We start from the raw sequence: 56692 nt of genomic DNA on the forward strand, positions 1-56692 counted from the left end.
TTCAGGTTTTTTGTGGACTGCCATGGTTATGGCCTTGTGCAGGCAATGGGGCGGTCTTATAGGCCGCCCACCGCGGTTTGCCGTATAGGCCACTGGAAAAATCCGGGGTCGCAGGGCGTAGGCAGGCCGGGGGGATTCGTGCGGAGATTCTCTGGATGGCAACGGCCCTAGCTGACGAAATTGATGTCCTCGCCAAGGCAAAGCGTATGCTTGGCGGTTCTTACGTTCCCGCTGAGAACGAGACCTACATGTGTGAGGCTCAGCAGGATTACTTCCGGCGGCTGCTGCTGGCCTGGAAAAAATCGATCCTCGACGCCTCTGCCGGCACGCTGGCACAGCTTCAGGACGGTCCTATCCGTGAGCCCGATCTGAATGATCGTGCCTCGAGCGAGACCGACTGGGGCATCGAACTGCGCACCCGCGACCGTCAGCGCAAGCTGATCGCCAAGATCGACTCCGCCCTGCGCCGGATCGAGGAAGGCGAATACGGGTACTGCGAAGTGACCGGCGAACCGATCGGCCTTGGACGGCTCGAAGCCCGACCGATCGCGACCATGACCGTAGAGGCCCAGGAAGCGCACGAGCGGCGCGAAAAAGTCTCTCGGGACGAATAGTTCTCGGCTGTTTTCAGCGCTTGAGGCCCCGATCTACCGGCCGGCAACCCTTGCAGGCAGATCGGGGCGTTAAGGCTTTCTTTGCCACTCGCCTTTAGGTATCGACCGGAAACGCGCCTTGGGCGCGGGTGCGGTGGCTATCGCGGACCGTTCTTCGTGATATCATCGCCGCCAGACGGAATGCCGGACGAGACCTCATGAACGAAACCGAAAACCGCCATATCGCGCGCGACAGCCTGTTCCTCATGGCGGATTTGCGCATCGATGGCCTTGAGGGTGAGTACCGCATCAAGGTCCGCAACCTTTCGGCGGGCGGCATGATGGGGGAAGGCGGCGTGCAGGTCATGCGCGGCACCGTGGTTTCGGTGAACATCCGCAATATCGGCTGGGTTCCGGGGTCTGTGGCCTGGGTCCAGGAAAACCGCTTCGGCGTGGCATTCAGCGATGAGATCGATCCCAAGCTGGCGCGCGCAACCGCGGCTCCGGCGGCCGATCATGCACCCAATTACGTGCGCAATTACGAAGCGCAGTACGCACCCGTGACGTCGACCGACCAGAACCTGCGCAAGGTCTGATTCGCGTCACGCTGCGGATCGTGCTTCCGATAGCCTTACGAAAACTCGCCGCCGAGCCTTGCCGGCCATTTGCGCATCTGCCGAAATGGACTAGGTCGTAAACTCATAAACGGCACCATCGAGGTTTGAGGCAAAATGGCTCAGCGCAAGAAGGGAAGGCGATGGAATATGTCGATATTTCAAGACTTCCCGACGCAGCGATGGGCCATTTTGGTCAAATCCCGAAGGGACGCCCAAATGGCTTCCATCTCGAACCGAAGCTGCCTTGGACGGGCAACCAGCCCGCCCGGCGTCAGCTTCGGCCCGAGCTGTTCGCCATTTGGGCGCCTCGATGATGCTGTTCATGAGTTTACGACCTAGGCCGGTGCCGATGTTCGCTTCGCGCAAAGCCTTCCGGGTTCTGGTCCCACTGGCCGGGCTGGCGCTCGCCGCCTGCGGATCTTCCGACAATTCGGCGTTGAGCGTCGCGGTGATCGGTGCTGCCGGCGATCCTTTCGAGGCCGGAGACAATCTGCCCCTGGCAGGCCAGCTCATTCGTGCCTCCACCGCCGAGGGGCTCGTTTCCTTCGACGAGAAGGGGCGGGTGATTCCCGCCTTGGCGGACCGCTGGATCGTTACCGACGACGGACAGAGCTACATCTTCCGGCTCCGCGACGGAGACTGGCTTTCAAGCGATCCGCTGACTGCCGAATCGGCGAAGAAGTCGCTGGAAGAGGCACTGAAATCGCTCGACGACACACCTCTGGCGCGTGACCTTGCCGGTATCGACGAAATTCGCGCAATGGCCGGAAGGGTCGTCGAAATCCGCCTGAACAGGCCGATGCCCTATTTGCTGCAACTGCTTGCGCAGCCCGAACTCGGCCTGACCTTCAAGCGGCGCGGCGCCGGGCCCATGCGGCTGGAGCGTGATCGGCAGACGGCGCGCCTGACACCGATCGACCCCGCAACCCTTGGGCTTCCCGCGATCGAGAACTGGGCACAGCGCACACGCCGGATCGACGTGCAGGCGCTGAATGGTCCCGCTGCAGTGGATGCCTTCAACGATGGCACGGTCGATCTGGTGATGGGGGGCGAGATACAGGACTTTCCGCTGACCCGTTCGGTGGGAATTCTGCGCGGCACCATCCAGGTCGATCCCGTGGTCGGGCTGTTCGGCCTCAAGATAATGAACGAGAAGGGTTTCCTTGCCGATCCTGCAAACCGGGAAGCCCTGTCCATGGCGATCGACCGCGATGGCCTGATCGCACCGTTCAGCCTTGGCGGCTGGTCCGGGACGACGCGGATCGTCACGCCAAGTCTTGACGGCGATCTCGGTACCATCGGCGAACGCTGGAGCGAGCAATCGCTTGAGGAGCGCCGCAGCCTGGCCACCGCGCGGATACGCCGCTGGGTGGCGGCTTCGGGGGGCAAAGGCGCGTCCGAACCGCCGGCTCCGGCGGTGCGGAGCGCGCGGGGTGCTTCGTCCCCGGTGCCCCTTCCCGCTCCGAACGGTCCGCGTGTTACGGTCTGGCTGCCCGTGGGCAGCGGATCGGACATCCTGCTGGACCGGCTGACCGCCAACCTCGCCGCGATCGGAGTTCATCTGGCGCGAACCGGCAGCGCCGAGGAAGCCGATCTCCTGCTGATTGACGACGTAGCCCGCTATCCGCGGGCGGCATGGTTCCTCAATCGGCTTTCCTGCAGCGCCCGGCACGGCCTCTGTTCCACGGATGCCGATGCCCGCGTTGCCGAAGCCGCCACAGCGGCGACCCCTCAGGAACGCTCGGCACTGCTGACCGAAGCCGAGGCGGAGTTGACTGCCGCCAACGTCTTCATTCCCTTCGGAACACCCATCCGCTGGTCGCTGGTCCGTGGCAGCGTGGCAGGTTTCGCGCCGAACACCTGGGGATGGCACCCCTTGATGCCGCTGGCCTGGGTGCCCAAATAAGCCGAACGGCGTTCATGCCGATTGAGGAGTGCCACGACTTTGGCGACTGGACAGACTTCCGCCCGCCGCATGGACATGGACCTGCCGCTGGGCGCTGACGCGGTTTCGATCGTGCGCCGCGTCGAGATGGTCGAATATGTGCTGGAACGCGCCATCGCCCTGCCCGGCCTCCGTCGCAAGGTGGGGCTCGATGCGGTCGTCGGGCTGGTGCCGGTGGCCGGAGACGTGGTTTCGGCGGTCCTGGGGATGTACCTCGTCTGGGAAGCCCGCAATCTCGGCATGTCGAAGTGGCAACTCGCGCGGATGACCGCGAATGTCGGCGTGGATACGCTGCTGGGCGCCATTCCCCTCGCGGGCGACCTGTTCGACTTCATGTTCCGTTCGAACAGCCGGAACCTCAAGATGATCCGCAAGCATATCGACAGGCACCACCCCCATGCCCGGGTGATCGAGGGCTGAGGTCCTTGAGACTTCCCTGCCTGCTGATCGCAGTCCTGCCGCTGGCAGCTTGCGGGCCATCCGATTCGGTACCTAGCCCGGGCGCCGTCACCATGGGTGAAGCCCGCGCGCTGGGCCAGGCGGCTGAGATGCTGGAGGTGCGGCGACCGCCTGCCGGAGTCGGCGGAGCCCATGGAGAGCCGGGAAAATCCAGCCCCAGCGAAGCGGCCACCCCCGCCCGCAACTGAACCTTAGTCGAAACTGATCCTGCCGCGCCCGGCCTTGACCGAGCCGCGCAGCTTCTTGCCTTTCAGCCGCTGCTCCTTGCCAACCCGGTTGAGACGGCTCTTGGCGCGCTTTTCCGGCAGTTTGTGAGCATCGCGCAGCATTTCCGCCAGTCGTTCGCGCGCATCGGCGCGGTTCGCTTCCTGCGTGCGGAAGCGGCGGGCGGTGAACATCAGTTCGCCGGCCGAGGTCATGCGGCTGCCAGCCAGTTCCCTCAGCCGTGCGAAGACCGGCGGAGGCAGCCGCAGCGCATAGACGTTGATCCGCAGCTGGACCGCCGTCGCCACCTTGTTGACGTTCTGCCCGCCCGGTCCGGTCGAGGCGATGAAGGCTTCGCTCGCCAGCGCCTGGGCGCGGCCGATGGTCTCCTCAACCTCGCTCATTCATCGCTGAAGCCGAACGCGGCGAAGTCTGCCGGGAGGGGCGCTACCGCCACGATCGGCTCCTTGTCACCACCGCGTGGGACCGTGATCCCGGCGGCGTGAAGCATGGTGCGCGGCGCGCCCTTGCTCGAACCATAGACCGGATCGCCAAGCAGCGGCACGCCGAGACCGGAAGCGGCATGGACGCGGATCTGGTGCGTGCGGCCGGTTTCAGGGCGGAATTCCACAAGGGTCATCCCGTTCTTCTCGTCCAGCTTGCGCCAGTGCGTGACGGCGGGCTTGCCCTTCTTGGCCGGGATCATGCGCCAGCCATCCTTGACGGTGCTGACCTTGGAAAGGTTGAGTGCGATAGTGCCTTCCTCGTCGGCGATGGTCCCGGCGACGATGCCGAGGTAGCGCTTCTCGACGACCTTTTCCTCGAAGGCGGCGGAGAACCGCTTCAGCGCCTTGGGGTTGCGGGCGAGCAGCAGGCAGCCCGAGGTGTCGCGGTCGAGCCGGTGGACCGGCGCAGGCGCGCGGTGGAAGCCGAGTTTCAGCTCGTCGAGCCGGTCTTCGAGGCTGCGGCCGCCCGCGCGGGGCGTGTCGAGCGGAAGGCCGCCCGGCTTGTCGATGACCAGCGCCTCGCCGTCCTCGAAGAGGATTTCCAGTTCCATGTTACGTCAATGCTTTCTCTATGCGCCGGAGCGCTTCTTCGAGCCGCGCGTCGTCTGCGGCGAAACTGATGCGGAAGCCGTCACGCCCGCCGAACGCCGAGGCCGGCACGAGTGCGACGCCTTGCTCCAGCAGGTGAAGGGTGAGTTTCACGTCGTCTCCGAAGCGCTCCATCAGCGGGGCGGCATCGATCATGCAATAGAACGCGCCCTCCGGAGTCGGCGTGGACAGTCCGGGAATCGCGTTGATCGCGGCCACCACCCTGTCCCTGCGGGCGCGGAAACGCTCGCGCCATTCGGCCAGGAAGTCCTGCGGGCCGGCAAAGGCGGCCACGGCGGCGGCCTGGCTGATAGAGCAGGGGTTTCCCGAGGAGTGCGACTGGAGCTTTTCCATCGCCTTTATCAACCACTGCGGGCCGGCGGCGACGCCGATGCGAAAACCCGTCATCGCGTGGCTTTTGGAAACGCCCGAGACGGTCAGGATGCGGTCCGCAAGATCGGGGCAGAGGTTCGCCAGCGTTGCATGCGGGCGGGCCTCTGTACCATCGAGCGTATAGTTGAGCGGCGCGTAGATATCGTCGGAAAGCACCATGACGCGCGGATGGCGGCGCAGCACTTCGCCGATGCCGCGAAGCATGTCTTCCGGATAGTAGGCGCCCGTCGGATTGCCGGGACTGTTGAGCAGAACCCACAGCGTGCGCGGGCCGATCTGCGCTTCGAGATCGGCGGGCGTGAAGCGGAAGTTGTCCTTCGCCAGGGTTGGCAGGGGCACGACCTTGCCGCCCGCGAAGCGCACGATCTCGGGATAGCTGACCCACCAGGGCGAAGGCACGATCACTTCGTCGCCTTCGCTCACCGTGGCCAGCATGGCGTGGAAGATCGCCTGCTTGCCGCCCGCGCTCACCGTCACTTGCGAGGCAGGAACCTCGATCCCGAGGTCGCGCGCGAAGTGCAGGGCAGCGGCCTGCTTGAGCTGCGAAGTGCCGCCGACTGCCGTGTATCTGGTCTGGCCATCGTCGAGCGCGGCCTTGGCGCCTCGATCACGTGGGGCGGGGTGGCGAAATCAGGCTCGCCCACCGAAAGCGAGATGATGTCGAGGCCGGATTCGCGCAGTTCGATGGCGCGGTCGGTCATCGCGGTCGTCCCCGAGGGGGCGATGCGGGAGAGGGCGGCGGAGCTATGCATCAGCAGGACAACATCACTTGAGGAGTTGGGCCGGGAGAAGCCCCCGCAGCGAATTGCCGATCATGAAGCCATCGGCGAGATCGTCCAGCGTGAGTGCCGCTTCCACCGCGCGTTCCTGCTCGATCAGCGAGCGGCGCAGCACGCCGGGCAGCAGCCCGAGCGCGAGGGGCGGGGTAAGCAGCATGCCGTCCCGTTCGACGAAGAGATTGGTGAACGTGCCCTCAGTCACGAGCCCGTCGTCCCGCAGGAACAGCGCTTCCCCTGCGCCTGCCGCCTTGGCTGCCGCGAGGCCGGCCTCGTAGAAGCCGCGGTCGCTGGTCTTGTGGCGCAGGCGCCAGTCGCCGCTGTCGACCGGCAGGCGCAGCACGCCCACGATCACCGGCCCGGCAAAGGCTGCGGGCAGTTCGGAAAGTTCGAGCGCGTAGGCGCGCTGCGCGAGGCGACGAGGCGCAGCTTCGAGGGGGCATCGGCATCGAAGCACAATGCCTGGATGGCATTGCGCACGGCGTGGCGGTCGAAGCTGAAGCCCAGCGTTTCGGCGCTGGCGCGAATCCGCTCGAGATGGAGTTCGAGCAGCGGAATGCCCTTTTCGGGCGTAAAGCACATCGTCTCGATCAGGTCGAAACTGGCGGGCGAGGATGCCCCTGCCGACTCTCTCACGAAACCCCCTTTGACCAGGCATTCCCGCCATTCGGGAAGCGCTTGTGAATCGGCGACCACGGCCGAGCCGACGCCCAGCACCGCGCGGCCGGTGCCGTTGTCGCCTGGCGTCAGGCGCAGAGTGCGGATTGCCACATTGAACGCGGCCTCGCCAGTAGGATCGATCCTGCCGATCGAGCCGCAATAAGGGCCGCGAGCATGGCGTTCCACTTCGGCAATCAGTTCCATGGCGCGGATCTTCGGCGCACCGGTGATCGAGCCGCAGGGGAAGAGCGCCCGCAGGATGTCCACCGCGCTCTTGCCTTGCGCCAGATCGGCCCGCACCGTCGAGACCATCTGGTGGACGGTGGGATAGCTTTCGATAGCGAAGGGATCCTCGACACGGACACTGCCTGCAGCGGCCACACGCGAGAGGTCGTTGCGCATCAGGTCGAGGATCATGAGATTCTCGGCGCGGTCCTTGGTGGAGCCTGCGAGTTCGGCGCGCAGGTCTTCGTCCTGTGCCGCATCCCTGCCGCGCGGGCGGGTGCCTTTCATGGGGCGGACCGTTACTTGCCCGCCTTCCAGCGTGAAGAACAGTTCGGGCGAGAAGCTCAGCAGCCAGTGCGAGCCGTCGTGAATCACTCCGCCGTACCCGGTCGCCGCCGAGGGGCGGATCGCGGCGTAGAGCGCCAGCGGGTCGCCGTGCCATGGCCCTGCCAGCGGGAAGGTGAGGTTGGCCTGGTAGATGTCGCCGGCTTCGATCGCGTCATGCAGGCGGGCGAAGGCCCGGGCGTAGGTCCCGCTGGATATCTGCGGTTCAAGCGGGCCGATGCCGCGCGGTCCGCCCGAGGCATGGCGGGCCAGCCAGCCGGGCATTTCGGCGGCCGCAACCGTCTCGTATCCCGCGAAGGCGCCGAACCACAGCAGCGGTCCCGCAGCGCCGATCCGTTCCGGCAGCAGCGCGGCCAGCTTCGGTTCCAGGGCGAGGCCGGCCTCGTAAGTCAGGTATCCGGCAAGATGCAGTCCGTTTGCCGCCAACTGCTCGATACGCTCCAGCGCGGGGGCGATTTCGTGCGGCTGGCGGGCCACGACGATTTCGGTCGCGGCCCGGTAAAACCGGGCATCGGCGGCGCCTTCGCGGCGCGCATCATCAAGGAGGACGAAAGCTTCGGACATGTTCGGAAATGGGCCTTTAGCGATGAACGGCGCTGCTGGCAAAATCCCTCTCGCCCTCGCACCGAGGCCGCTCTATCACGATGGCGGGTGCAAGGAGCGGTGAATGGACGAGATTTTCCTGGGACTCGGTGGGAATGGTGAACGGCAGGTCCTGCGGCTGGGCCGCGCCAACCGTCACGGGCTGATCGCGGGAGCCACCGGCACCGGCAAGACCGTCACGCTCCAGACTATTGCCGAGCAGTTTTCCGCCGCCGGCGTGCCGGTTTTCCTCGCGGACGTGAAAGGCGATCTCTCGGGCATTTCGATGCCGGGCAGCCCGCAGTTCAAGAATGCCGCCATCCTGGAAGGGCGGGCCAGGGAAATCGGCATAACCGACTATGCCTACTCCGATAATCCGGCGGTCTTCTGGGATATCTATGGCGAGCAGGGCCATCCCGTCCGCACCACGATATCGGAAATGGGGCCGTTGCTGCTCGCGCGGCTGATGGACCTCAACGATACGCAGGAGGGCGTTCTCAACATCGTCTTCCGCTATGCCGACGAGCAGGGGCTTCTGCTTCTCGATCTGCCCGATCTCCAGGCGATGCTTGCGCATGTCGCGGAAAATGCCGCTGCGCTTTCGGCCCGGTACGGCAATGTGACCAAGGCCAGTGTCGGTACTATCCAGCGGCAGGTCCTCGCGCTCGACAGTCAGGGTGCGGCGCGGTTCTTTGGCGAGCCGGCGCTGGAAATCGCCGATTTCATCCGCTGCGACGACAAGGGGCGCGGCTACATCAACGTGCTCGCGGCCGACAAGCTGATGCGCAGTCCGAAGCTTTACGCCACTTTCCTGCTCTGGCTGCTGTCCGAACTGTTCGAGGTGCTTCCCGAAGTCGGCGACCCCGACAAGCCCCGGCTGGTGTTCTTCTTCGACGAGGCTCACCTCCTGTTCGACGATGCTCCCAAGGCCTTACAGGACAAGGTGGAGCAGGTCGTCCGCCTCGTCCGTTCGAAGGGCGTGGGCGTCTACTTCGTCACCCAGAACCCGATCGACATTCCCGAGGATATCGCCGGTCAGCTCGGCAACCGCGTGCAGCACGCGCTGCGGGCCTTCACCCCGCGCGACAAGAAGGCGATCAAGGCGGCGGCGGATACGTTCCGCATCAATCCCGCGCTCGACGTGGAGGCGGCGATCACCGAATTGAAGGTCGGTGAGGCGCTGGTTTCCACGCTTGACGACGAAGGCGCGCCCACCGTTGTCCAGCGCACGCTGATCGCGCCGCCGCGTTCGCGGCTGGGTCCGATCGAGGCGAAGGAACGCGCGATCATCCAGTCCGTCAGCCCGTTCGATGGCAAGTACGATACCCCCGTGAACCGGGAAAGCGCCGAGGAAATCCTTGCCGCCAAGGCTGCCGATGCGGCCGCAACAGCGCAGGAAGTGGCGGAAAAGGGCAAGGAGGAAGTCGGCAAGCAGGAGCGCAAGAGCCCCAGCCTGTGGGACGGTCTGGGCGGAAAGGTGGCCAAGGCCGCTGCCGGCGCGGCGGCGGCGAGCGCCGGTTCGATTCTCGCGCAGTCGATGCAGGGCAGGAAAAGCCGTGCCGATCCCAAGGCTTCGGCCGCCAGCGCGGCGGCGGGAACGGTGGGGGATGCTCTTGGGAAAGTCATAGGTTTTCCGGGGCTTGGCCGGTTTGCGCGCAATCTCATCGGCGGCCTGATGCGCTGAGCTGATGCGGATATTCCGGGGCTCGATCCCGTTCGCGGCGCTGCTTGCAATGCCGGGTGCCGCCGCGGCGCAGGAGACGGGTGGCACCATGGCCGAGCCGGCTGCCGCAATCGTGGTGGAGGCGCAGAAACCCGACCTTCCGTTCGGCCGACTGGACGATTCGGCAAGGCCGCTGGCCTATCGGCTCGACCTCACCGTGGACCCGGCGAAGCCGCGATTTTCCGGTCGGACAGAGATCGACCTGAACCTGACCAGAAAGACACCTAGACTATACCTGCACGGCCGGGAGCTCGGCATGACCCGGGTCGAGGCCCATTTTGCCGGGCGGACCCTTGTCGGCCACTGGAGGCAGCTCGATGCAGAGGGTCTTGCGAGGTGCGCTTCGACGAAGACCTTCCCGCAGGTCCGTTGACCCTGGCCTTCGATTACACCGCAGCCTTCGGACAGGGACCGGCCGGTCTGTTCCGCGTGGAAGTGGAGGGCGCCTGGTATGCCTGGAGCCAGTTCCAGTCCATCGATGCCCGCGCCGCCTTTCCCGGTTTCGACCAGCCGGGATTCAAGACGCCTTTCGCGATCACGCTGCGCACGCCGCCCGGCCTCGCCGCGATCAGCAACGGGCCGGAGACCGGCACTCCCGCGCTCGAGAACGGGCTGGCGGTTCACCGCTTCGCTCCGGGGCCGCCGCTGCCGACTTACCTTGTCGCGGTGATGGTCGGGCCTTTCGCGATCCTGTCCGGCGAAGTGCCCCCCACGCCGGAACGGAGCGAGCCGCTGCCGCTGCGGATCGTCTCCACGCGCCAGAATGCCGGAAACCTTGCTTTCGCGATGGAGGGGAGCAAGCGCATCGTCACCCTGCTGGAGGACTATTTCGGAGAGCGTTTTCCCTTCCCCAAGCTCGACCAGGTGACCAGCCCGATCCTGCCCGGCGCCATGGAGAACCCCGGCGCCGACCTCTACCGCGACGATATCCTCGTCATGGACGAAAACGCGCCGGTGGAGCAGCAGCGCCAGTTCGGCATGATCGTGGCCCATGAACTGGGCCACCAGTGGTTCGGCGATCTCGTCACGCCGGACTGGTGGGACGATCTCTGGCTGAACGAGAGTTTCGCCAATTGGATCGGTTACCGGGTGGGCGATCGCTGGCGGCCGGACCTCGGGATCGCGGGCGACGCGCTGGGCACCGGCTATCAGGCGATGGATATCGACGGGCTATTGGCGGGCCGCCCGATCCGCCAGTCGATCGAGACCAGCGACCAGATCGATTCGGCATTCGATTCCATCACTTATGGCAAAGGCGGCCACGTCGTCGGCATGATTGCCGATTGGCTGGGCGAGGATCGCTTCCGGCAGGGTGTGCGCCGATACATCGCCGCGCACCGGCAAGGCACCGCCACCAGCGCGGACTTTTTCGCCGCCCTTGCCGAAGTGGCGGGCGATCCCCGGCTGGTGCCGGCGCTGCGCAGTTTCGTGGAGCAGCAGGGCGTGCCGCTCCTCGCCATGCGGCAGACCGGCGACCGGCTGGCCGTGACCCAGCTTCGCTACACGACCGCCGGGGTGGCGACGCCCGATGCCCGCTGGACCATCCCGCTGTGCTTCCGCCGCGGCCTTCAGCGCACCTGCACGATCATGGACCAGCGAAGCCAGATATTCACGGTTCCCGGCGAAGGCCCGGTGTTCCCCAACGCCGGCGGCAGCGGCTATTACCGTTTCGAACTGACGGCCCGGCACTGGAACGAACTCATCGCATCGGCAGATGGTCTTCCCGGCGGAGAGGCGCTGGCGCTGGTCGATTCGCTGGATGCCTCCATCCGCGCGGGGCGGGGCAATGTCGGCGAAATGGCGCAGCTCGCCCGCAAGCTCATCCACCACCAGGATCCGCACGCTGCCGACGCACCGGACAAGGCGCTGGCCCGCTACATGATGCAGGGCTTCGTCAGCCCGCAGGCGCGCCGCAGTTTCGGCCTGCTGCGCGAGCATCTTTACGCCCCGCTGCTCAAGGAGCTGGGCTTCGATCCCCGCTACGGCATCTATGCCCGCGAGGCTTCGGCACGCACCCAGCGGCGGGTCCAGGTGGTATCCGCCCTGCTCAACACCGGGCGCGGCGGCAGCCTGCGCGACCAGCTTTCCAATGCCATGGCCGCCTATCTCGCGGGAGACAGGACCGCGCTCGATCCGGCCTGGCTGGACCATGCGCTGGATCTCTACCTCTACAAGCGCGACAATCAGGCCGCTCGCGATCTGGTGGACCGTGCGCTGTCTTCCGAGGACCCGGTGTTTCGCCCCGCCGCGCTTGCCGCCGCCTCGCGCACCAGCGATCCCAAGCTGGCCGCCTGGCTTCTCGCGCTTGACGATCCGCGCCTGCGCGAAAGCGAGAAGCGCGACCTGCTCGACGGGGTGATGGCACGCAGCGCCACGCGCGAGATGGGCTACGACTGGGCTCTGGCCCATCTCGACGGGATGCTGGACAGCGGCGACGGCCAGTTCTTCGCCACCCGGCTGCCGCAAATGCTCGGCCGGTTCTGCTCGGTCGCCCGCGCCGAGCGCATCGCCCGCGATTTCAGGCTGCGCCTCGCCGGAACGCCCGGCGCTCTCGAGCTGGACCGTGCGATCGAGCGGGTGCGCAACTGCGGCTTGCTGGACGACATGCTGGGCGAGCAGATCGACGCCGGTTTCGCGAGGATGAAGTAACTGGCAGGCAGGGGCTTCCGCTAACCGACCGGGAGTTCCAGCCGCGCCGTCAGCCCCTCGATCGTGCCGTTTGCCGAGACCCGGTTCGACAGCTTGAGCGCGCCGCCGTGCTGGTCCGCGATCGCGCGGGCCAGGGCAAGGCCGAGGCCGGCGCCGCCGGTGGCGCTGTTGCGCGAAGGGTCGCCGCGGGTGAAGGGGTTCATCATCGCGTCGATGGAATCGCCGGGTATGCCCGGCCCATCGTCCTCGATGAGGATCACCGCCCGCGTCGTTCCATCGCGCCCGTCCTCGCGCGAGAGCGAGACGCGTGCGCGCTCGCCGTAGCGCAGGGCATTGCCGATCAGGTTGCGCAGGGCGCGCCGGATCCAGGTCGGGCGCAGTTCGAGCGCGACGCGTTCGGTATCGCCCACCTCCACCGGCTCGCCCATGTCCTCGTATTCCTCGATCACCGAGAACATCAGCGCCGAAAGTTCGGTGCGTTCCAGCGGGTCGCTGGGGCGGCCGACGCGGGCGAGGGACAGGATATCGTCCAGGGTATGGACGATGTCCTCGATGGTGGTGGCCATGCGGCCGCGTTCCACATCGTCGGTGACGGATTCGATGCGTACGCGCAGCGCGGCGAGCGGGGTCTTGAGATCGTGGCCGATGGCGCCGAGCATGACGTTCTTCTCGTCCAGCAGGGCGGCGATGCGCGATTCCATGGCGTTGTGCGCCACGATCAGGCGCTGCATGTCCTCGGGGCCGGAAGGAGCAAGCTGGCCGTCGACGTCCTGCGTGGCGGCGAAGCGTTCGAGGCGGCGGGTAAGGGCGGCCAGCGGGCGGGTGATGCGGCGCAGGATCAGCGCCACGGCGCCCATGATGACCACGTAGATGATGATCGTCTGGATCAGGATCGGCGTGATCAGCACGTTCTCGGCCCGCGGCGCACGCACGCGGGAGATGATCCAGTTGCCGCTGTCATCGGTGCGAACGCCGACCACCAGCAGGTTGGCGCGCATCAGGCCCTGCGTTTCCTCGCGCGAGAGGCCGTAGCCCGCCGCGCGTTCCAGCGCGTTCCGGCGGGCCACGCGGTCACGCCCGACATCGCGGTGGACGACGACGATCTCGCGGATCGGGAATTCCTGGTCGGCAAGGATGCGGGTTATGCCGGCCTCGGCCTCCTCGTCGCGGGTCTCGCCGGGGGCGACGGGCGAGCGCGTGCTGTATTCGAGGTGGTAGCCCTTGGGCGGCGGGCCGGAAAGCTGCACGCGCGGGCCGCCGTCATGGCGGCGCGATAGCGCACGGGGGCCGCGCGTTTCCATGACCAGCCTGAAGGCGGAGGCGTTGAGCATGCTCGCCTCGTACCCTTCGCGCTGGGCGCGGTAGACGAAGAACGCGCCGAGGCCCTGCACGAGCATCAGCGCGACCGCGATGGCAAGCAGCATCTGGCCCATCAGGCTGTGGGGACGAGGCATCTTCAGGCTCGACATGGGGGCGATCCGATCAGTCCGCTTCGAGCGGTACGCGCTGCACGTCGGTAGCGAGCATGTAGCCGCCGCCCCAGACCGTCTGGATCAGTTGCGGATTGCGCGAATCGACTTCGATCTTGCGGCGCAGGCGGCTGACCTGGTTATCCACCGCGCGTCGAACAGGTGCGCCTCGCGGCCCTGCACCATGTCCAGAAGGCGGTCGCGGTTCAGCACCTGGCGGGGGTGTTCGAGGAAGGCCATGAGCAGGCGGAACTCGACCGAGGAGATCGGCACGGTTGCGCCCTCGGCATCGGACAGGCGGCGCTTGAGCGGGTCCAGCAGCCACCCCTCGAAGGCGAAGGCCTCGTTCTCCGGTGCCTGCGCGGGTACGCGGGCGGCGCGGCGCAGGACCGAGCGGATGCGGGCCACCAGCTCGCGCGGTTCGAACGGTTTCACCACATAGTCGTCCGCGCCGATCTCAAGGCCGACGATCCGGTCGGTCGCCTCGCCGCGGGCGGTGAGGAAGATCACCGGAATGTCCTGCGCTTCCACGAGGTGGCGGCACAGCGAGAGGCCGTCCTCGCCGGGCATCATGATATCGAGCAGGACGAGGTCGGGCTTCTCGCCCTGCAGCTTGCTCCGGGCTTCGGCGGCGCTGGTGGCCGGCGTGACGGCAAACCCCTGGCGCGACAGATAGTCGGCCAGGGGCTCGCGGAGTGCAGCTTCGTCGTCGACCAGCAGGATGCGGGCGGGCGAGATGTCGTTCATTCCATTCCTTTTCCGGCCGTCGCTCGGGCGGGCTTCGATTTACTTCTTCGCGGGTGGCGGCGGCGCGTCAGGCGCGCCGCGTGCGTCCCGGCGGTCGTTCTTGCGGGCCTGCCACTCGCTGCGCATCCTGTCACGCGCGGCGCGGCGTTCCTCGGGGGTGATCTTGCCGTCCTTGTCGGTGTCCACCGCATCGAAGCGCTGGAGCGCGGCGGTGACGAATTCGGCGCGGGTGACGGCGCGGTCGCCATCGGCATCGGCCTTGCCCAGGCCCATCATCGGCCCCTTCATCCCGCCGCGCGGACCGCCGTGGCGGCCATGGCGTTCGGGGCGGCCATCCTTGCCGGGGCCATTCATGTCGGGGCCATTCATGTCGGGGCCATTCATGTCGGGGCCACCGGGAGGCGGCGGGGGCATGTCGCCCGGCCCTGCGCCATCGGGGCGATCGCCGCCGGGGCGGGGACCGCGATCGCCGTCCGGGCCGCGATCGGCCATGAACTCGGCTTTGGAGATCGAGCCGTCCCGGTTGGTGTCGAGCCGGTCGAACATGCCCTCGCGCCTCTGCTGGCGGCGGGCCTCGCGGTCGGCGCGGTCGAGCTTGCCGTCCTTGTTCACGTCGAGCCGGGCGAACATCGCCTCCGCGCGGGCCTGTGCCTCGGCGCGGGTTTCGATACGGTCACGCTCGGGGGCTGCCGGCGATGTCGCCGAAGGGGCCGCCGGCCTGGTCGTCGCATTCTGGGCGCCGGCCATTCCGCCAATCGCCAGGGCTGCGGCGGAGATGCCGATGGTGATCGTGCGGAAGCGATTCATGCTCGTGGCTCTCTTTCTCGAAAAACTGGCGAAAGCCGTGGGGCGGGGAAGGGAGGGGGAAGGAACGCCCCGCGGCTTTCTGATGCCCGGTCTAATCGCCGCTTGTCGCGCAGTTGTGCCGTCTTGCGGGTTTATTGTCGCCAATTGTCACAGGCTTGGCACCCCATTCAGCGCGAGGCAAGCCTTCCGGCAAACTCATCGCGGGCGATGCTGCGTTCCTGCACCGGCGGTAATGAACAGGGCGGTGGCCGGTCCATCGACATCGGCGGTGTGCCAGGCGCCGGGCGGGTTTATCGCATATTCGCCGGGGCCGATGGTCACGCTGCGGGCGCTGCCGTCCGCCAGTTCCTGATGCAGGGTCATGGCGCGGCGAGGCAGACCACGAGTTCGTCGCCCGCCGGGTGCATTTCCCAGCTGTCCCAGCTTTTCGGCGAAATCGTACATCGAGACGAGCCGGCCCTCGGCACCGTCCGGCGCGGTGCGTTCGGAATAGGCGGCGTACCATTCCATGCCGGTGAAGGCGGGCTGGGCACGGGCTGCCGCGCCGAGGCCGAGGTGGACCGGATGGGTCCTGAGATCGTGTACGGGTTCCGTCATGGGCAGATCCTCCCGGCAATCCTGTTGCCGGGAGGATGCTACGCCTGAGCCGCAAGGCTCACAATATCGGAAGCAGCCGCACCGCAACGGCTCCGTATCGATGCGGCGATATCAGAGCGGCAGGCACTGCTCTTCGAGCCAGACCTTCACTTCGCCGTCAAGCTGCGGGCCGATCACGTCGAGCACCCTGGCGTGATAGGCGTTCCACCAGGCCGTCTCGTCCGCCGAGAGCAGGGAGGTGTCCACCATGCGGCGGTCGATCGGCACCAGCGTCAGCGTTTCGAAGCCGAAGTATTCGCCGTCCGAACCGGCGAACCGGCGCGGTTCGACGAGGATCAGGTTCTCGATGCGGATGCCGTACTCGCCCGCCTTGTAGTAGCCCGGCTCGTCGCTGAGGATCATCCCCGCGAGCAGTTCCTGCGACGTGCCGGCCTGTCCGCCGGCCGGCTTGCCGATGCGCTGCGGGCCTTCATGGACGGAAAGGAAGCTGCCCACGCCGTGGCCGGTGCCGTGGGCGTAGTCGAGACCGACCTGCCACAGGAACTGGCGGGCAAGCGCATCGAGCTGGCCGCCGTTGGTGCCCTTGGGGAACACGGCGCGGTCGATGGCGATGGTGCCCTTGAGCACGCGCGTGAAGCGGTCCTTCACTTCGGCGAGGGGTTCGCCCGTGCCGATCCATACGGTGCGGGTGATGTCGGTGGTGCCGTAAGGGTACTGTCCGCCCGAATCGACGAGATAGACGCTTTCGGGAAGCAGGGTCAGGCTCGATTCCTCGGAGACGCGGTAGTGCGGGCTGGCCGCGTTCGGGCCGGCGCCCGAAATCGTGTCGAACGAGAGATCGCGCAAGTCGCCGCATTCGCGGCGGAAGGCGTGGAGGCGGTCGGACGCGCTCATCTCGGTCACTTCGCCCTTGGGGCCTTCGACCGACAGCCAGTGCAGGAAGCGGGTGACGGCTACGCCGTCGATCGCCTGCGCCTGCCGGTGGCCCTGCCGTTCGACCGGGTTCTTCACGGCCTTGGGCAGGATCGTGGGATCGCGTTCCTCGACGATCGTGGCGCCCGCGGCGCGCAGGGTCTCGAACACGGCGGCCACGGCATTGTCGGGATCGACCGCGACACGCTTGCCGGCCAGGGTGCCGAGGCCGGAAATGAAAGCGCCGCGCGGCTGGATGCGCACGGCATTGCCAAGGTGCTGGCGAAGCTGCGGCGTCACCTTCTCGTCGGCGATGTAGAGATCGGCGGTGCCGTCGGCATGGGCGAGGACGTAGGACAGCGCCACCGGGGTCCGCTCCACGTCGGTGCCGCGCAGGTTGAGCAGCCAGGCAATCGAATCCAGCGCCGAAATCACGGTGGCGTCGAGGCCGCGCGCGGTCAGCCATTCGGAGACGGCGGCGCGCTTGGCCTTGCTCGATTCGCCGGCGAGCCCATCGTCATGGACGAGCGCGGGGGCAGGCGAGGGTGCGGGCTGGTCTTCCCACACCGCGTCGATCGGGTTGCCGTCCACCGCGACAAGGGTGCCGCCGACAGCGGCGAGCGCGGCCTGCGCCGCTTCCACCCACTTCGATCCGTGCAGCCAGGCGTCGTAGCCGATCCTGGCGCCCTTGGGGGCATATTGCCCCAGCCAGCGCGCGGGGCTGGTCTGCGGCACGCTTTCATAGGCGTAGAACCGGCCGTCCACCTGATCGCGCACCTGAAGGGTGTAGCGACCGTCCACGAACATGGCGGCGGCGGGCGACAGCGCGGGATCGGTCAGCACCACGGCGCTGCCGGCCGAGCCGCCGAAGCCGGTGAGCCAGGCAAGGCGCTGCGCATAGGCGCCGACATATTCGCTCATGTGCTCATCCGAGATCGGAATCACGAAGCCATCGAGGCCGCGCGATTTCAGTTCTCCGCGCAGGGCATCGAGGCGCGCTTCATGGGTATTCATCAACATGGAAAAGGTATCCGGCTTGCGGGGGTCATGGTGCGATCATAGATGGAGGTCATGGCAGATTCCACCCAGACCCTTTCCGGTCCTCCACAGGCGGCGAAGAAGCCGCATTCCTTCACTCACCATGGCCTTGCCGTCGAAGACGACTACGCCTGGCTGCGCGACGCCGGTTATCCCGAAGTTACCGACAAGGCCGTTCTGGAGCACCTCGAAGCGGAAAACCGCTGGTTCGAGTCGCGCATGGCGGATCGTCACGGCAAGATCGACGCGCTGTTCAAGGAAATGCGCGCGCGCATCAAGGAAGCCGACAAGTCGGTGCCGCAGAAGGACGGCGACTGGCTCTACTGGATCGAATTCGAGGAAGGCGCCGAATACAAGAAGTGGTGGCGCCGCCCCGTCGCGCGACCGATGACGGCAGCGCCGACGAACTGATCCTCGACGAAGTGGCGCTGGCCGAGGGCAAGGAGTATTTCAACCTCGGCGCGATCTCCACCAGCAACGACGGCAAGCTGCTTGCCTATTCGGTGGACGACAACGGCTCCGAGCGCTTCACCGTCCACGTCAAGGTGCTGGCGACCGGCGAATTGCTGGCGGACGAGATTCCCGGCACGCTGTCCGGTCTCGTCTGGGTCGCGGGCGACAAGGGCCTCGTCTATTCGCTCGCCAACGAACAGTGGCGCACCGACAATGCCCGCCTGCACTGGCTGGGCCAGCCGCTGAAAAACGACGTCGAACTCTATCACGAGGACGACGAGGGCTTCCGCGTCGGGTCCTCGCTCTCGTCGAACGAGAAGTGGCTGCTGATCGGCACCAGCGACCATGAGACCAGCGAATGCCGCATGGTCCTCGCCAGCGATCCGCTGGGCGAGCAGATTCTGGTGAAGCCGCGCCAGAAGGGCGTGGAATACGATGTCGATGAGCGCGACGGCGTGCTCTACATCCACACCAACGACACCCACGAGAACTTCCGCTTCGCCACCGCGCCGCTGGACAATCCCGGCGAATGGACCACGCTGATCGAGGGCACCGACGCGTTCTACCTCACCGGCGCCGACCTGTTCCGCGACTTCTACGTGACCGAAGGCCGCAAGCTGGTGGGCCACGGCGCCGGGCTCGACCAGATCGAGGTCCGCTACTACGACGATCCCGCCCGCGTGGAGCCGATCACCTTCCCCGAGGCGAGCTATTCGGCAGGCCTTTCGAACAATCCCGAATGGCACATGGACGTGCTGCGCCTGACCTACGAATCGATGGTCAGCCCTTCGTCGGTCATCGATTACGACGTGGCGGCGCGCACGATGGAAGTGCTCAAGGTCCAGGAAATCCCCTCGGGCTACGATGCCTCGCTCTATGCGACGGAACGGCTGGAGATCGCGGCGCGGGACGGCACGCCGATCCCGGTCTCGATCGTCTACCGCCGCGACAGGACGGGTGCGGGGCCGCTGCACCTCTACGGCTACGGCGCCTATGGCATCTCGATCGATCCCGGCTTCTCGACCACGCGGCTCAGCCTGGTCGATCGCGGCTTCGCTTATGCCATCGCCCATATCCGCGGCGGCGACGATCTGGGCCGCGCCTGGTACAAGGCGGGCAAGCTGGAGAAGCGGAACAATACCTTCAACGACTTCGTGGATGTGGCCAGGGGCCTGATCGCGCGCGGCTTCACCGAGGCGGGCAGGATCTCGATCTCGGGCGGATCGGCGGGCGGCGAGCTGATGGGCGCGGTGGTCAACTCCGATCCTGAACTGTTCGGCGCGGTGGTGGCGCATGTGCCCTTCGTGGACGTGCTCAGCACCATGCTCGACGATACCCTGCCGCTGACGCCGGGCGAATGGCCGGAATGGGGCAATCCCATCGAGGACAAGGCCGCCTTCGAGCTGATCCGCAGCTACTCGCCCTACGATCAGGTCAAGGCCCAGGCCTATCCGCCGCTCATGGTGACGGCCGGCCTCAACGACCCGCGGGTGACGTACTGGGAACCCGCCAAGTGGGTGGCGAAGCTGCGCGAACTGAAGACCGACGATAACGAGCTGATCCTCAAGACCAACATGGGCGCGGGCCACGGCGGCAAGTCCGGCCGGTTCGAGAGCCTGAAGGAAACGGCGGAGGAGTTCGCCTTCATCCTCTGGCAGCTCGGCGTTACCGAGTGAAGCCGCCCTTCACCCTGACCTTCACGGCGCAGCCCATGACATCGACGTCATGGGCCACGTCAACAATGCGGTCTGGGTGCGGTGGATGGAGGCCATGGCCACGGCGCACTGGGAAGCGGTGGCCCTGCCCGATCATCAGGCGAGATACGCCTGGGTCGTGACCCGGCACGAGATCGACTATCGCGGCAATATCCGCGAGGGCGAGAGCGTGACCGGGGAAACCTTCATCCCCGAAGGCCCGACCGGCGCGCGGTTCGTGCGCCGGGTGGATTTCCGCAATGCGGCGGGCAGGGTGCTCATTTCCGCGAAGACGACCTGGGCCATGATCGAGATCGCCTCGCAGCGCCTGATGCGGGTGCCGCCGGAAGTGGCCGCGCCGTTCTGGGACGGGGCCGGATAACCATCCCTATCGTCACCCTGAAGCGAATTCAGGGTGAGATCTTCTTCGCGCAAACTCAGCCCAGCACGTCGCCGACCGGCGTGTAATCGTAGCCCAGCTCGGTCGCGACAGCCTCGAAGGTCACTTTCCCGGCGTGGACGTTCAGCCCGTTCGCAAGGTGGGGGTCCGCCTTGAGCGCTGCCTTCCAGCCGAGGTTGGCGATCGCCAGCGCATGGGGCAGGGTGACGTTGTTGAGCGCATAAGTGCTGGTGCGGGCCACCGCGCCGGGCATGTTGGCGACGCAATAGTGGACGACCCCGTCTACCACGAAAGTCGGATCGGCATGGGTGGTGGCATGGCTCGTCTCGAAGCAGCCGCCCTGGTCGATGGCGACATCCACCAGTACCGCGCCGGCCTTCATGGTGCCCAGCATCTCGCGCGTTACCAGCTTGGGCGCGGCGGCGCCGGGGATCAGCACGGCGCCGATCACGAGATCGGCCTCGGCCACGCTCTCGGCAAGGTTGGCGGTGCTGGAGAAGCGGGTCTTGGCGCGCGCCTCGAAGTGGATGCCGAGTCGTTCGAGCACGTCGGGGCTGCGGTCGAGGATGGTCACGTCGGCGCCGAGGCCCACCGCCATCTGCGCGGCATTGAAGCCGACCACGCCGCCGCCGATCACCGCCACTTTGCCCGGCATCACGCCGGGAACACCGCCCAGCAGCACGCCGCGTCCGCCATGGGCCTTTTCCAGCGCGGTGGCGCCGGCCTGGATCGACATGCGCCCCGCGACCTGGCTCATCGGCTTGAGCAGCGGAAGCTGGCCGCCGGGGCCGGTCACGGTCTCGTAAGCGATCGCGGTGACGCCGGACTTCACCAGATCGGCGGTCTGCTCGGGATCGGGCGCGAGGTGGAGGTAGGTGTAGAGGATCTGGCCTTCGCGCAGCATGGCGCGTTCGCCCGCTTGCGGTTCCTTGACCTTCACGACCATTTCGCAGCCTTCGAAGACCTCGCTCGCCGATGCCACGATCTTCGCGCCCTGACGGGTATAATCGGCGTCGCTGGCGCCGATGCCGAGACCTGCGCCGCTTTCCACCCAGACTTCGTGCCCGTGCGCCACGAGTTCGCAGGCGCTCTCCGGCGTCAGGCCGACGCGGTATTCGTGGTTCTTGATTTCCCTGACGGTACCGACACGCATGTTTTCCACTCCGGCAAAATTCTCTCCTGCCCGTGAGATACACCCGGCACCCTGCAATGTTTCACCGAATTGGGGCTTGTCAGAAAGAAGAACAGGAATATTTCCCACTCTTGAAACAAACGACAAGAGAATTTTCCATGGACCGGGCGGACCGCGCACTTCTTGGTGCGTTGCAGGCAGACTCCTCGCGCTCGATCGCCGAACTGGCCGCGCTGGTGAATCTCTCGCCGTCTGCCTGCCATCGCCGTATCCGGGCGCTGGAGGAGCAGGGCCTGATCCTGGGATATGCCGCAAGGGTGGATGCCAGGCGGCTCGGGCTTGCCGTGGAGGTCTTCGTGGAAATCACGCTGACCAGCCAGACCCGCGAAGCGATGGAACGCTTCGAACGCGCGGTGGGGGATTTCGAGGATATCCTCGAATGCCACCTGATGTCGGGCGCGGCGGATTACCAGTTGCGCGTCGCCGCCGCCGACCTCGATCATTACGACCGCATCCACCGGGACTGCCTGGCGCGGCTGCCGGGGGTTTCCTCGATGCGGACCAGCTTCTCGCTGCGGCGGATCAAGCGCTTCGAAGGCTATGCGGTGCCCTGACCGCCGCCGGTGGCCGATCGCCTTCAGTGAGCGTCGCGCAGGTCCTGGGTGAGGATGCGGTCACGGGCGGCGCGCAGATCGCCGGTCTCGTACTGGATCGACAGGCGCTCCTTGTCGCTGGAGCGATAGGTATTCTCGGCAATGTCGATCTGTTCGAGGGACAGGCCGAGCACTTCCAGCGCCTCGCGGCCCATGACCACGGCCGATTCCATCACTTCGCGGACCATGAAGGTGACGGGTGCGTCCTTCAGGCGGATCATCGCGCGGCGGTCGTAGACGCGGGCAACGATGCGGGCATCCGGGAAAGCCTCGTGGACGTTGAGGAGGAAGCTTTCCGAAAGCTGGTCGCCGTCGATGCAGAACACGATCATCTGCGCATGGCCCGCGCCTGCCTGCCGCAGCAGGTCGATACGGGTGCCGTCGCCGAACCAGACTTTCGCGCCGAAGCCGCTGGCCACGTCGATCATCTCGATATCGGTGTCGATCAGCGTCACCTGGATATCGGCGGCGATCATCACTTGCGCCACGGTCTGGCCGAAGCGGCCGTAACCGACGACCAATGCGCTGGCACCGTCCTTGCGCGGGCCTTCGCGGGTTTCCTTGCTGACGGGCATTTCGCGGATGCGCGCGGTGGCCATCATCAGGAACGGGGTGGTGATCATGGACAGGGTGACGATGGCGCTGAACAGGCTGGCCGCCTGCGGCTCGATCAGCCAGGCGTTCTGGGCCTGGGCGAAGAGCACGAAGCCGAATTCGCCGCCCTGGCTCAGCAGCAGGCCGAGCGCCAGCGCGCTGCGCCAGTTCATCCTGAACAGCAGGCCGAGCCCGAAGATCACCGATGCCTTCACCGCGATCAGCGCCACCGCCATGGCGGCGACGAACATCGGCCGCTCGGCAATGGCCGAAAGGTCCAGCATCATGCCCACCGACATGAAGAACAGGCCGAGCAGGATCGAGCGGAACGGCTCCACGTCCGCTTCCAGTTCATGGCGATAGGGGGTATCGGCCAGCATGACCCCGGCGATGAAGGCGCCCAGCGCGGTCGACAGGCCGAGCGACTGCATCAGCGCGGCCGAGGCGATCACCGTGAACAGCGCGGCGAAGACGAACATCTCGCGCTCGCCCAGGTTGCCGATCAGGCGGAACAGCGGCCGGATCACGAAGCGCCCGGCCAGGATGAGCCCGGCGATGGCGGCCAGCGTCTCCAGCACCAGGATCCAGCCCGGAGGGCCTTCCGGCAGGTGCGGGTTGCGGTTCATCGCCGCGATGATGGTGATGAGCGGGATGATCGAGAGGTCCTGGAACAGCAGGACCGCGAACGAACGCTCGCCGAACGGGGTGTTGAGGCGTCCGGCGCTCTGGAGCATCGGCAGGACCTGTGCCGTCGAGGACAGGCCGAGCGGCAGGCCCAGCGCCAGCGATGCGGCGACGCTGAACCCGGTCGAATAGAAGATCACCGCCGAAACCGCGAGGCCGCAAAGAGTCACTTGCAGGAAGCCGAGCCCGAAGATCTCGCTGCGCATCCGCCACAGCCGCCGCGGCGCCAGTTCGAGGCCGACGATGAACAGCAGCAGCGTGATCCCCAGTTCCGCGATCCCCAGCTTGTTCTCGGCATCGCCGACGAGGCCGAAGGCATAGGGCCCGAGAATGGCCCCCGCGAGCAGGTAGCCCAGGGTGGCGCCAAGGCCGAGGCGGCGGAACAGCAGGACGAAGGCAAGCGCCGTTCCGAGCAGCAGGAAGCCGTCGTTCAGCAGGAATGCCTGAGTATGATCTTCCATCGGGGCCTTTCGGGCGGGAAGCGGAAAAAGCGGGGCGCGAAGGGGTTACTTAGAACCTCGCAGCGCAGCGCGTAACCCTCGATGGAGGGGGCCGGAGAAGTTTGGCCGAATTTATCCGCGCGGCCTAGCGGGGCAATATTCCGGTACAGACGTACTTCAGCACCAGCCCGTCCTCGCCCGCCCACTGTACCGCGGAAACCGCCGGGCTGGCGTCGCTCCAGTCCCGCAGGACGGCGCCGTTCGGCTGGACGATCCGCCAGTGATAGGACAGCACCCGGCCGTTCGCGCAGTCCACCGCGCGGTCGGCGTAGAGCATGGTGCCTTGCGGATAGCCGCCACCGGCGCGCAGCAGCACCTGCATCTGCTGGAACTGCCGCCCGATCATGCCGCTCTTCACGCTCAGCTTGTCCACATAGACCCTGCGGCCGAGCATGTTCTCCACATTCGGCACGAAGAGGCGCTGCCACTGCGCGGTCGCGGCGGCGAGCGCCGGCGGCGAGATCAGGCTCAGGCCCAGGCTCAGGGATGCCAGGACGGGAAGCACGGCCAGAAGCGGAAGGTGCGGCCTCGTCATCGCGATCAGAGCGGGCTGCCGTTTTCGTCGCGATAGATGTCGCGGCGGCCGACATGGTTGGCGGGGCCGACGTAGCCGTCCTGCTCCATGCGTTCGACCCATTTGGCGGCAGTGTTGTAGCCCACGCCCATCTGGCGCTGGAGCCACGAGACCGACACCTTCTGGTTCTCGAACACGAGCTGGCAGACCTGGCGGTACTTGCGTTCTTCCGGTGCATCCGAAGCGGTGGCGTCGAGGTCGTCGAAGCCGAAGGAGCCTTCTTCCGGCTCTTCGGTGACGGCATCGACGTAATCCGGCTTGCCCTGTCCGCGCCAGTGGTCGGCAACGTGTTCGACTTCCTCGTCCGAGACGAAGGGGCCGTGGACGCGCTTGATCGGGTCGGTGCTGGGTTTGTAGAGCATGTCGCCCTTGCCCAGCAGCTGCTCGGCGCCCTGTTCGCCCAGGATGGTGCGGCTGTCGATGCGGCTGGTGACGGCGAAGGAGATGCGGGTCGGCAGGTTGGCCTTGATGACGCCGGTGATGACGTCGACCGAGGGGCGCTGGGTCGCCATGATGAGGTGGATGCCCGCGGCGCGGCTCTTCTGGCTGAGGCGCTGGATCAGCACTTCGATTTCCTTGCCGACGGTGACCATGAGGTCTGCCAGCTCGTCGACGATGAGGACGATCTGCGGCAGCGCCTCGTAGTCGAGCTGGCGGTCCTCGTAGAGTTCCTCGCCGGTCTCGGGATCGAAGCCGATCTGGATGCGGCGGCCCAGCGGCTTGCCCTTGGCGGCGGCGGTGCGGACCTTCTCGTTGAAGCTGGCGAGGTTGCGCACGCTGATCTCGCTCATCTGGCGGTAGCGGCGCTCCATTTCCTCCACCGCCCACTTCAGCGCGCGCACGGCCTTGGGCGGTTCGGTGACGACGGGCGAGAGCAGGTGCGGGATGTCGTCGTAGCTCTTGAGTTCCAGCACCTTGGGATCGACGAGGATCAGGCGGCACTGCGCCGGGGTCAGGCGGTAGAGCAGCGAGAGCAGGATCGCGTTGAGGCCGACCGACTTACCCGAACCGGTCGTACCGGCGACGAGCAAGTGCGGCATAGTCGCAAGGTCGGCGACCACGGGTTCGCCGGCGATGTCCTTGCCCAGGATGATCGGCAGCATGCCCTTGTGGTTGGCGAAGGCCTCGGAGGCGACCATCTCCTTGAACGAGACCATCTGGCGGTCGGCGTTGGGCAGTTCGATGCCCATGACCGTGCGCCCCGGAATCGAGGAGACGCGCGCCGAGATCGCGCTCATGTTGCGGGCGATATCGTCGCCAGGCCGATCACGCGGCTGGCCTTGATGCCGGGTGCGGGCTCCAGTTCGTACATGGTGACGACGGGGCCGGTGCGCACTGCGGTGATCTCGCCCTTGACGTTGAAGTCGTCGAGCACGGTTTCCAGCAGGCGCGCGTTGCGTTCGAGGCTGAGCTTGTCGACCTTGGGCTGCGAATTGGGCGGCGGGTCGGCCAGCAGGTCGAGACCCGGCAGCGCGTACTTGTCGAACATGTCCTTCTGGCGGTTGCCGAGGGTAAGCTGCGCAGGGGTGGGGCTGGCCTTGGGGTCGCTGATCTCCGGGGCCTTGCGCGGCTTTTCCGAAGGACCGTCGATCCCGGCGGGCGCTTCCGCGCGGGCGGCGGCGCGGGGCTTGTCTTCCGCCGTTTCGCGCAGTTCCGCCTTCTTCGCGGCAGCGGCCGGAGCGGGGCCATCCTCTCGCGCACGGCCGATGCGGCCGGGGAGGGTCAGCAGGCGTACCCAGTCGAACGCGAAGACCTGCCCGATCAGCGCCACGCCCGCCAGCGCGCAGAGCAGCGCCAGAACGAGCGTGATCCAGCCCTGCACGGCCGCCGGCGTGAAGGCGGAGATCGAATTGATGGCCTTGGCGCCGAGCAGGCCGGTGATGCCGCCCATCGAGGCGGGAAGGACGCCGCCGGGCTCGGTGAACAGCAGCGACATGACGGTGGCGATCAGCATCATGGCGATCGCCAGCACCGCCACCGGGCGCCACCAGCGCTGGTTCGAATGCTCGATCTCGTTGTCGTCCTCCTCGACCAGCAGCCAGAGCTTGCGGGCGAAGACATAGAGCAGGGGAATGAACAGCGCCGCGACCGGGCCGAACAGCACGAGCGCGCGCTCCGCCACCCAGGCGCCGACCGATCCCATCCAGTTCTGCGCCGGGCCGCCTGCCGCCGTGGAGGCGGAGGGGTCCGTCTGGTGATAGCTCACCAGCGCAAGGGCGAGGAACGCCATCGCCGCGAACAGCGCCAGCGCGCCGCTCAACTCGGAGGCGCGGCGCAAGGAACGCTTCATGACGGCGCGCCAGTTCGGCTTGGCGATTCGCCGTCCGGGCGCGAGGGGCCGTGTGGCCATTGGAAATTCCCCCTGGAAATCGGGCCTTGGTAGCGCCCTGGATAATGCGCTCTGGCGGGACTCGCCGTCAAGAATGGATCGGGAACACCCTTGTGGGTGATCGGGCAAGGCCCTGAATCGCGGCCCATTTTCGCTTCGGCAGATGGCGTGCCCGATGCCCGGTCATGCCGCCAAGCGCAATCACCGTAACGCCGGAACGTGCGGCGAGAAGGTGGAAACGCACCGGGCCGAGCGTGCCTGCGCCGGGGTGGGAGCGGGTGGGAAACACCGGCGAGAGCAACACGGCATCGGCACGGGCCCGGCGGGCTTCGGCGATTTCGCGCAGGGAATGGACGGTGACGAGGCGCAAGGTCGCGGGCCCGGGGGCGAGCTTTCCGGCCGCTCCGTAAGCGCCGTCCGCCCGCCATTCCCGCGCCTGCCGGGCGGTGCCGGACAGGACCACGCGGTGCCCGAAGCGCCGCGCTGCGCGGGCAAGCGCCTCGAACCGCGCCCGGCGATCGGCCGGCGCGAGGTGATAATGCCGGTAGATCAGGCCCGATCCGCGCGGAAGCCGGGCAAGGGCGTGCTCCAGCCCTCGATCGTTGCGGGCATCGCTCACCAGCCAAATGTCGGGAAGCGGCGATCTGGAAGGACGAGGCATCTGGCGGTTCGGCACGATGGCGCTATAGCAGCGCGCCATGGATCAGCCAGCATCTCCGCTCGAAGACATTCGCGCCCGCATCGCGCAAGCCGCGCATATCGCCGGCCGCGAGCCCGCGTCGATCGAACTCGTCGCCATTTCCAAGACTCACCCGGCCGAGGCCATCGCGCCCCTGATCGCACAAGGCCAGCGCGTGTTCGGTGAGAACCGCGTGCAGGAAGCGGAGGCCAAGTGGCCCGCCCTGCGCGAGGCGCACCCCGACCTGCGGCTCCACCTCGTCGGCCAGCTTCAGTCGAACAAGGCGGAAGACGCGCTGGCGCTGTTCGACTGTATCCACTCGGTCGACCGGCCTTCGCTGGTTTCGGCGCTGGGCAAGGCGATGGACAAGGCCGGGCGGCAGGTTCCCTGTTTCGTGCAGGTCAACATCGGCGCGGAAGAGCAGAAGGGCGGCTGCGCGATTGCCGATGTGCCCGCGCTGCTGGCCGCCGCGCGCGAGGCGCAGATTCCCGTTGCGGGCCTGATGTGCGTGCCGCCGTTCGGCATCGAGGCGGCGCCGTTCTTCGCGCTGCTCGCCAAGATCGCGGCGGACAACGGCGTCTCGCAGCTCTCGATGGGCATGAGCGACGATTTCGAGGTCGCGGTCATGCTTGGCGCCACGCATGTGCGGGTCGGCAGCGCGCTGTTCGGCGCGCGGGACTGATCGAAATCTTCCCGACTTGTCCCGGATCGAGTCCGGGACAAGTCGGGTTCATTCCTCGGCCGTCACTTTCAGTTCGGCGAATCCAGCTCGTTGCCGGTCAGCGTCACGACGTGCAGCAGGTTGGTCGAGCCCGGGGTGCCGAAGGGCACGCCCGCCAGCGCCACCAGGCGCGTGCCGGCGGCGCCGAAGCCGTGGCGCAGGGCCATGCGCTTGCCCTTGGCGATCATTTCCTCGAAGCTGCCGATATCCTTGGTGGTCACCGTATGGGCGCCCCACAGCAGCGCGAGGCGGCGGGCGGTCTTCATCGAGGGGGTCAGCACCAGCATCGGCGCACCGGGACGCTCGCGTGCGACGCGGCGGGCCGAACCGCCCGAGCCGGTGAAGACGATGATGCCCTCGATCGGCAGGGTGTCGGCGATGGTGGCGCAGGATGCCGAGAGCGCGTCTGCCGTGGTGGCATCGGGCGGGGTCTGGGCGAGGTGGATGCGTTCGCGGTAGGTGGAATCGGTTTCCACCTTCACGGCGATGCGGTCCATGATGGTCACGGCTTCGACCGGCCACTGGCCGGCCGCCGTCTCGGCCGAGAGCATGACCGTATCGGCACCGTCATAGACGGCGTTGGCGACGTCGGACACTTCGGCGCGGGTGGGCGAGGGGCTGGTGATCATCGATTCCAGCATCTGCGTGGCCACCACCACCGGCTTGCCGATGGCGCGGGTCTTGGCGATGATGTGCTTCTGGATCGGGGGCACTTCCTCGGGCAGCAGTTCCACGCCGAGATCGCCGCGGGCGACCATTATGCCGTCCGAAAGCTCGATGATACCGTCGATCGCGTCGACCGCTGCCGGCTTCTCGATCTTCGACATGAGCGCACAGGCCCCGCCGATCAGGCGGCGAGCCTCGGCCACGTCTTCGGGACGCTGGACGAAGGAGAGCCCGATCCAGTCCGCGCCCTGCTCCACCGAGAAAGCGAGGTCGCGGCGGTCCTTGTCGGTCAGCGCCGGGACGGGGACGATGGCGTCAGGCACGTTCACGCCCTTGCGATCCGAGATGTAGCCGCCGACTTCGGCGGTGCACAGGATCGAATCGGCTTCCGGCTTGATGACCACGAGGCGCAGCTTGCCGTCGTCGATCAGCAGGCGCTGGCCCTTCTGGAGGATGCCGAACAGTTCGGGATGGGGCAGGCAGACGCGGTTCTCGTCACCCGGAGTGGGATCGCGGTCCAGCGTGAAGTGCGCGCCGTGGCGCAGGAAGACCTTGCCTTCCGCGAAAGTGCCGACGCGCAGCTTGGGGCCCTGGAGGTCGCACAGGATGGAGACCGGGCGCATCAGGTCCTTTTCGACCGCGCGGATGTTGGCGATGGTTTCGCGGTGGGTTTCATGGTCGCCATGGCTCATGTTGACGCGGAAGGCGTCGGCGCCGGCCTTGAGCAGCTTGGCGATCGTCTCCTTGTCGCGGCTGGCAGGCCCCAGCGTGGCGAGAATCTTCACCTTGCGCTGGCGCTTGATGCCGCGATGGTGCGGCGAACGGCGAAACGGAGGGGTGGTGGCCAAAATCTGTCTGCCTCTCTTTCGATATTTCGGCGACATATGGCAAAGGCGGCATGACAAACCAAGGACGATTGGCAGAAATATGAACGGAAACGACCAGATCGACCAGCTTGACGACGCCGTGGCCGCCGCCGCGTTCCGTCGCCTCGTGCGCCACCTCCAGAACCGCCACGATGCCCAGAACATCGACCTGATGGGATTGGCCGGATTCTGCCGCAACTGCCTGGCCGACTGGATCGTCGATGCCGGGTTCGCAAGCGACAGGGCCGCCGCCCGCGAAGTGATCCACGGCATGCCGTTCGGGGAATGGAAGCAGGCCTACCAGACCGAGGCGACGCCGGAGCAGATCGCGCGGATGGAAGAAAGCTTGAAGAAGAACGTCCCGGGGCACTGATCCTTCGGCCTCGGCGACCCTGTGGCCCGGTTCGCCGGGTCGACGCCCGCGCGGTTGCGTCGATCAGGAACTCGCGAGCTTCATGAGCACGAGCCCGGCGAGGATCAGTCCGGCGGCGGCAAGGCGCATGACGCTCAGCGTTTCTCCGAGGAGCACGATCCCCACCGCGAAAGCGCCCAGAGCGCCGATGCCCGTCCACACCATGTAGGCGGTGCCGAGCGGCAGCACGCGCATCGCCCAGGACAGCAGGCCGAAGCTGGCGAGCATCGCGGCGAGCGTGACGATGCTGGGCCACAGCCGGGTGAAGCCGTGGGACTGTTTCATGGCCGAAGCCCAGACGACTTCGAACAGACCGGCAATGACGAGAACGATCCAGGGCATGGCAGTGGGCATCGGCAACCTCCAAAAAGTGGCTGCCGGGCCGTCCCGGACTTGAATCCTTCAGGGCCGAAGCCGCTGAAAGCCGGGAACGTTGTCACCGTTTACGCTGCTTAGCCAAGGGGGCGGGCAGAGGCAACCGGGGCACTTTTCCCGCTCTACGCACAGGATTTCCACAGGGGGCGCCTTTGCCCGAATCCGGTGCAGCCGCTATCAGCCGCCGCCAAACCGATTCACGATTTTTTCTGGAGCACCAATACCGATGGCCGAAACCACCGACGATCGCCTGCGTCTGCTGATCGAGCGCGTCGAGCGCCTCGAAGAGGAAAAGAAGGGCATTTCGGACGACATCCGCGACGTCTACAACGAAGGCAAGGCAGTCGGCTACGACGTCAAGATCATGCGCCAGATCGTCCGCATCCGTAAGATGAAGCCGGACGACCGCCGCGAGATGGACATGCTGCTCGATACCTACAAGACGGCTCTCGGCATCGACTGATCGCCTGAAAAGGCAAGGTTGCTTTCCGTTGTGCGGGTCCGGCGAATTTTCGGCCGGGCCCGCACAGGACGCTTGCGTTCCAGCGGGGCGGTTGCCCTCTGCCCTGCGCCTGTTGTAAGGGCGCCCATCCTTTCGACAGAACAACGAATACGGCGGACCCAATGGCAGGCCATTCCAAATTCAAGAACATCATGCACCGCAAGGGCGCGCAGGACAAGAAGCGCTCGGCGCAGTTCAGCAAGCTCAGCCGTGAAATCACCGTTGCGGCCAAGATGGGCATGCCCGATCCGGACATGAACCCGCGCTGCGCGCCGCCGTCAACGCGGCCAAGGCGCAGTCGATGCCCAAGGACAACATCCAGCGCGCGATCGACAAGGCCAGCAAGGGCGATGCCGAGAATTACGAGGAAGTGCGCTACGAGGGTTACGGCCCCGGCGGCGTCGCCCTCATCGTCGAGGCGCTGACCGACAACCGCAACCGCACCGCCACCAACGTGCGCACCGCTTTCTCCAAGAACGGCGGCAATCTTGGTGCTTCGGGCGCGGTTTCGCACGGTTTCGAGCGTCTCGGCCTGATCGAGTATCCCGCCAGCGTGGGTGACGAGGACAAGGTCCTCGAAGCCGCCATCGAAGCCGGCGCCGACGATGTCGAGAGCGACATGGGCGATGGCGACGAGAATCCGGGCAGCCACCAGATCTGGGTCTCGGTCGATTCGCTTCACGAAGTCGCCCGCGAACTGGAAAAGGTCCTTGGCGAAGCCGAGGGCGTGAAGCTGGCGTGGAAGCCCAACCTCACCGTCGATGTCGATGCCGACACCGCCGGCACGCTGATGAAGCTGGTCGATACTCTCGAAGACGACGACGACGTCCAGACCGTCTGGGGCAACTACGAAATCTCGGACGAAGTCATGGAGAAGCTGGGCTGATCCAGCTTCCCGTAGCGTCCGTTTTCCCGGTGCTCGCGGTAGCGGCACTGGGAGCCGCGTGCCTGGCGCTTTCGCCTGCCGGGTCGGCGGTCGCGGACAGCGGCGCGCCAGTGGCCAGCCACTGCGTGCCGGGCGAGCGGGTGCTCTACTCCTGCGCGTTCCCGCGCGGAGTGGGGTCGCTCTGCTCCGACGGCGAGACCGTGCATTATCGCTACGGCCCGCGCGGAAAGGCGGAGATCGACCTTGCCGGCCTGCCGGACTGGTCGAACGTGCGCGTCGGCGACGTGCGCGGGCAGGGCAACGGCTATGAACGGCATGTCCGCATAAGCCGCGGCCGCTTCCATTACGTCGTGTTCGAAGGGATGAACGGCGAACTGAGCGAGAGCCCGGGGCGGGCCTATTCGGGCATCGCCGTGCTGGAAGGCGCGCGCGGGGAACGGGAACTCATTACCCTGTCGTGCCCCGGACGGTCCGCGCACGACCTTTCCGCTCCCCTCCTCCAGGAACGCGCCGAAGCGGAGGAGCCGAACGGCCCCTTCGACATGTGGTACTGAGGCGATGATCATCATCGGGCTCGACCCGGGGCTGACCTGCACCGGCTGGGGCATCGTCGCCAAGAGCGGCAGCCGGCTCAGCCATATCGCCAACGGCCAGATCCGCACGGACGCCAAGGCCGGAATGGCCGAACGGCTGGTCGAACTCGATGCCGCGCTCACCGACGTGATCCTGCATCACCGTCCGGATTCGGGCGCGGTGGAGGAGGTCTTCGTCAACGTGAACCCGCAATCGACGCTCAAGCTCGGCCAGGCGCGCGGCGTTGCCATGCTCAGCCTTGCGCGGGCCGGAATGCCGGTGGCGGAATATTCCACCAAGGTCATCAAGAAGGCGCTCGTCGGCACCGGCGGGGCGGACAAGAAGCAGATCCAGCATATGCTCAAGGTCCTGCTGCCCGGCGTGACGCTGGCGGGCGAGGATGCCTCGGACGCGCTGGCGGTGGCCATCACGCATGCCAACATGCTCGGCAGCCATCGCTGACGGAACCGGCAGGGGGCAGCGCCGTTGCCTCTTCATGGACAGTACCGACGAGAACTGGATGCGCGAGGCCCTGCGTCTTGCGGTGGAGCGAAAGGGCACCGACCCGTCGCACACCCCGATCGCCGCGCTGGTCGTGCTGGGGGACCGCCTCGTCGCCTCGGGCGTCAATCGTACCGCCGAATGCTGCGATGCCACCGCCCACGCCGAGATCGAAGCCTTCCGCGCCGCTGGCAAGGTGATGGGCGACATGCGCATCGAAGGCGCCACGCTCTATTCCACGCTCCAGCCCTGCGGCATGTGCACCATGGCCGCGATCTGGGCAGGGGTTAGCCGCATCGTCCATGGCGCGGGGCGCGGCGATGTCCATCCGATGTACTTCGAGGATCGCCACCTCTCGACGCTCGATTTCGTGGCGGACGCCTACAAGGACGACCTGACGCTGAGAGGCGGCGTGCTCGCGCAGGATTGCGCCGCGCTCTATTACCGGCCGTGGGATGATGTGCCCGAGGATCAGCAAGCGAACCTTTAAGCGCCTAGAGCCCCGCCCGCTCGATCGAGCTCTGGAGATTGTACACCGGGTCCGGCGTGCAGCTTCCCGGGCGAAGGTAGAGGCAGGGCTGCTCCTTCGGAAGTTGCCGGCAGGCGATCTTCTCGTACCCTTCCGCCCCTCGGGGGCGTTCGCTTCCCGCCAGCAGGGCATTGGCCGCCCGGGCAAGCCCCGGCGGAAGCGGTTTGCGCCCCTCCTGCACGCCCTTGGGCGCCACCGAGATCGGCAGGTCGCGGGGCAGGATCGAAGGCACCACGTAGAGATAGTAGGATTCGGCTACGGCAAGCCGGCAGACGCGCGGGTCCCGCGCGGCTGCTATCGCCAATTCGCTCAGCCCGCCGCCTCCGCGCATCGATCGGTAGCCGCCGGTCGTCGCGAAGGAGGCGAAGCTGAGCAGCGCCCAGATCGCCATGGTCGCCGCCAGTGGAAGCGTATCGCGTCGACCGGCCGTCCGGTTTCTCAGCAGCCAGTCCACCAGCGTCAGAGAGCCGATGCCCGCGATCGTCAGGGTGCCGAGCGTGGCGATCCAGACGAAGCGGTATTCCTTGTGCGCGATCAGGCTGTGCGCAGCCACGGTGAGCGCGGCAGCGAGAAGCAGCGGGGCATATCGCCGCGCCGCCGGAACCACGGCAATCACGGCGAACAGCAACGGTGCGGCGCCGAAATGGCGATAGAATTCGAACAGGTATTCAAGCGGCCCGCTGGTTCCGAAGCCAGCCGCCTTGCCCTCGCCGATGTTCTTGGTGAGGTTGGCGATCACCCAGCCGAACGGCACAGCGCCGCGCGCAAGATCGCTTGCCGCGCCGATTGCCAGCGCCGCGATGCCGCCGATCGCCAGCGGTTTCCACCGCCTGACGTCGGCGAACAGGGCTGAAAGGGCGAGCACCGCCACGAAAGGTGCGAACTGGAAACGGACGAGCAGGCCGATGCCGAGCAGGAAGCCGCTGCCGGTGATCGCCGCGCGGCCGGCGGCGCTGTCCAGGAGCGGAGCGGCGGCAAGCAGGATCAGGGCCGCGGCAAGACTTTCCGACAGCAGCAGGTCGGAGAACAGCACGCTCTGCCACCATGTCGCCACGACGAACATCGCGACCAGCGCATGACGGCGGGACGTCAGCGCACCCAGTCGCCACGCGGCGGGAAGGGCCAGCAGCGTCAGCACGGCATAGCAGATCCGCGCGGCGTACATCGGCGCGAGAGTGCCCGGCGCCAGCCTGTGGGCGATCCACATCGGCAGGCAGAGAAGCTGCGGGATCAGTTCGTTGCGGATGCCGAAGCGCGTTTCCCACGGCAGCAGCCCATGCCCGGTGGCGAGCCGGTTGGCCTGTTCGAGATACTGCGCCAGTTCGTCGGGATGCAGCAGGTCAAGCGGGGCGAAGGCCAGCGCCCGCAGCGCCAGCGCAAGGATCAGCACGCCGCCTGTGACCAGCCACCCCGTTTGCCGGTCCCGGTTGCGCGTTCCGGCTGCGCCCTGCTGTCCGCTCTGCCCCATGCCTTCGTGCTAGCCGAGCGGCTGTGCCAAGTCATCCAGAGCCTTGGCGCTTTTCGCCCTTCCTTGGCCAACCGCGCTATGCCATAGGAACAAACCATGATCGCCAAGCTTACAGGTCTGCTCGACGACACCGGCCCCGACTGGGCGATTATCGACGTCAACGGCGTCGGTTATCTCGTCCATTGTTCGGCGCGCACACTCGACCATCTCGGCATCCGGGGTGACAAGGTCGTCGTCCATACCGAGATGCAGGTCTCGGAAACCGACCAGCGCCTGATCGGCTTCACCAGCGGGGCGGAACGCAACTGGTTCCGCCTGCTGACGGCGGTGCAGGGCGTCGGTTCTAAAGTGGCGCTGGCGATCCTCTCGGCGCTGACGACCGAGGAACTGCAGCGCGCCTGTGCCGGCGGCGACAGCGCCATGGTCGCGCGCGCCAACGGCGTCGGCCCGAAGCTGGCCAGCCGCATCGTCAACGAACTCAAGGACAAGGCGGGCGGCATGCCCACCGTGCCCGGAGCGCCGGGCCTTGCGGCGGTGGCGGCACCTGCCGGATTTTCCAGCGCCGATGCCGTTTCCGCACTCCAGAACCTCGGCTTCAAGCCCGCCATCGCCGCGATGGCGGTCGGCAAGGCGGTGGAGGAACTGGGCGAGGATGCCGGGCTCAACGACCTCGTCCGTGTCGCGCTGAAGAAGGCGGCGGGGTGAACAAGGTTTTCGTCCCGCCCCAATGTCATCCTGAACTTGCGTCAGCGGCCTTGTCGCCGCGTGCTCCGGAACCGGCGCGGTGTTGAGGCGCCGGTATCTGATTGTGTCGGCGCTCGCGCTTGCTGCCGCGGCCGGTTATCTGTCTATCCGCAATGACCTTGCCATCGACCATTGTTTGGACGGGGGCGGAGCGTGGGATTACACGAAGAAGGTTTGCCGTTTTCAATGACCGATAATCCCATCCTTACCTCTGCCCGCCAGCCCGAGGACGTCGATGCGGCGCTGCGGCCCAAGACGCTTGCCGAATTCGTCGGGCAGGCTGCGGCGAAGGACAATCTTCGTGTCTTCATCGAAAGCGCCAAGTCGCGCCGCGAGGCGATGGACCATGTGCTGTTCTTCGGGCCTCCGGGCCTCGGCAAGACCACGCTGGCGCAGATCGTCGCGCGCGAACTGGGCGTGGGCTTCCGCGCCACCAGTGGCCCGGTGATCGCCAAGGCGGGTGACCTTGCCGCGCTGCTGACCAATCTCGAACACGGCGACGTGCTGTTCATAGACGAGATCCACCGCCTCAATCCGGTGGTCGAGGAAGTGCTCTACCCGGCGATGGAGGACCGTGCGCTCGATCTCATGATCGGCGAAGGCCCTTCGGCGCGCTCGGTGCGGATCGACCTGCCGCCCTTCACGCTGGTCGGTGCGACGACGCGCCAGGGCCTGCTGCAGACGCCGCTGCGCGATCGTTTCGGCATTCCCGTGCGTCTCCAGTTCTACACTGTGGAGGAACTGGAAAAGGTCGTGACCCGCGGCGCCGGGCTGCTGGGCATCGGCATCGACAAGGGCGGCGCGACCGAGATCGCCCGCCGCGCGCGCGGCACCCCGCGTGTCGCAGGCCGCCTGATGCGCCGCGTGCGCGATTTCGCCCATGTCGCGGGCAGCGATATCATCACTCACGAGATTGCCGACGACGCGCTGACGCGGCTGGAAGTCGATTCCATCGGCCTCGATGCGCAGGATCGCCGCTACCTGCGGATGATCGCCGGTATCTACAAGGGCGGCCCGGTGGGTGTGGAGACACTGGCGGCGGGCCTGTCCGAGCCGCGCGACACGATCGAGGAAGTGATCGAGCCCTACCTGATCCAGCTCGGCCTCGTCGCGCGGACTGCGCGCGGGCGCTGCCTGAACGACATGGGCTGGCAGCATCTGGGCATGACGCCGCCGCAATCCGGAGGCCCGCAGGGCCCCATTCCGGGCGGCCTTTTTGATTCGGAAGGCGATTGAGGGAAAGGCGGTTTCCGCCAGAAAACTGTCGGTTGTGTTTACAGACCTGTCTTTCGATAGTCCCGCTTCGGCACAGGTTGTGCGTTACATCGGAAAACTAACGCGATTTCCCGCTACGGGACTGTCGAAACTCGGTTAACGGCATTGTTCCGTTAACCGCTCTCTGCGCTTGTTGATGGCAAGTCGGTTCAAGTGGTGTCGGTCGCAGTCGCACACGAGCCGAGCAGAACGAAGAGAGAGACGATCATGTCGGTTCGGATGCCTTGGCGAAACTGTCTGCCTGTGCGGCGGGCTGCGCTATCATTGGCGGCGGCGCCGTCCATGTCGCCGAGACTCAGAAGAGCGGTGTCGAGTATCGCAAGCTGAAGTCGGCGAAGGTCGCGAAAGTGGCGAAAGTCGAGCGTCCGGCCAGGCGCCTCGTGCGCAAGGAGCCGGAACGGACCACCAGGCGCATGCGCCGCATCGTCAAGCGGACCTGCTGCGACCAGCCGCAAGTGGCCATGGTGCCGCTGCCCCCGCCCTACATTCCGCCCGCCCCGCGCCGAGCTACGCCGGCGGCAGCGGCGGCGCGCCGGTCGTGATCGGCGGCGGCGGAGGCGGTTTCGGCGGTGGTTTCTTCGGCGGCTTCTTCGGCGGCGGCGGTGGTTCTAGCGGCGGCAACGTCATCATCAGCTCGACCAGCAGCGGTGGTTCCACCTCCAGTTCATCGTCCACCGGCGGACTGACGACCACGACGACCGGCGGATCGACGTCTTCCTCTTCCTCGACCGGCGGTCTCACGACCACCACGACCACGGGGGGGCTGACCACCACCACAACAACGGGCGGCATCACCTCGACGACGACCTCGTCCAGTTCCGGCGATGTTTCGACCAGCACGAGTTCCTCCACCTCGTCGTCCAGTTCCACCTCCTCGTCCAGTTCAACGTCGTCGTCACGAGCAGTTCGAGTTCGACCTCGACATCGTCGGGCTCGACCGGCTCGTCAGGTTCGACCACCACTTCGACCGGCGGAGATGGCTCGCCGCCTGGACCGCCGACCGACGTTCCGGCACCGCCGATGCTGATCCTGTTCGGCGCGGCGGCGGCGGCGGTGATCGGTCGGCAGCGGCTGGCCCGCCGCAAGACCTGAGTTTCCCACCACCGGGGGAAGCAGGAAGGGCGGCGCCTCGGCGCCGCCCTTTTTCGTGTCCGGTCAGGTCGCCGAGGCAGCGCCAAAAGGAAAACCCCGCCCCGCGCGAACGCGGGACGGGGGTTTTACCGAGCCGGTTAAGGCTGCCGGTCGCTTAGGCGGCCAGCTTGCGCAGCACGTACTGCAGGATGCCGCCGTTGTTGAAGTATTCCACTTCGTTGGCGGTATCGATGCGGCAGAGCGCGGTGAAGGTGAAGGTCGAACCATCCGGACGGGTCACTTCGACTTCCACGTCCTGGCGCGGCTTGAGGCTGGCAACGCCCTTGATCGTGAAGGCGTCGTCGCCGGTCAGGCCGAGCGACTGGCGGCTGTCGCCGTCCTTGAACTGCAGCGGAAGCACGCCCATGCCGACCAGGTTCGAACGGTGGATACGCTCGAAGCTCTCGACGATCACGGCGCGGACGCCGAGCAGGTTGGTGCCCTTGGCCGCCCAGTCGCGCGATGAACCGGTGCCGTACTCCTTGCCGGCCACGACCACCATCGGCGTGCCTTCGGCCTTGTACTTCTGCGCCACGTCGTAGACCGGCAGGACCTCTTCACCGAAGCGGCTCATGCCGCCTTCGATGCCGGGGACCATTTCGTTGCGGATGCGGATGTTTGCAAAGGTGCCGCGCATCATGACTTCGTGATGGCCACGGCGCGAACCGTAGGAGTTGAAGTCCGCCTTGGCGACCTGGTGCTCCATCAGCCACTGGCCTGCCGGGCTGTCGGCCTTGATCGAACCGGCCGGCGAGATGTGGTCGGTGGTGATCGAATCGCCGAGGATAAGCAGGGGCTTCGCCTCGATGATGTCGTTCACCGGCGCCGGGGTCATTTCCATGCCCTCGAAGTAGGGCGGGTTGGCGACGTAGGTCGAACCGGCGCGCCACGAGTAGGTGTCCGAACCGACGACGTTGATCGCCTGCCAGTGCTTGTCGCCCTTGTAGACGTCGGCATAGCGGGCCTGGAACATGCCGCGATCGACGCAGGCATTCATCGTGGTGCTGACTTCGAGGTTGGTCGGCCAGATGTCCTTGAGGTAGACGTCCACGCCGTCCTTGCTCACGCCGATCGGGGTGGTGGTGAAGTCTTCCACCACGGTGCCCTTCAGAGCGTAGGCGACGACCAGCGGCGGCGAGGCCAGGAAGTTCGCGCGCACGTCCGGCGAGACGCGGCCTTCGAAGTTGCGGTTGCCAGAGATGACCGCCGAGGCGACGAGGCCGTTCTCGTTGATCGCCTTCGAGATCGGTTCCGCGAGCGGCCCGAGTTACCGATGCAGGTGGTGCAGCCGTAGCCGACAAGGTTGAAGCCGATGTTGTCGAGGTGCGACTGGAGACCGGCCTTGTTCAGGTAGTCGGTGACGACCTGCGAACCCGGTGCCAGCGAGGTCTTGACCCAGGGCTTGGGCTTCAGGCCCAGTTCGTCGGCCTTCTTGGCGACGAGACCTGCCGCAACCAGCACGCCCGGGTTCGAGGTGTTGGTGCACGAGGTGATGGCGGCGATCATGACGTCGCCGTCACCGATGTCGAAGTCCTTGCCTTCCACGGGAACGCGGGTGGCGGTCTTCTTGTAGGTGTCGGCCATGTCCTTGTTGAACACGTCGTCGACGTCGGGAAGCGCGACCCAGTCCTGCGGACGCTTGGGGCCGGCGAGCGACGGCACGAGGTCGACATGTCGAGTTCGAGGGTCGAGGAGAAGATCGGGTCGGCGGCGGCCGGGTCGATCCAGAAGCCCTGTTCCTTGGCATAGGCTTCGACGAGGGCGATCTGCTCTTCCTCGCGGCCGGTGAGGCGCAGGTAGTCGATGGTCTTTTCGTCGATGCCGAAGAAGCCGCAGGTGGCGCCGTATTCCGGGGCCATGTTGGCCAGCGTCGCACGGTCGGCAAGGCTCAGCGAGGCGAGGCCGGGGCCGAAGTATTCGACGAAGCGGCCGACCACGCCGTGCTTGCGCAGCATGGCGGTGCAGGTCAGCACGAGATCGGTGGCGGTGACGCCTTCCTGAAGCTCGCCGGTCAGCTTGAAGCCGACGACTTCGGGGATGAGCATCGAGACCGGCTGGCCGAGCATCGCGGCTTCCGCCTCGATGCGCCCACGCCCCAGCCCAGCACGCCCAGGCCGTTGACCATGGTGGTGTGGCTGTCGGTGCCGACGCAGGTGTCGGGATAGCGACCAGTTCACCGTTCTGGTCTTCGCTCGACCAAACGGTCTTGGCGATGTTTTCCAGGTTCACCTGGTGGCAGATGCCGGTGCCCGGGGGAACGGCATAGAAGTTGTCGAGCGACTTGGAGCCCCACTTGAGGAAGTCGTAGCGCTCCATGTTGCGCTGGTATTCGATTTCCACGTTCTCTTCGAACGCCTTGGGGTGGCCGAATTCGTCGACCATGACCGAGTGGTCGATCACCAGGTTCACGGGAACCAGCGGGTTGATCTTGCTGGTGTCGCCGCCGAGGGTGGCGATGGCATCGCGCATGGCGGCCAGGTCGACCACGCAGGGAACGCCGGTGAAGTCCTGAAGCAGAACGCGGGCGGGACGGTACTGGATCTCGTCGCCGGTAACCGGGTTCTTCTGCCAGTCGGCAACCGACTGGATGTCCTTGGTCGAGACGGTGAAGCCGCCGTCCTCGAAGCGCAGGAGGTTTTCAAGAAGGACCTTCATCGAGAAGGGAAGGCGCGAAACGTCGCCAACCTTCTCGGCAGCCTTCTTGAGGGAGTAGTAGGCGATCTGCTTGCCGCCGACTGTCATGGTGCTGCGGGTGCCGAGCGTATCCTGTCCGACCTGGGTCATATTGGGTATTATCCCCTTCTGTATGGAGCGTGCCACGTGAAGAGCGGCTATTCCGAAACCCACTAGCCCAGGTTCCGAAAATCATCGCCGTGCTGCATCGCGACAAGCGGATTCTTCGGCCCCGCCGATGCGCGTTCGCGGCCCTCAGGTCAAGGGGGCGTGCGTGGTGACTAGGACTCGACTTTTGCGTTTCTTGCACCTGTCCAGCAGCCGATCATGATGAGAATCGTCCCGGCAACGGTGGAGACATCAAGTCGCTCCCCGAACATCAGCCAGCCCAGCAGGGCGGCCCAGAAGAAGCCGGTATATTCGATCGGCAGCAGCACTTGCGTCTCGGCACGGGCATAGCCCCAGGACAGGAACAGCAGGGCACTTGTCGCCAGCGCCGCTCCGGCAAGGATGAGAACCAGGCTCCGCCCATCCGGCACGACCGCGAACCAGGGCGAAAAAGCCAGGAAAATCAGCGTAACGAGCAGGTTCTGGAACTGCGCGATCTCCACCGGCCCTGCCAGCAGCGCCTGTTTGCGCTGGAGAACGAGGTTGATCGCATAGAACACGGCGGAGAGCAGGATCGCGGTCGTGCCCTCTATCGCCTCGTTCGAATAGCTCCCCGCGCCGAAGCGTCCGGCGCCGATCACCAGCACGCCCAGAATGCCCAGCAGCGAGGCGACGATGGCGCGGCGGCGGATCGTCTCCCCCAGCAGGATCGCGGCGAAATAGAGCGCGATGATCGGCGAGACGAAGGAAATCGCGATTCCCTCGGCCATAGGAATTCGTACCAGGCCATAGAAAAACAGCGCAGCCATCGCCGAAGTGATCGCCGCGCGCAGGGCGTGGACCTTCAGTACCGCGCGCGAGGGTACCGGGCGGCCCGCGACGAGCCAGAGCGGAAGGGTGAGGATCGTGCCGAAGAGATTGCGCAGCAGCAGCGCGGTAAACACGCCGATCGCGATGGAGGCGCCCTTGATCGCGGCGTCCATCGCGCTGAACGTGGCGATCCCCGCAATCACCGCAAGCACCGGCAGGACTGAGGGACGATGGTCCGAAAGGGGGGCTGCGGCTGTACTCATCAGGCCCTGCCTGTCGCCGGGCGCAAGCCTCCAGGCAAGCAATTCATCGCAGCGACAGGCGAAATCCTTGATGTAGGCCTTATATAGGGGCAAAGCGGGGACTATCGGCAGCCGTCTTCACATGGCTGCGTTTCCTCCTTGCATCACACACGCATCACTACGGGCAGGTTCAGATCACAATGGCGAGTTTCATGAGGTTCGGTTGCAGCGTGCTGGCGGTCATCGCGGCGACGGGTCTCGCAGCGGAGCCGGCCCTGGCCCAGAAGGCGGATTCCGCCAAGACGGATACGGCAACGAAGAAGAAGACCGTGTCGACGCCGACCTCGATCCTGCCGACCACGCAGGCGACCCCGGCCGTGCCGTCTTCCGCTTCCACGAAGCCGGTCTCGCGCCCGGCCGTGCAGCCGGTCATCCAGCCCAGCGCGGTTCCCACTGCCATTCCGACGGTGTCCTATCCGGTCGTGCAGGATACGCTGCTGGCGGAGCCGGTGATGTCCTGGTCGGTGGCCGATGCCAAGGCGCTGCTGTCGACCGTGGGGTACATCGGCAAGGAAGGTCTCGTTCCGGCCGATTATCAGCCCGCCGCGCTCAAGGCGGCGATCGCCAAGGGTGAGGGTGACGACCTCGATGCGCTGGCGAGCCGCGTGTTCGGCTGGCTGATCGAGGATCTTCGCGACGGTCGCACGCCGATGAAGTCGCGCGTGCAGTGGTTCGCGGTCGATCCCGACCAGGATCTCATGCCGACCGCCCAGATCATGGCGCAGGCGCTTTCGGAGCATGACGTGGCGGGCGTCGTCGACAAGCTGGCCCCGACCAATCCCGACTATGCCGCGCTCAAGGCCGATCTCAACGCCACCCCCATGGCGAACAAGGCGCGCCGCGCGCTGATCCAGGCCAATATGGACCGCTGGCGCTGGCTCGCCCGCGACCTTGGCGACGTGTACCTGATGACCAACATTCCGGAGTTCCAGCTCCGCCTCGTGGTCCGCAACAAGATCATCCGCAGCTACAAGACCGTGGTCGGCAAGCCCGGCCGCACGGCGACGCCGCAGCTCGCCGAAACGGTGAGCGCGGTGGTCTTCAACCCGACCTGGACGGTGCCGCAATCCATCGTGAAGGGTGAAGGCCTCGGCGCGAAGGTGCTGAACAACCCGACCTGGGCGCGCAATGCGGGCTACAAGGCCACCAAGAACGGCGACGGCACCATCACCGTGGTCCAGCAGCCCGGTGCCAACAACTCGCTTGGCCTGATGAAGATCGACATGCCCAACCCGCACGCGATCTATCTGCACGACACGCCGTCGAAGCAGTATTTCAACTCGGACGTGCGCGCCTTCAGCCATGGCTGCATCCGCACCGAGCGCGCGGTGGAACTGGGCATGACGATGGCCATTCTCGGCGCCAAGAAGAGCGCCACCGAAGCTGCCGAAATCTCGCGTTCCGGCACTTATACCAAGGTCGAGATGACCCGGACGTTCCCGGTCTACCTGACCTACTTCACATATGCCCGCTCGATCGATGGGCAGCTGAAGCCGTTCAACGATCTCTACGAACGCGACAAGCCGGTGCTCGACAGTTTCCTCGCCCCGCGCCAGATCAAGACCACCCAGCGCGCGAGCGAGGAAGAGATCATCAAGCTCGACAACCCGCTTTAAAAAGTGCGGGTTTCGCCTTGGTAACGGCGAAACGGGCCGGACGGAGGTAACGCGCAGGCGATTGCCGGTGCTCCGGCCTTGCCTCGCCCGATCGGGGTAGCCACCTAGGCGAACGATGTTTGCCGAGGAATCCCGATCATGAGCGAGAACACCGACCGCATCGGCGAGGCGACCTCCCGGATCGTCGAGCTCGAAGCCGAACTCGAAGCTTCGGGCACCACCACCCGCGCCGAGGCCGAACTGGTTCGCGCCAAGGCGCTGCTGCACGAATGGGTCGATAGTGTGGTGGCCGTGGTCGCCACGCCCGGCGTCGGCCGCGCGGTGCTGATTCACGATAACGGCACGGAATCGCGCATCGCCTCGCCAGAGCTGCCGTTCCGGCTGGCCGTGCCGGTTTCCTTCGAACGGCGGGAAAATTAGGTCGCAGGCGGCCTCCACCCGTGAGGCGCTGACGTGCGAGCATGAGCTCGGGATTAGGGAGGGGCGCTCAGCCTCTCCGCAAAAGCCTGACCACCACCTGATCGAGGCTTGAAAGATACCGGGAACGGTCCGTCTTGCTGAACGGCGGCGGGCCGCCGATGGCATCGCCGCCGGCGCGCAGGTCGGCCATGATCGCGCGGGTGGCGATGGCGCTGCCGATCGAGGAGGTGGTGAAGGGCTTTCCGTTCGGCGCCACGACTTGCGCCCCCAGCTTCAGGCAGCGGTCCGCCAGCAGGATATCGGCGGTGATGACGACGGTGCCCGGCCCGGTGTTCTCGGCGATCCAGTCGTCGGCGGCGTCGAAGGCATCGCTCACCACCTTGCGGGAGATGAGCGGACTTTGCGGCACCCGGATCGGGCTGTTGCTGACAACCACCACTGGCACTTTGTAGCGCGCGGCGACACGGTAGGTTTCGTCCTTCACCGGGCAGGCGTCGGCATCGATCAATATGCGGATCATCGCGGCCCCATAACCCAACTCGGCGCAAATGACGAACCCGGTTGCCGAAATTGCGCTCGCGGCCCATCATGCCGGTGAACGGGAGAGCCGCCATGCCGCAGCCTACGATCACCGCTTTTGCCCAGTCGCCCGATCGCGGCAGGGGCCTCGCCCGCGATATGGCGGTGCGCTGGGCGCTGGAGGAAGTGGGCCAGCCCTACGCCGTGCGCCTCGTCTCTTTCGAGGAAATGAAGCAGCCGGATCACCGCTCGCGCCATCCTTTCGGGCAGATCCCGACCTATGAGCAAGGCGATCTCGCGCTGTTCGAATCCGGGGCCATCGTCCTGCATATCGCGCAGAGCCATCCGGGCTTGTTGCCGGAAGGTGGAGACGCGCGGATGCGGGCGGTTATGTGGATCTTCGCCGCCCTCAGCACGGTCGAACCGGTGATCGTCCAGCGCTCCGAGGTCCTGCTGTTCGAGCGTGAGCGCCCCTGGTACGAAACGCGCCGCGCTTCCATCGAACAGCGTATCGAGGCGCGGCTGGCGGAACTCGCCGTGCGTCTCGGCACGTCGGAGTGGCTGGAAGGCGAATTCAGCGCGGGCGACCTGATGATGGTGCAGGTGCTGCGGCGGCTCGGCGGATCGGATGTGCTGGCCGCCAACGAAACCGTGCTTGCCTATGTGGCGCGCGGCGAGGCGCGTCCGGCCTTCCAGCGCGCCTTCGCCGCCCAGCTTGCGGTGTTCGAACAAGCGAAGGCCTGAGGGCGCTGGGCCTTCAGTGCTGGCGGATCACCGCCAGGAAAGCCTCGCCATAAGCTTCGAGCTTGCGCGCGCCGATGCCGCCGATTTCACCAAGCTGCGCCAGTGAAGACGGGCGCGCGGTGGCCATTTCGCGCAAGGTGGCGTCGTGGAACACGACATAGGGCGGAACCCCTGCTTCCTGCGCAAGGTCGCGGCGGAGCGTGCGCAGGGCATCGAACAGCGGATCGCCCACCGGGTTGGCGCCGCTGTCCGCCCCGCCTTTGCCGCCGCGCTTCTTCTTTTCGCGCTTGGGCGGAACGACGATCATCACCGCGGCTTCGCCCTTGAGGATTTCCCGCGCATCTCCGCCCAGGGACAGGCCGCCATGCTCGGTCGGCAGGAGGCTGCCGCGGGCCTGCAGGGCGCGGGCGAGCGGCTTGAGCAGCGGTTGCTCGTCCGCCGTCAGGATGCCGAAGACCGAGAGCTGGTCATGCCCGCGTTGCAGCACGCGGTCGTCGCTCATGCCCAGCAGCACTTTTTCAAGATGGCCGAGGCCGTAGCTCTGCCCGGTACGATAGACCGTGGAGAGGAGCTTTCGCGCCAGCTCGGATACATCGATCACGCCGGCCGGCTCGAGGCAGTTGTCGCAATTGCCACAGGACGAGGCGGGTGTTTCGCCGAAGTGGCGCAGCAGCACGGCGCGGCGGCATTCGGCGGTTTCCACGAGCCCTGCGAGCGCATCGAGGCGCTGGCGTTCGCTTTGCAGGCGGTGCGGTTCGATCTCGGACAGACGCTGGCGGGCGCGGGCGAAATCGTCGGCCCCCCAGAACATCACCGCGACCGAGGGATCGCCGTCGCGCCCGGCACGGCCGGTTTCCTGGTAATAGGCCTCGATCGACTTGGGGATGCCGGCGTGGGCGACGAAGCGCACGTCGGGCTTGTCGATACCCATGCCGAAAGCCACCGTGGCAACCATCACCATGTCTTCCGAGGCCACGAAAGCCGCCTGGTTGCGGGCGCGGACTTCGGGGTCGAGCCCGGCGTGATAGGGCAGCACGCGCCGCCCGGTGGCGGATGCGAGGGTTTCTGCCAGTTGCTCGACGCGGGCTCGGGTGGGCGCATAGACGATGCCGGGGCCGGGGTTCTCGTCCATGACCGCCTTGATCTGCCGCATCGCGCTTTCGCGGGGGCGGATCGTGTAGCGGATGTTGGGACGGTCGAACCCGGCAACGATCAGTCCTTCGTCGGGAATGCCGAGCTGGGCGAGGATGTCGGTGCGGGTATGGTGGTCTGCCGTGGCCGTCAGCGCGAGGCGCGGCACGTCCGGGAAAGCGTCGAGCAGCGGTCGCAGCAGGCGATAGTCTGGCCGGAAGTCATGGCCCCATTCGGACACGCAGTGTGCTTCGTCGATGGCGAAGAGGGCGACGCGCGACTGTTCCAGAAGCTCGCGGAAATGCGGCTGGCTGGCACGTTCGGGGGCGATGTAGAGCAGGTCCAGCTCACCGGCGCGGAAGCGGTCCATGGTGAGGCCGCGATCGGTGTCGGCGCTGGTGAGCGTGGCGGCGCGGATGCCGTTGGCGCGGGCCGAGCGAAGCTGGTCGTGCATGAGCGCGATCAGCGGGGACACGACCACGCAGGTCCCGTCCAGCATGACCGCAGGAAGCTGGTAGGTCAGCGACTTGCCCGCGCCTGTGGGCATGACGGCCAGGGTCGAGCGGCCGGAAAGCGCGCGCATGACGACCTGATCCTGCACCCCGCGGAAGGCGTTGAAGCCGAAGGTTGCATGAAGCGCTTCGTGAGCATCAGGCAGGAGATCGGCGAGAAGGTCAGCGTCTGGCACGGGGCGCTTATGGCAGAGCATGGGCATGTCTGAAAACCGCCGAACCGATGATTTCCTCCGTTTCCGCGCCAAAGCTTGCGGTTTGGCCGCCCGGGTAGTGGAAATGGCGGCAATGAATGGAGAGGATTGGCAGGCATGACCAAACGCGTGGCGGTAGTGACGGGCGCAAGTTCGGGCATCGGGCTGGAGACGGCACGGGCCCTGGCGAAGCAGGGGTTCCGGGTGATCGGCGTGGGCCGCGATCCGCAGCGATGTGCGGCGGCCGAGGCAGACCTTGCAGCTGATGGCGGCGAGATCGAGATGCTGCGCGCCGATCTCTCGTTGCTGGCCGAAGTCGACCGGCTGGCGGATGCGATCGCGCAGAAGGTCGATTCCATCGATGTACTGGTCAACAACGCGGGCGGCATGGCGCGCGAACAGGCGCTGACGGCCGAGGGTTTCGAGGCGAATTACGCCGCCAATTTCATCGGGCCTTTCGCGCTGACCGCCCGCTTGCTGCCGCTCCTGCGCAAGGCTGCGGCAGATGCGCTGGAGGGCAGTGTCAGGATCGTCAACACCGCCTCGGATGGCAGCGAGATGATCCCCGCCATCAATCTTGCCGACTTGCAGAACCTCGGCAACTGGAGCCCGGGCGCGGCCTACTGCAGCGGGAAGCTCGCCAATGTGCTTCATGCCCGCGCGCTGGCGCCCCGGCTGGCGGCGGATGCTGTCGTGGCCCATTCGGTCCATCCCGGTACGGTCGGCAGCAATTTCTTCTCGCATACGCCGGACAGCGTGCAGGCGGCCTACGGCGATGCGCCGAAGCTGACGCCGGTGCAGGGGGCGGATACGGTGATCTGGCTGGCGACGGCGGAAGAGCCGGGCCGGTCGAGCGGCGGCTACTGGTTCGAACGCGCGCCGCGGAAGCCCAATCCGCTGGTCGAGGATCAGGCTTTCGTCGAGGCGTTCTGGCAGGCGGCGGAAGCGCTGGCCGGAAGGGCGGGTGTCTAGACCTAGTCGCTGGCGGCCAGCCGGGCGAGGCGGGGTTTGACGATGGGCACGGTCAGCATCGTGCTCATCACCGCCATCAGCAGCAGGGCGGTGAAGGTCTCCGGGGTGACGATCTTCTTGTCCAGCAGGACGTTGACGAAGATGATCATGATGAGCGCCTTGGTCTGGAGCATCCAGCCGATCACGCTCGCTTCGCCCTTCTTCCAGCCCAGCAGCTTTCCGGCGAGGTGAATGCCCGCCAGCTTGCCGACGACCGAGGCGACCAGGAACAGGATCGCTGCACCGATCACCATCGCCCCGCCCATTCCCCAGTTGGTCCGCAGGCCGGTGCTGAGGAAGAACACCGGCATCACGGTCAGCAGCAGGAATTCGCGGAACAGGTCGAGTTTCTCGCGGCTGAACCAGCCGGCGTCCAGCACGACGCCGGCAAGGAAGGCGCCGACCATGAAGTGCAGTCCGGACCAGTCCGCCGCGAAGCCGACGAGTGCCAGCCAGATCAGCGCCACATACCAGCGGTCCTGTTCGCCGAGGCGCCTGAACAGCGCGCGGACGGCGAAGGAGGCCACCGCGAAGGCGGCGAGGAACAGGCCCTGCCGGCCGACGCGCTCCCAGTCCACCAGGATCAGCGCCAGCACGCCCCAGATCGCGATATCGTCAAGGCTGGCATAGCGCAGCAGGCGCTGGCCGAGCGGTTCCCGGAAAATGCCGAGCTTTTCCATCAGCAGCACCAGAATCGGCAGGGCGGTGACGGCGCAGGCCATGCCCACGCCGAGCACGGCTTGCGGATAGCTGCCTTCGGGGCCGATCCAGCCGGGCGAACGCAGCAGCAGCGCAGCGGCGAGGGCGCCGAAGGCGAGCGGGGTAAGCAGGGCGCAGGCGGCCGTGAGGGTGGTTTCGCCGCGGTGCTTCCAGGCGTCGCTGAGATCGAGTTCGACTCCGGCGACGAAGACGAACATCATCACCGCCCACCAGGCCACGCCGTTCAGCGCGGTCATGACTTGCGGGTTGAAGACCAGCGCGTGGAAGTCCGGCGCCGCATGGCCGAGCACGCCGGGGCCGAGCAGGATGCCGCCGATGATCTGGACGACGACCAGCGGTGCCCAATGCTCGGTGCGCAGCAGCCGCCACACGAGATATGGCGCCGCGAGGATGATCGTCAGCGCAATCAGGTAGATTTCGGTCGTCCCCATCGGGTGCCCCGTCCCCATTCATTTTTCGTTGGGGCATGGATGCCTTGCCCGGCGGCATTGGGCAATCGGGCTCGATGGGGTTTTTCCGGATTGTAACGAGAGGCACCGCCGCGTCCGGGATGGCGGCGGTGCCTGTCGTAATCAGTCGAGGTTGGGACGCAGCCAGCGCTCGGCGACGGCGAGGTCGACGTCGCGCCGTTCGGCATAGTCTTCGAGCTGGTCGCGGCCGATCCGGGCAACGCCGAAGTACTGGCTTTCCGGGTGGCCGAAATAGAAGCCCGAGACGGCGGCGGTGGGCAGCATCGCCTGGCTTTCGGTCAGCACGATCCCGGCATTGTCCTGCGCCTTGAGCAGGTCGAACAGGATCGGCTTGAGCGAGTGGTCCGGGCAGGCCGGATAGCCGGGCGCGGGCCGGATGCCGCGATATTCCTCGCGGATCAGGGCGACATTGGTGAACTGCTCGTCCGGCGCATAGCCCCACAGTTTCGTGCGGACATGCTGGTGCAGGCGTTCGGCGAAGGCTTCGGCGAAGCGGTCGGCCAGGGCCTTGAGAAGGATGTCCGAATAGTCGTCGTGCGCGGCCTGGAAGCGTTCGAGGTGCGGTTCGATGCCGTGGATGCCGACCGCGAAGCCGCCCAGCCAGTCTCCGGCGGGGTCGACGAAGTCGGACAGGCAGAAGTTGGCCCGTCCCCGGCTCTTCTTCACCTGCTGGCGGAGGAACGGCAGGCGCACGAAGTCAGGGCCTTCGTCCACGCCCTGCTGGATGGCGTCGTAGACGACCTGCGGGTCCATGACGCCGGCGCCGACGATCACATCGTCACCTTGGGTGGCGGCAGGCCAGAAGGCGCAGACGCCCTTGGCGGTCAGCCACTTTTCCTCGACGATCTTCGCAAGCATCGCCTGGGCATCGGCGAAGAGGTTGCGGGCGCTTTCGCCCACGATCTCGTCATCGAGGATGGCCGGGTAGTTGCCCGCCAGTTCCCAGGCGCGGAAGAACGGCGTCCAGTCGAACGTCTCGACGAGTTCGGCAAGATCCCAGTCCGCGAATACGTGGAGGCCGGGTTCCAGCGGAGCGCCCGGCTTCTGCGCGAAATCGGGCGCGAAGGCATTGGCGCGGGCATCGGCGATCGGGAGCAGTTCGCTCTGGCCCTTGCCCTCGCGCGCAATGCGCACCTTTTCGTATTCGTCGGCCACGGAGCTGACGAAAGGCACGCCTGCGTGTCCGACAGGAGCTGCGAGGCGACGCCGACCGCGCGGCTGGCGTCGAGGACGTGGATCACGGGGCCCTTGTAGGCGGGATCGATGCGCAGGGCGGTGTGGACCTTGGACGTGGTGGCGCCGCCGATCAGCAGCGGGATATCCATCCCGGCGCGCTGCATTTCCTCGGCCACGGTCACCATCTCGTCGAGCGAGGGGGTGATGAGGCCGGAAAGGCCGATGATGTCGGCATCGTTCTCGTTGGCGGATTCGAGGATCTTGCTCCACGGCACCATCACGCCGAGGTCGATCACTTCGTAGCCGTTGCACTGGAGCACGACGCCGACGATGTTCTTGCCGATGTCATGCACGTCGCCCTTGACGGTGGCCATGATGATGCGGCCCTTGGCCTTGGCGCCCGCGTCCTTTTCCGCCTCGATGAAGGGGATCAAGTGGGCCACGGCCTTCTTCATCACGCGGGCCGACTTCACGACCTGGGGCAGGAACATCTTGCCCGAGCCGAACAGGTCGCCGACGACGTTCATGCCGCCCATCAGCGGGCCTTCGATAACCTCGATCGGTCGTCCGCCCGCTGCGGCGATGGCGGCGCGCGCTTCCTCGGTATCCTCGACCACATAGGCATCGATGCCGCGCACGAGGGCATGCTCGATGCGCTTGGTCACGTCCCAGCCGCGCCATTCCTCGGCGGCCTTTTCCGCGACCTTGTCCTTGCCCTTGTAGCTTTCGGCGAGGTCGATCAGGCGTTCGGTGGAGGTCTTGCCGTCCTCGCCCACGCCGGGGCGGCGCATCATGATGACGTCTTCGCAAGCCTCGCGCAGGGCGGGGTCGATCTGGTCGTAGACGTCGAGCTGGCCCGCATTGACGATGGCCATGTCGAGCCCGGCGGGGATCGCGTGGTAGAGGAACACCGAGTGCATCGCCCGGCGCACCGTCTCGTTGCCGCGGAACGAGAACGAGAGGTTGGAAAGGCCGCCCGAGAAGTGGACGTGGGGGCAGGCCTTGCGGATTTCGACCACCGCCTCGATGAAATCGAGCCCGTAGCGGTCATGCTCCTCGATGCCGGTAGCGACCGCGAAGACGTTGGGGTCGAAGATGATGTCCTCGGGCGGGAAGCCGATGCCGGTCAGCAACTGGTAGGCGCGCGAGCAGATCTCGATCTTGCGTTCGCGGGTGTCGGCCTGGCCGGTCTCGTCGAAGGCCATGACGACCACGGCGGCGCCATAGTCCATGCACTTCTTCGCCTGGGCCAGGAACGGCTCCACGCCTTCCTTCATCGAGATCGAGTTGACGATCGGCTTGCCCGATATGCACTTCAGACCGGCCTCGATCACATCCCACTTGGAACTGTCGATCATCACCGGGACGCGGGCGATATCCGGTTCGGCGGCGATGAGTTTGAGGAAGGTGGTCATGGCCACGACCGCGTCAAGCAGGCCTTCGTCCATGTTGACGTCGATGACCTGCGCACCGTTATCCACCTGCTGGCGCGCGACATCGACGCTTGGCATAGTCGCCCGCCATGATGAGCTTCTTGAACGCGGCCGAGCCGGTGACGTTGGTGCGCTCGCCGATATTGACGAAACGGGCGCCGGAATGAATCGAGGTCATGGTTTGTTGTTCTCGTTGGGACACTGGGCCAGCGAATCAGTTCGCCAAATTTAGCGCGAGCACGAAATCGTCGTAGGTCTTGCCGCCCACGTCGAAAGTCCGGGTGCCGATCGTCTCGAAGCCATGCTTGGCGTAGAAGGCGAGGGCGCGGTGATTGTCGTTCTTCACGCCGAGCAACAGGCGCGAATGGCCCGCCGCCGCGGCATCGCGCACGGTGCGCATCATCGTGCTGGCCATCATGGAACCCTGGAAGCGCGAGAACAGGTAGATGCGCTTGAGTTCCAGATCGCCTTCACGCGCGAGTTCCAGTTCGGGTTCGCAAAGCAGCGCATAGCCGACCGGGGCGTGGCCGGGCTCGACTTCCGTCAGCCAGGCCTTCGCGCCCTGCGCGATATATTTGCGATAGCTGTCGGCAGAGTGCTGCCTGATGCAGTGCGCGACGAGCCCGGCCCCGTCTACCTGGCCCGCGAAGCTTTCGAGGAAGGTCGCCGATGCCACGAGCGAGAGCGCCTCGGCGTCGTCGGCTCCGGCCGGGCGGATGCGCCAGATGGGAAAATCGGTCATGGGATCACACCGCCATGGTGAAAGGTTCAAGGCCGGCGAGGCGCGTCACCGGATCGAGATCGGGCAGGCGGCGCGGGGCCAGCCCGGAGACCTTGCGCGCCATTGCGGCAATGTGGGCCGGCGTGGAGCCGCAACAGCCGCCCAGCACGTTGACCTGGCCGGCAACCGCCCATTCGCCGACATAGCCTGCCGTGGTCTCGGGCATTTCGTCATAAGCGCCCAGTTCGTTGGGCAGGCCGGCATTCGGGTAGATCATGATGAGCGTGTCGGCGAGTTCCGACAGCGTCTTCACATGCGGGCGCAACTGGGTGGCGCCGAACGAGCAGTTGAGCCCGATCGTCACCGGCTTGGCGTGCCGCACCGCGTGCCAGAACGCTTCCACCGTGTGGCCCGAGAGATTGCGGCCCGACAGATCGGTAAGCGTCATCGACATCATGATCGGCACTTCGCGGCCCAGTTCGGCCTCCAGATGGCGCACCGCCATGATCCCGGCCTTGGCGTTCAGCGTGTCGAACACGGTTTCGATCAGGATGAAGTCGGCGCCGCCTTCGACGAGGGCTGCGGCCTGTTCCTTGTAGACATCGACCAGTTCGTCCCAGTCGATCTCGCGGTAGCCCGGGTCGTTGACGTCGGGGCTGAGCGAGAGCGTTTTGTTGGTCGGCCCGATCGCGCCGGCGACGAAGCGCGGGCGTCCGTCCTTTGCCTGATACTCATCCGCCAGACGGCGGGCGAGGCGTGCCGATTCGACGTTGATCTCGCGCACGAGGTGCTCGGCGCCGTAATCGGCCTGGCTGATGCGGTTGGCGGAGAAGGTGTTGGTCTCGGCGATGTCGGCCCCGGCCTCGAAATAGGCGCGGTGGATCGATTCCGGCACCTCGGGCTTGGTCAGCGCGAGGATGTCGTTGTTGCCCTTTTGGTCGTGCGAGAGGCCGAGATTGCTGCGTAATCCGCTTCGCTGAGCTTCCAGCTCTGGATTTCGGTGCCGAAAGCGCCGTCCGTGATGAGGATACGCTTGGCCGCTTCGGCGAGGAACTGTTCTCTGGCAGTCATGGTCGTTGTCCTTCGTCGCCCGGATGCGGGCCCAAAGTTCCCTTGAGGGACCGTTCGCGCGCGCCTTGCTGCACGAACGGTCCGGAAACAAGTCTGCTCAGATGCCGGTCCCGGGGCGCAGGCCCAGGAGCTGACAGATGGCATAGGCCTGCTCGGCGCGGTTGAGCGTGTAGAAATGGAAATCGCGCACGCCGCCTTCGTAAAGCCTGCGGCACAGATCGGCAGCGGCGACGGCGGCGACAAGTGCGCGCGGGCCGGGGCGTTCGTCTAGCCCTTCGAACATCGTTTCCAGCCACGCGGGAATCTCGGTGTTGCCCGACATGCGGCGGATCGCCGTGAAGTTGGTCACCGGCATGATCCCCGGCAGGATCGGCGCGGTGATCCCTGCGGCGAGCACTTTGTCGATGAAGCGGAAGTAGGCGTCCGTCGAGAAGAAGAACTGGGTGATGGCGCGGTTGGCGCCCGCGTCGAGCTTGCGCTTGAGGTTGTCGAGGTCGGCTTCCGCGCTGGTCGCTTCGGGGTGGACTTCGGGATAGGCGGCCACCGAGATGTCGAAGTCATGGCGTGCCTTCAGGCCCGCCACGAGATCGGCGGCGCCGGTGTAGCCTTCGGGGTGCGGGGTGAAGACGCCGCCGCTGCTCGGCGGCGGATCGCCGCGCAGGGCCACGATGTGGCGCACGCCCGCTTCCCAGTACTGGTCCGCGATTTCCGCGATCTCGCCCTTGCCTGCGCCTACGCAGGTGAGGTGCGCGGCGGGAACCAGCTCGGTCTCGCGCACGAGGCGGGCGACGGTGGAATGCGTGCGCTCACGCGTGGAGCCGCCGGCGCCGTACGTCACCGAGACGAAGCTGGGGTCCAGCGGCGCAAGCTGGGTGATCGCATCCCAGAGCTGCTCCTCCATCTTCTCCGACTTGGGCGGGAAGAATTCGAAGGAAACCGAAATGTCGCCCGGCAGGCATCCCAGCAGGGGAGCCTGGACCGGTCGCTGGGCAGAAGTCATGAGTGCGGGGTCTTTCTTTCTTGAGTCTCGGTCTCGCCGGTTTCCGCCATCTCGGCAGCATGGGCGGCGGCAGGAAGACGGCGGGCCGTCCAGATCTTCACGGTAAGCGGGTCGCCCGGCAGCGAGACGGGCGCTTCGGGTGCGAACCCGGCTTCCGCCAGCAGGGTCTCCATCTGCTCGTCGGCAAAACCGAGGCGGGCATGGGCATGGCGCTCGCGCAGTTCCTCGCGGTCGTGCGCGGCAAGATCGACCACGGCGATCCGCCCGCCTTCGCGCGTGACGCGCGCCGCTTCGGCCAGGACCAGGCCGGGCGCCTGTGCATAATGCAGGACCTGATGGAACAGCACGGTGTCGAAGTTCGCAGCTGCGAAAGGCAGCTTCGTGAAATCGCCCTGCACCAGGGAAATCTTGTCCGCTGGCAAAGACTGCAACCGTGCGCGTGCAATTCGCAACATGTCCGGGCTCTTGTCGAGCGCGGTGACGTGCCCCGCCTTGCCCGCCAGAAGTTCGGCCATGCGGCCGGTGCCGGTGCCGACGTCGAGCAGCGCGCCCAGCTTCTGTCGTCCGAAAGCCGTGAGCAGTGCCGATTCGACGGGGCCGTCCGCACCATGAAGCTGGCGCAGCGTGTCCCACTCCTCGGCATGGCTGGCGAAGTAGGCCTGCGCGCTGGCCTCCCGGGCGTCGCGAATCGCCGCAAGCTGGCGGCGATCCTCGTTGCAGCGGGCGGAAAAGGCTGGATCGTCGCGCTCGGCAATAGTGAGGAGCTGGGCGGCTGCGGCCCCTAGCGGCGGCTCGCTCTTCTCCTTCACGGCAGTGCGCAGGAAGACCCAGCTACCTTCCTTGCGGCGCTGCGCGAGGCCGGCGTCGCAGAGAATCTTCACATGACGCGAGACGCGCGGCTGGCTCTGGCCGAGCACCTGCGCAAGCTCCCCGACCGCCAGTTCCATATGCGCCAGCAGACGCATGATGCGCAGGCGCGTCGGCTCCGAAAGAGCCCTCAGGAGGGGGTCGATTTGCATGCGATGGCATATAAAGATATCTTTATATGTGTGCAAGCCCTAGGATTTCTGCGGATTTCAACCCCCATACTTCCCATTTGCGTTGCACCATTGTCTCGTCTAAAGAATGGCACCGCAGGCTTGCCTGCAAGCGTTGGCCTGTGCGCCAAACAATGCAAGGGGATTCGCATGAAGAAGATTGCTTTTGCCGCGTTCGCGTCGGCTGCCGCTCTGTCGCTCGCTGCTTGCGGTGGCGAAAAGCCCACCGAAGCTGCTACCGAGTCGGTTGAGACCCTGCCCGAGGAAACTCTGGCTGCTACCACCGAAGCGGCTACTGAAGAAGCCACCGCGGCTGCCGAGTAATCCGGCAGGGGGCCGCGCACCGACCTTACGGTCTGCCGGCCCCCGGTTGCTTTCCGCCCTTTCAGGGAATCACGGAAAGTCCGTCGAGACGGAAAAAGCCCCTCCCCGACGGGAGGGTTTTTTATTTGTCTCGTTCGTTTTCATCTTTCGTTTGCACCGGCCCGATGCGCGGGGCATCAAATCCGCCATGGCCGATACGCTCCGGATCACGCTGGCGCAGCTCAACCAGTCCGTCGGCGATCTCGACGGCAACGCTGCCGGAGTGCTTGAAGCGCGCACCGCGGCGCAGGGCGCGGACCTTGTGGTCTTTCCCGAACTCCATCTGATCGGTTATCCGCCGGAGGACCTGATCCTCAAGCCGGCGCTGATCGAACGCGCCGCCGCCCGCCTCCAGATGCTGGCCCAAGCCAGTGCATCGGAAGGGCCGGCCATGCTGGTAGGCTCCGCTTTCGTACTCGATGGTGCGCTGCACAACGGGGTTGCGCTGCTCGACCAGGGCAAAGTCGCGGCTGTCCGGCTGAAGC

46 protein-coding genes and 11 pseudogenes (1 of these 57 cut by a window edge) are annotated in these 56692 nt (G+C 66.3%); 28 read left to right on the forward strand and 29 right to left on the reverse strand.

Translation table 11 applies throughout. The features are described 5' to 3' along the window. Positions 1-155 precede the first annotated feature (155 nt). From dksA to ADT71_RS34765, 6 genes are all read left to right on the forward strand, one after another. Complete coding sequence (dksA, locus tag ADT71_RS29385) at positions 156-614, forward strand: RNA polymerase-binding protein DksA (protein WP_054442212.1); 459 nt, start codon at positions 156-158, stop codon at positions 612-614. 197 nt (positions 615-811) lie between these two features. Continuing rightward, positions 812-1189 carry a PilZ domain-containing protein gene (locus ADT71_RS29390; RefSeq protein WP_054442213.1) on the forward strand — a complete coding sequence of 126 codons (378 nt, stop codon included), beginning with the start codon at positions 812-814 and terminating at the stop codon, positions 1187-1189. Positions 1190-1350: 161 nt separating this feature from the next. Beyond that, positions 1351-1524 (forward strand): hypothetical protein, encoded by a 174-nt coding sequence (locus tag ADT71_RS31775; RefSeq protein ID WP_156336881.1) that lies wholly within the window; start codon positions 1351-1353, stop codon positions 1522-1524. A gap of 35 nt (positions 1525-1559) precedes the next feature. Continuing rightward, positions 1560-3116, forward strand: coding sequence for an ABC transporter substrate-binding protein (locus ADT71_RS29395; protein WP_054442214.1), 1557 nt, complete (start codon positions 1560-1562; stop codon positions 3114-3116). Positions 3117-3185: 69 nt separating this feature from the next. Continuing rightward, positions 3186-3575, forward strand: coding sequence for a DUF4112 domain-containing protein (locus ADT71_RS29400; RefSeq protein ID WP_054442215.1), 390 nt, complete (start codon positions 3186-3188; stop codon positions 3573-3575). A gap of 5 nt (positions 3576-3580) precedes the next feature. Next, positions 3581-3802, forward strand: a complete 222-nt coding sequence (locus tag ADT71_RS34765) for a hypothetical protein (protein WP_082370630.1) — start codon at positions 3581-3583, stop codon at positions 3800-3802. A 3-nt stretch (positions 3803-3805) separates the two neighbouring features. Here ADT71_RS34765 and arfB read toward each other — a convergent pair whose 3' ends face one another. The 4 genes and pseudogenes from arfB to pabB all read right to left on the reverse strand — a co-directional run bounded on the left by arfB (position 3806) and on the right by pabB (position 7875). Further along, positions 3806-4222, reverse strand: coding sequence for an alternative ribosome rescue aminoacyl-tRNA hydrolase ArfB (gene arfB, locus ADT71_RS29405; protein ID WP_054442216.1), 417 nt, complete (start codon positions 4220-4222; stop codon positions 3806-3808). After that, on the reverse strand, positions 4219-4875 hold the full coding sequence (locus ADT71_RS29410) for an RluA family pseudouridine synthase (RefSeq protein ID WP_054442217.1): 657 nt from the start codon (positions 4873-4875) through the stop codon (positions 4219-4221). The genes arfB and ADT71_RS29410 overlap by 4 nt, the downstream gene beginning before the upstream one ends. A 1-nt stretch (position 4876) precedes the next feature. Beyond that, positions 4877-6057: pseudogene (locus ADT71_RS29415) on the reverse strand (pyridoxal phosphate-dependent aminotransferase). A gap of 13 nt (positions 6058-6070) precedes the next feature. Next, a pseudogene (pabB, locus tag ADT71_RS29420) lies at positions 6071-7875 on the reverse strand (aminodeoxychorismate synthase component I). Positions 7876-7978: 103 nt separating this feature from the next. On the opposite strand from pabB, the gene ADT71_RS29425 reads away from it, so the two are divergent. The 3 genes from ADT71_RS29425 to ADT71_RS29430 are packed head-to-tail and all read left to right on the forward strand — an operon-like array spanning position 7979 to position 12265. Continuing rightward, positions 7979-9577, forward strand: coding sequence for a helicase HerA-like domain-containing protein (locus tag ADT71_RS29425; RefSeq protein WP_054442218.1), 1599 nt, complete (start codon positions 7979-7981; stop codon positions 9575-9577). Positions 9578-9581: 4 nt separating this feature from the next. After that, positions 9582-9989 (forward strand): hypothetical protein, encoded by a 408-nt coding sequence (locus ADT71_RS34770; protein ID WP_231636307.1) that lies wholly within the window; start codon positions 9582-9584, stop codon positions 9987-9989. Beyond that, a complete protein-coding gene (locus ADT71_RS29430) occupies positions 9953-12265 on the forward strand; it encodes a M1 family metallopeptidase (RefSeq protein ID WP_231636308.1) in 2313 nt (770 codons plus the stop codon). The genes ADT71_RS34770 and ADT71_RS29430 overlap by 37 nt, the downstream gene beginning before the upstream one ends. A 20-nt stretch (positions 12266-12285) precedes the next feature. Here the strand turns inward: ADT71_RS29430 and ADT71_RS29435 are convergent, their stop codons facing one another. The 5 genes and pseudogenes from ADT71_RS29435 to ADT71_RS29455 all read right to left on the reverse strand — a co-directional run bounded on the left by ADT71_RS29435 (position 12286) and on the right by ADT71_RS29455 (position 17817). After that, positions 12286-13719, reverse strand: a complete 1434-nt coding sequence (locus tag ADT71_RS29435) for an ATP-binding protein (protein ID WP_231636309.1) — start codon at positions 13717-13719, stop codon at positions 12286-12288. A gap of 28 nt (positions 13720-13747) precedes the next feature. Next, positions 13748-14481: pseudogene (locus ADT71_RS29440) on the reverse strand (response regulator). Positions 14482-14520: 39 nt separating this feature from the next. Then, positions 14521-15288, reverse strand: a complete 768-nt coding sequence (locus tag ADT71_RS29445; RefSeq protein ID WP_054442220.1) for an EF-hand domain-containing protein — start codon at positions 15286-15288, stop codon at positions 14521-14523. 195 nt (positions 15289-15483) lie between these two features. Beyond that, positions 15484-15885 (reverse strand): annotated as a pseudogene (locus tag ADT71_RS29450) (cupin). 111 nt (positions 15886-15996) lie between these two features. Then, positions 15997-17817: an aminopeptidase P family protein gene (locus ADT71_RS29455; protein ID WP_054442221.1), complete on the reverse strand. Its 1821-nt coding sequence runs from the start codon at positions 17815-17817 to the stop codon at positions 15997-15999. A 42-nt stretch (positions 17818-17859) separates the two neighbouring features. On the opposite strand from ADT71_RS29455, the pseudogene ADT71_RS29460 reads away from it, so the two are divergent. Together ADT71_RS29460 and ADT71_RS29465 are read left to right on the forward strand one after the other, a co-directional pair. Then, a pseudogene (locus ADT71_RS29460) lies at positions 17860-19964 on the forward strand (S9 family peptidase). Further along, a pseudogene (locus ADT71_RS29465) lies at positions 19961-20364 on the forward strand (acyl-CoA thioesterase). The pseudogenes ADT71_RS29460 and ADT71_RS29465 overlap by 4 nt, the downstream one beginning before the upstream one ends. 55 nt (positions 20365-20419) lie before the next feature. Here the strand turns inward: ADT71_RS29465 and ald are convergent. After that, positions 20420-21535 carry an alanine dehydrogenase gene (gene ald, locus ADT71_RS29470; protein ID WP_054442291.1) on the reverse strand — a complete coding sequence of 372 codons (1116 nt, stop codon included), beginning with the start codon at positions 21533-21535 and terminating at the stop codon, positions 20420-20422. A gap of 137 nt (positions 21536-21672) precedes the next feature. Here ald and ADT71_RS29475 point away from each other — a divergent pair, with 137 nt between their 5' ends. Beyond that, entirely contained in the window at positions 21673-22128 is a 456-nt protein-coding gene (locus tag ADT71_RS29475) for an Lrp/AsnC family transcriptional regulator (protein WP_054442223.1), read from the forward strand. Positions 22129-22151: 23 nt separating this feature from the next. Here ADT71_RS29475 and ADT71_RS29480 read toward each other — a convergent pair whose 3' ends face one another. The 4 genes and pseudogenes from ADT71_RS29480 to ADT71_RS29495 all read right to left on the reverse strand — a co-directional run bounded on the left by ADT71_RS29480 (position 22152) and on the right by ADT71_RS29495 (position 27548). Beyond that, on the reverse strand, positions 22152-23906 hold the full coding sequence (locus ADT71_RS29480) for a cation:proton antiporter (protein ID WP_054442224.1): 1755 nt from the start codon (positions 23904-23906) through the stop codon (positions 22152-22154). A gap of 124 nt (positions 23907-24030) precedes the next feature. Next, a complete protein-coding gene (locus tag ADT71_RS29485; RefSeq protein ID WP_054442225.1) occupies positions 24031-24480 on the reverse strand; it encodes a hypothetical protein in 450 nt (149 codons plus the stop codon). A gap of 5 nt (positions 24481-24485) precedes the next feature. Next, a pseudogene (locus ADT71_RS29490) lies at positions 24486-26869 on the reverse strand (DNA translocase FtsK 4TM domain-containing protein). Between the two features lie 67 nt (positions 26870-26936). Continuing rightward, entirely contained in the window at positions 26937-27548 is a 612-nt protein-coding gene (locus ADT71_RS29495) for a thiamine phosphate synthase (protein WP_082370631.1), read from the reverse strand. Here ADT71_RS29495 and ADT71_RS29500 point away from each other — a divergent pair. Further along, on the forward strand, positions 27547-28209 hold the full coding sequence (locus tag ADT71_RS29500; RefSeq protein WP_054442226.1) for a YggS family pyridoxal phosphate-dependent enzyme: 663 nt from the start codon (positions 27547-27549) through the stop codon (positions 28207-28209). The two genes, ADT71_RS29495 and ADT71_RS29500, sit on opposite strands and share 2 nt — an antisense overlap. Positions 28210-28277: 68 nt before the next feature. Here ADT71_RS29500 and pyk read toward each other — a convergent pair whose 3' ends face one another. Then, positions 28278-29762: a pyruvate kinase gene (gene pyk, locus ADT71_RS29505; protein WP_231636310.1), complete on the reverse strand. Its 1485-nt coding sequence runs from the start codon at positions 29760-29762 to the stop codon at positions 28278-28280. Between the two features lie 79 nt (positions 29763-29841). On the opposite strand from pyk, the gene ADT71_RS29510 reads away from it, so the two are divergent. Next, on the forward strand, positions 29842-30153 hold the full coding sequence (locus ADT71_RS29510) for a DUF1244 domain-containing protein (protein WP_054442228.1): 312 nt from the start codon (positions 29842-29844) through the stop codon (positions 30151-30153). Between the two features lie 63 nt (positions 30154-30216). On the opposite strand, the gene sugE is transcribed toward ADT71_RS29510, so the two are convergent. After that, a complete protein-coding gene (gene sugE, locus ADT71_RS29515) occupies positions 30217-30534 on the reverse strand; it encodes a quaternary ammonium compound efflux SMR transporter SugE (protein ID WP_054442293.1) in 318 nt (105 codons plus the stop codon). 259 nt (positions 30535-30793) lie between these two features. On the opposite strand from sugE, the gene ADT71_RS29520 reads away from it, so the two are divergent. From ADT71_RS29520 to ADT71_RS29540, 5 genes and pseudogenes are all read left to right on the forward strand, one after another. Further along, the gene (locus ADT71_RS29520) at positions 30794-31030 is read left to right on the forward strand and encodes a GapR family DNA-binding domain-containing protein (RefSeq protein ID WP_021232392.1); all 237 of its coding nucleotides are present in this window, start codon (positions 30794-30796) and stop codon (positions 31028-31030) included. A gap of 161 nt (positions 31031-31191) precedes the next feature. Beyond that, a pseudogene (locus tag ADT71_RS29525) lies at positions 31192-31955 on the forward strand (YebC/PmpR family DNA-binding transcriptional regulator). A 29-nt stretch (positions 31956-31984) separates the two neighbouring features. Next, positions 31985-32509: a hypothetical protein gene (locus tag ADT71_RS29530; protein WP_054442229.1), complete on the forward strand. Its 525-nt coding sequence runs from the start codon at positions 31985-31987 to the stop codon at positions 32507-32509. Positions 32510-32513: 4 nt separating this feature from the next. After that, a complete protein-coding gene (ruvC, locus tag ADT71_RS29535) occupies positions 32514-32990 on the forward strand; it encodes a crossover junction endodeoxyribonuclease RuvC (protein ID WP_054442230.1) in 477 nt (158 codons plus the stop codon). Positions 32991-33024: 34 nt separating this feature from the next. Next, positions 33025-33519 (forward strand): nucleoside deaminase, encoded by a 495-nt coding sequence (locus tag ADT71_RS29540; protein ID WP_054442231.1) that lies wholly within the window; start codon positions 33025-33027, stop codon positions 33517-33519. A gap of 4 nt (positions 33520-33523) precedes the next feature. Here ADT71_RS29540 and ADT71_RS29545 read toward each other — a convergent pair whose 3' ends face one another. Continuing rightward, entirely contained in the window at positions 33524-35026 is a 1503-nt protein-coding gene (locus tag ADT71_RS29545; protein WP_054442232.1) for a hypothetical protein, read from the reverse strand. Between the two features lie 96 nt (positions 35027-35122). On the opposite strand from ADT71_RS29545, the gene ruvA reads away from it, so the two are divergent. The 3 genes from ruvA to ADT71_RS34775 all read left to right on the forward strand — a co-directional run bounded on the left by ruvA (position 35123) and on the right by ADT71_RS34775 (position 37587). After that, entirely contained in the window at positions 35123-35731 is a 609-nt protein-coding gene (ruvA, locus tag ADT71_RS29550; RefSeq protein WP_054442233.1) for a Holliday junction branch migration protein RuvA, read from the forward strand. Between the two features lie 225 nt (positions 35732-35956). Further along, positions 35957-37006 carry a Holliday junction branch migration DNA helicase RuvB gene (gene ruvB, locus ADT71_RS29555; RefSeq protein ID WP_054442234.1) on the forward strand — a complete coding sequence of 350 codons (1050 nt, stop codon included), beginning with the start codon at positions 35957-35959 and terminating at the stop codon, positions 37004-37006. Positions 37007-37269: 263 nt separating this feature from the next. Then, positions 37270-37587: a hypothetical protein gene (locus ADT71_RS34775; RefSeq protein ID WP_231636311.1), complete on the forward strand. Its 318-nt coding sequence runs from the start codon at positions 37270-37272 to the stop codon at positions 37585-37587. On the opposite strand, the gene ADT71_RS34780 is transcribed toward ADT71_RS34775, so the two are convergent. The 4 genes and pseudogenes from ADT71_RS34780 to ADT71_RS29570 form a co-directional block, all read right to left on the reverse strand. Beyond that, positions 37553-37915 (reverse strand): hypothetical protein, encoded by a 363-nt coding sequence (locus ADT71_RS34780; protein WP_231636312.1) that lies wholly within the window; start codon positions 37913-37915, stop codon positions 37553-37555. The genes ADT71_RS34775 and ADT71_RS34780 overlap by 35 nt on opposite strands. Next, positions 37837-38130: a hypothetical protein gene (locus ADT71_RS34785; RefSeq protein ID WP_231636313.1), complete on the reverse strand. Its 294-nt coding sequence runs from the start codon at positions 38128-38130 to the stop codon at positions 37837-37839. Before ADT71_RS34785 ends, ADT71_RS34780 begins: the two co-directional genes overlap by 79 nt. 161 nt (positions 38131-38291) lie before the next feature. Next, positions 38292-40960 (reverse strand): annotated as a pseudogene (acnA, locus tag ADT71_RS35255) (aconitate hydratase AcnA). Positions 40961-41130: 170 nt separating this feature from the next. Beyond that, on the reverse strand, positions 41131-42030 hold the full coding sequence (locus tag ADT71_RS29570; protein ID WP_054442294.1) for a DMT family transporter: 900 nt from the start codon (positions 42028-42030) through the stop codon (positions 41131-41133). Positions 42031-42221: 191 nt separating this feature from the next. Between ADT71_RS29570 and ADT71_RS29575 the strand changes: the two genes are divergently transcribed. Both ADT71_RS29575 and ADT71_RS29580 read left to right on the forward strand, forming a co-directional pair. After that, the gene (locus tag ADT71_RS29575) at positions 42222-43685 is read left to right on the forward strand and encodes a L,D-transpeptidase family protein (protein ID WP_231636315.1); all 1464 of its coding nucleotides are present in this window, start codon (positions 42222-42224) and stop codon (positions 43683-43685) included. 138 nt (positions 43686-43823) lie between these two features. Continuing rightward, positions 43824-44105, forward strand: coding sequence for a hypothetical protein (locus tag ADT71_RS29580; RefSeq protein WP_054442236.1), 282 nt, complete (start codon positions 43824-43826; stop codon positions 44103-44105). Positions 44106-44172: 67 nt separating this feature from the next. Here ADT71_RS29580 and ADT71_RS29585 read toward each other — a convergent pair whose 3' ends face one another. Next, positions 44173-44625 carry a YaiI/YqxD family protein gene (locus ADT71_RS29585; protein WP_197283158.1) on the reverse strand — a complete coding sequence of 151 codons (453 nt, stop codon included), beginning with the start codon at positions 44623-44625 and terminating at the stop codon, positions 44173-44175. 92 nt (positions 44626-44717) lie between these two features. Between ADT71_RS29585 and ADT71_RS29590 the strand changes: the two genes are divergently transcribed. Then, on the forward strand, positions 44718-45368 hold the full coding sequence (locus ADT71_RS29590; RefSeq protein WP_054442296.1) for a glutathione S-transferase family protein: 651 nt from the start codon (positions 44718-44720) through the stop codon (positions 45366-45368). A gap of 13 nt (positions 45369-45381) precedes the next feature. Here the strand turns inward: ADT71_RS29590 and recQ are convergent, their stop codons facing one another. Next, the gene (gene recQ / locus ADT71_RS29595) at positions 45382-47214 is read right to left on the reverse strand and encodes a DNA helicase RecQ (protein ID WP_369818369.1); all 1833 of its coding nucleotides are present in this window, start codon (positions 47212-47214) and stop codon (positions 45382-45384) included. Positions 47215-47322: 108 nt separating this feature from the next. Here recQ and ADT71_RS29600 point away from each other — a divergent pair, with 108 nt between their 5' ends. Continuing rightward, positions 47323-48177 carry an SDR family NAD(P)-dependent oxidoreductase gene (locus tag ADT71_RS29600; protein WP_054442237.1) on the forward strand — a complete coding sequence of 285 codons (855 nt, stop codon included), beginning with the start codon at positions 47323-47325 and terminating at the stop codon, positions 48175-48177. Positions 48178-48179: 2 nt separating this feature from the next. On the opposite strand, the gene ADT71_RS29605 is transcribed toward ADT71_RS29600, so the two are convergent. From ADT71_RS29605 to ADT71_RS29630, 6 genes and pseudogenes are all read right to left on the reverse strand, one after another. Continuing rightward, complete coding sequence (locus tag ADT71_RS29605) at positions 48180-49367, reverse strand: cation:proton antiporter (protein WP_054442238.1); 1188 nt, start codon at positions 49365-49367, stop codon at positions 48180-48182. A 141-nt stretch (positions 49368-49508) separates the two neighbouring features. Continuing rightward, positions 49509-52193, reverse strand: a pseudogene (gene metH, locus ADT71_RS29610) (methionine synthase). Positions 52194-52229: 36 nt separating this feature from the next. Then, the gene (locus ADT71_RS29615) at positions 52230-52757 is read right to left on the reverse strand and encodes a GNAT family N-acetyltransferase (RefSeq protein ID WP_054442239.1); all 528 of its coding nucleotides are present in this window, start codon (positions 52755-52757) and stop codon (positions 52230-52232) included. 4 nt (positions 52758-52761) lie between these two features. Further along, positions 52762-53807: pseudogene (locus tag ADT71_RS29620) on the reverse strand (homocysteine S-methyltransferase family protein). A 97-nt stretch (positions 53808-53904) separates the two neighbouring features. Then, a complete protein-coding gene (metF, locus tag ADT71_RS29625; protein WP_054442240.1) occupies positions 53905-54807 on the reverse strand; it encodes a methylenetetrahydrofolate reductase [NAD(P)H] in 903 nt (300 codons plus the stop codon). Further along, positions 54804-55826 carry a metalloregulator ArsR/SmtB family transcription factor gene (locus ADT71_RS29630; RefSeq protein WP_054442241.1) on the reverse strand — a complete coding sequence of 341 codons (1023 nt, stop codon included), beginning with the start codon at positions 55824-55826 and terminating at the stop codon, positions 54804-54806. The genes metF and ADT71_RS29630 overlap by 4 nt, the downstream gene beginning before the upstream one ends. A 168-nt stretch (positions 55827-55994) precedes the next feature. Between ADT71_RS29630 and ADT71_RS32485 the strand changes: the two genes are divergently transcribed. Then, entirely contained in the window at positions 55995-56168 is a 174-nt protein-coding gene (locus tag ADT71_RS32485; protein ID WP_021232409.1) for a hypothetical protein, read from the forward strand. A 187-nt stretch (positions 56169-56355) separates the two neighbouring features. After that, a protein-coding gene (locus ADT71_RS29635) for an NAD+ synthase (protein ID WP_054442242.1) crosses the window boundary here: on the forward strand, positions 56356-56692 show its start. It continues 1319 nt past the right edge of the window; only the first 337 of its 1656 coding nucleotides appear in the window; the start codon lies at positions 56356-56358; its stop codon lies off the right edge, out of view.

This window comes from Novosphingobium sp. ST904 (assembly GCF_001298105.1).
In the GTDB taxonomy this organism is placed as follows: Bacteria; Pseudomonadota; Alphaproteobacteria; order Sphingomonadales; family Sphingomonadaceae; genus Novosphingobium.

Excerpts from the sequence above, each read along its gene's own strand:
- dksA (WP_054442212.1), top strand. The coding sequence starts at position 156 with ATGGCAACGGCCCTAGCTGACGAAATTGATGTCCTCGCCAAGGCAAAG.
- ADT71_RS29390 (WP_054442213.1), top strand. The coding sequence starts at position 812 with ATGAACGAAACCGAAAACCGCCATATCGCGCGCGACAGCCTGTTCCTC.
- ADT71_RS31775 (WP_156336881.1), top strand. The coding sequence starts at position 1,351 with ATGGAATATGTCGATATTTCAAGACTTCCCGACGCAGCGATGGGCCAT.
- ADT71_RS29395 (WP_054442214.1), top strand. The coding sequence starts at position 1,560 with ATGTTCGCTTCGCGCAAAGCCTTCCGGGTTCTGGTCCCACTGGCCGGG.
- ADT71_RS29400 (WP_054442215.1), top strand. The coding sequence starts at position 3,186 with ATGGACATGGACCTGCCGCTGGGCGCTGACGCGGTTTCGATCGTGCGC.
- arfB (WP_054442216.1), bottom strand. The coding sequence starts at position 4,222 with ATGAGCGAGGTTGAGGAGACCATCGGCCGCGCCCAGGCGCTGGCGAGC.
- ADT71_RS29410 (WP_054442217.1), bottom strand. The coding sequence starts at position 4,875 with ATGGAACTGGAAATCCTCTTCGAGGACGGCGAGGCGCTGGTCATCGAC.
- ADT71_RS29425 (WP_054442218.1), top strand. The coding sequence starts at position 7,979 with ATGGACGAGATTTTCCTGGGACTCGGTGGGAATGGTGAACGGCAGGTC.
- ADT71_RS34770 (WP_231636307.1), top strand. The coding sequence starts at position 9,582 with ATGCGGATATTCCGGGGCTCGATCCCGTTCGCGGCGCTGCTTGCAATG.
- ADT71_RS29435 (WP_231636309.1), bottom strand. The coding sequence starts at position 13,719 with ATGCCTCGTCCCCACAGCCTGATGGGCCAGATGCTGCTTGCCATCGCG.
- ADT71_RS29445 (WP_054442220.1), bottom strand. The coding sequence starts at position 15,288 with ATGAATCGCTTCCGCACGATCACCATCGGCATCTCCGCCGCAGCCCTG.
- ADT71_RS29455 (WP_054442221.1), bottom strand. The coding sequence starts at position 17,817 with ATGTTGATGAATACCCATGAAGCGCGCCTCGATGCCCTGCGCGGAGAA.
- ald (WP_054442291.1), bottom strand. The coding sequence starts at position 21,535 with ATGCGTGTCGGTACCGTCAGGGAAATCAAGAACCACGAATACCGCGTC.
- ADT71_RS29475 (WP_054442223.1), top strand. The coding sequence starts at position 21,673 with ATGGACCGGGCGGACCGCGCACTTCTTGGTGCGTTGCAGGCAGACTCC.
- ADT71_RS29480 (WP_054442224.1), bottom strand. The coding sequence starts at position 23,906 with ATGGAAGATCATACTCAGGCATTCCTGCTGAACGACGGCTTCCTGCTG.
- ADT71_RS29485 (WP_054442225.1), bottom strand. The coding sequence starts at position 24,480 with ATGACGAGGCCGCACCTTCCGCTTCTGGCCGTGCTTCCCGTCCTGGCA.
- ADT71_RS29500 (WP_054442226.1), top strand. The coding sequence starts at position 27,547 with ATGGATCAGCCAGCATCTCCGCTCGAAGACATTCGCGCCCGCATCGCG.
- ADT71_RS29495 (WP_082370631.1), bottom strand. The coding sequence starts at position 27,548 with ATGGCGCGCTGCTATAGCGCCATCGTGCCGAACCGCCAGATGCCTCGT.
- ADT71_RS29510 (WP_054442228.1), top strand. The coding sequence starts at position 29,842 with ATGAACGGAAACGACCAGATCGACCAGCTTGACGACGCCGTGGCCGCC.
- sugE (WP_054442293.1), bottom strand. The coding sequence starts at position 30,534 with ATGCCCTGGATCGTTCTCGTCATTGCCGGTCTGTTCGAAGTCGTCTGG.
- ADT71_RS29520 (WP_021232392.1), top strand. The coding sequence starts at position 30,794 with ATGGCCGAAACCACCGACGATCGCCTGCGTCTGCTGATCGAGCGCGTC.
- ruvC (WP_054442230.1), top strand. The coding sequence starts at position 32,514 with ATGATCATCATCGGGCTCGACCCGGGGCTGACCTGCACCGGCTGGGGC.
- ADT71_RS29540 (WP_054442231.1), top strand. The coding sequence starts at position 33,025 with ATGGACAGTACCGACGAGAACTGGATGCGCGAGGCCCTGCGTCTTGCG.
- ADT71_RS29545 (WP_054442232.1), bottom strand. The coding sequence starts at position 35,026 with ATGGGGCAGAGCGGACAGCAGGGCGCAGCCGGAACGCGCAACCGGGAC.
- ruvA (WP_054442233.1), top strand. The coding sequence starts at position 35,123 with ATGATCGCCAAGCTTACAGGTCTGCTCGACGACACCGGCCCCGACTGG.
- ruvB (WP_054442234.1), top strand. The coding sequence starts at position 35,957 with ATGACCGATAATCCCATCCTTACCTCTGCCCGCCAGCCCGAGGACGTC.
- ADT71_RS29570 (WP_054442294.1), bottom strand. The coding sequence starts at position 42,030 with ATGAGTACAGCCGCAGCCCCCCTTTCGGACCATCGTCCCTCAGTCCTG.
- ADT71_RS29575 (WP_231636315.1), top strand. The coding sequence starts at position 42,222 with ATGAGGTTCGGTTGCAGCGTGCTGGCGGTCATCGCGGCGACGGGTCTC.
- ADT71_RS29580 (WP_054442236.1), top strand. The coding sequence starts at position 43,824 with ATGAGCGAGAACACCGACCGCATCGGCGAGGCGACCTCCCGGATCGTC.
- ADT71_RS29585 (WP_197283158.1), bottom strand. The coding sequence starts at position 44,625 with ATGATCCGCATATTGATCGATGCCGACGCCTGCCCGGTGAAGGACGAA.
- ADT71_RS29590 (WP_054442296.1), top strand. The coding sequence starts at position 44,718 with ATGCCGCAGCCTACGATCACCGCTTTTGCCCAGTCGCCCGATCGCGGC.
- recQ (WP_369818369.1), bottom strand. The coding sequence starts at position 47,214 with ATGCCCATGCTCTGCCATAAGCGCCCCGTGCCAGACGCTGACCTTCTC.
- ADT71_RS29600 (WP_054442237.1), top strand. The coding sequence starts at position 47,323 with ATGACCAAACGCGTGGCGGTAGTGACGGGCGCAAGTTCGGGCATCGGG.
- ADT71_RS29605 (WP_054442238.1), bottom strand. The coding sequence starts at position 49,367 with ATGGGGACGACCGAAATCTACCTGATTGCGCTGACGATCATCCTCGCG.
- ADT71_RS29615 (WP_054442239.1), bottom strand. The coding sequence starts at position 52,757 with ATGACCGATTTTCCCATCTGGCGCATCCGCCCGGCCGGAGCCGACGAC.
- metF (WP_054442240.1), bottom strand. The coding sequence starts at position 54,807 with ATGACTTCTGCCCAGCGACCGGTCCAGGCTCCCCTGCTGGGATGCCTG.
- ADT71_RS29630 (WP_054442241.1), bottom strand. The coding sequence starts at position 55,826 with ATGCAAATCGACCCCCTCCTGAGGGCTCTTTCGGAGCCGACGCGCCTG.
- ADT71_RS32485 (WP_021232409.1), top strand. The coding sequence starts at position 55,995 with ATGAAGAAGATTGCTTTTGCCGCGTTCGCGTCGGCTGCCGCTCTGTCG.